The 55,013-nt window shown below is 68.3% G+C and carries 62 protein-coding genes and 1 pseudogene (2 of these 63 cut by a window edge); 42 read left to right on the forward strand and 21 right to left on the reverse strand.

What is annotated here, in order from left to right; genetic code table 11:
* Positions 1–192 carry the end of a UDP-N-acetylglucosamine 1-carboxyvinyltransferase gene (gene murA, locus FHU38_RS06075; protein ID WP_167167453.1) on the forward strand. Its footprint begins 1,101 nt before the window's first position, so 192 of the gene's 1,293 nt are visible here — the last part of the coding sequence; the start codon falls outside the window, past its left edge; it ends in the stop codon at positions 190–192.
* Between the two features lie 8 nt (positions 193–200).
* On the opposite strand, the gene FHU38_RS06080 is transcribed toward murA, so the two are convergent.
* Positions 201–824 (reverse strand): LysE family translocator, encoded by a 624-nt coding sequence (locus tag FHU38_RS06080; protein ID WP_167167456.1) that lies wholly within the window; start codon positions 822–824, stop codon positions 201–203.
* Between the two features lie 220 nt (positions 825–1,044).
* On the opposite strand from FHU38_RS06080, the gene FHU38_RS06085 reads away from it, so the two are divergent.
* The 6 genes from FHU38_RS06085 (at position 1,045) to FHU38_RS06110 (ending at position 7,168) form a co-directional block, all read left to right on the forward strand.
* Positions 1,045–3,069 (forward strand): protein meaA, encoded by a 2,025-nt coding sequence (locus FHU38_RS06085; RefSeq protein ID WP_167167459.1) that lies wholly within the window; start codon positions 1,045–1,047, stop codon positions 3,067–3,069.
* 188 nt (positions 3,070–3,257) lie between these two features.
* The gene (gene ehuB, locus FHU38_RS06090; protein ID WP_167167462.1) at positions 3,258–4,154 is read left to right on the forward strand and encodes an ectoine/hydroxyectoine ABC transporter substrate-binding protein EhuB; all 897 of its coding nucleotides are present in this window, start codon (positions 3,258–3,260) and stop codon (positions 4,152–4,154) included.
* Between the two features lie 12 nt (positions 4,155–4,166).
* Positions 4,167–4,883 carry an ectoine/hydroxyectoine ABC transporter permease subunit EhuC gene (gene ehuC, locus FHU38_RS06095; protein WP_167167465.1) on the forward strand — a complete coding sequence of 239 codons (717 nt, stop codon included), beginning with the start codon at positions 4,167–4,169 and terminating at the stop codon, positions 4,881–4,883.
* Entirely contained in the window at positions 4,880–5,536 is a 657-nt protein-coding gene (gene ehuD / locus FHU38_RS06100) for an ectoine/hydroxyectoine ABC transporter permease subunit EhuD (protein ID WP_167167468.1), read from the forward strand. The genes ehuC and ehuD (FHU38_RS06100) overlap by 4 nt, the downstream gene beginning before the upstream one ends.
* 19 nt (positions 5,537–5,555) lie before the next feature.
* A complete protein-coding gene (gene ehuA, locus FHU38_RS06105; RefSeq protein WP_167175614.1) occupies positions 5,556–6,320 on the forward strand; it encodes an ectoine/hydroxyectoine ABC transporter ATP-binding protein EhuA in 765 nt (254 codons plus the stop codon).
* Positions 6,321–6,394: 74 nt separating this feature from the next.
* Entirely contained in the window at positions 6,395–7,168 is a 774-nt protein-coding gene (locus tag FHU38_RS06110; protein WP_167167471.1) for an enoyl-CoA hydratase-related protein, read from the forward strand.
* A gap of 50 nt (positions 7,169–7,218) precedes the next feature.
* Here FHU38_RS06110 and FHU38_RS06115 read toward each other — a convergent pair whose 3' ends face one another.
* A complete protein-coding gene (locus FHU38_RS06115; protein ID WP_167167474.1) occupies positions 7,219–7,758 on the reverse strand; it encodes an NUDIX domain-containing protein in 540 nt (179 codons plus the stop codon).
* Positions 7,759–7,832: 74 nt separating this feature from the next.
* Here FHU38_RS06115 and ehuB (FHU38_RS06120) point away from each other — a divergent pair, with 74 nt between their 5' ends.
* A complete protein-coding gene (gene ehuB, locus FHU38_RS06120) occupies positions 7,833–8,735 on the forward strand; it encodes an ectoine/hydroxyectoine ABC transporter substrate-binding protein EhuB (RefSeq protein WP_167167478.1) in 903 nt (300 codons plus the stop codon).
* Between the two features lie 55 nt (positions 8,736–8,790).
* On the opposite strand, the gene ehuD (FHU38_RS06125) is transcribed toward ehuB (FHU38_RS06120), so the two are convergent.
* Both ehuD (FHU38_RS06125) and FHU38_RS06130 read right to left on the reverse strand, forming a co-directional pair.
* A complete protein-coding gene (gene ehuD, locus FHU38_RS06125) occupies positions 8,791–9,447 on the reverse strand; it encodes an ectoine/hydroxyectoine ABC transporter permease subunit EhuD (protein ID WP_167167481.1) in 657 nt (218 codons plus the stop codon).
* Positions 9,444–10,163 carry an amino acid ABC transporter permease gene (locus tag FHU38_RS06130; RefSeq protein WP_167167484.1) on the reverse strand — a complete coding sequence of 240 codons (720 nt, stop codon included), beginning with the start codon at positions 10,161–10,163 and terminating at the stop codon, positions 9,444–9,446. The genes ehuD (FHU38_RS06125) and FHU38_RS06130 overlap by 4 nt, the downstream gene beginning before the upstream one ends.
* A gap of 93 nt (positions 10,164–10,256) precedes the next feature.
* Between FHU38_RS06130 and nucS the strand changes: the two genes are divergently transcribed.
* The 9 genes from nucS (at position 10,257) to FHU38_RS06175 (ending at position 19,438) form a co-directional block, all read left to right on the forward strand.
* Entirely contained in the window at positions 10,257–10,916 is a 660-nt protein-coding gene (gene nucS / locus FHU38_RS06135; protein ID WP_167167487.1) for an endonuclease NucS, read from the forward strand.
* A 258-nt stretch (positions 10,917–11,174) separates the two neighbouring features.
* A complete protein-coding gene (locus FHU38_RS06140) occupies positions 11,175–12,875 on the forward strand; it encodes a sodium:solute symporter family protein (RefSeq protein ID WP_167167490.1) in 1,701 nt (566 codons plus the stop codon).
* Between the two features lie 9 nt (positions 12,876–12,884).
* The gene (locus tag FHU38_RS06145; protein WP_167167493.1) at positions 12,885–13,160 is read left to right on the forward strand and encodes a hypothetical protein; all 276 of its coding nucleotides are present in this window, start codon (positions 12,885–12,887) and stop codon (positions 13,158–13,160) included.
* A gap of 51 nt (positions 13,161–13,211) precedes the next feature.
* Positions 13,212–14,189 carry a DUF3558 family protein gene (locus tag FHU38_RS06150; protein ID WP_167167496.1) on the forward strand — a complete coding sequence of 326 codons (978 nt, stop codon included), beginning with the start codon at positions 13,212–13,214 and terminating at the stop codon, positions 14,187–14,189.
* Positions 14,190–14,274: 85 nt separating this feature from the next.
* Complete coding sequence (dhaK, locus tag FHU38_RS06155; RefSeq protein WP_167175618.1) at positions 14,275–15,273, forward strand: dihydroxyacetone kinase subunit DhaK; 999 nt, start codon at positions 14,275–14,277, stop codon at positions 15,271–15,273.
* Positions 15,273–15,896: a dihydroxyacetone kinase subunit DhaL gene (dhaL, locus tag FHU38_RS06160; RefSeq protein WP_167167499.1), complete on the forward strand. Its 624-nt coding sequence runs from the start codon at positions 15,273–15,275 to the stop codon at positions 15,894–15,896. The genes dhaK and dhaL overlap by 1 nt, the downstream gene beginning before the upstream one ends.
* Positions 15,893–16,579: a dihydroxyacetone kinase phosphoryl donor subunit DhaM gene (dhaM, locus tag FHU38_RS06165; protein ID WP_167167502.1), complete on the forward strand. Its 687-nt coding sequence runs from the start codon at positions 15,893–15,895 to the stop codon at positions 16,577–16,579. The genes dhaL and dhaM overlap by 4 nt, the downstream gene beginning before the upstream one ends.
* Positions 16,579–17,559: a hypothetical protein gene (locus FHU38_RS06170; protein WP_167167506.1), complete on the forward strand. Its 981-nt coding sequence runs from the start codon at positions 16,579–16,581 to the stop codon at positions 17,557–17,559. The genes dhaM and FHU38_RS06170 overlap by 1 nt, the downstream gene beginning before the upstream one ends.
* A 100-nt stretch (positions 17,560–17,659) precedes the next feature.
* Complete coding sequence (locus tag FHU38_RS06175; protein WP_167167509.1) at positions 17,660–19,438, forward strand: 3-hydroxyacyl-CoA dehydrogenase family protein; 1,779 nt, start codon at positions 17,660–17,662, stop codon at positions 19,436–19,438.
* An 11-nt stretch (positions 19,439–19,449) separates the two neighbouring features.
* Here FHU38_RS06175 and FHU38_RS06180 read toward each other — a convergent pair whose 3' ends face one another.
* Positions 19,450–19,653 carry an FmdB family zinc ribbon protein gene (locus FHU38_RS06180; protein WP_167167512.1) on the reverse strand — a complete coding sequence of 68 codons (204 nt, stop codon included), beginning with the start codon at positions 19,651–19,653 and terminating at the stop codon, positions 19,450–19,452.
* 56 nt (positions 19,654–19,709) lie between these two features.
* Here FHU38_RS06180 and FHU38_RS06185 point away from each other — a divergent pair, with 56 nt between their 5' ends.
* Positions 19,710–20,843, forward strand: a complete 1,134-nt coding sequence (locus FHU38_RS06185; RefSeq protein WP_167167515.1) for an alkaline phosphatase family protein — start codon at positions 19,710–19,712, stop codon at positions 20,841–20,843.
* Positions 20,844–20,870: 27 nt separating this feature from the next.
* Entirely contained in the window at positions 20,871–21,158 is a 288-nt protein-coding gene (locus tag FHU38_RS06190; protein ID WP_167167518.1) for a hypothetical protein, read from the forward strand.
* Between the two features lie 48 nt (positions 21,159–21,206).
* Here the strand turns inward: FHU38_RS06190 and FHU38_RS06195 are convergent, their stop codons facing one another.
* Entirely contained in the window at positions 21,207–21,746 is a 540-nt protein-coding gene (locus FHU38_RS06195; protein ID WP_390623233.1) for a GNAT family N-acetyltransferase, read from the reverse strand.
* A gap of 38 nt (positions 21,747–21,784) precedes the next feature.
* On the opposite strand from FHU38_RS06195, the gene FHU38_RS06200 reads away from it, so the two are divergent.
* The 4 genes from FHU38_RS06200 to FHU38_RS06215 all read left to right on the forward strand — a co-directional run bounded on the left by FHU38_RS06200 (position 21,785) and on the right by FHU38_RS06215 (position 26,601).
* Positions 21,785–22,531 (forward strand): alpha/beta fold hydrolase, encoded by a 747-nt coding sequence (locus tag FHU38_RS06200; RefSeq protein WP_167167521.1) that lies wholly within the window; start codon positions 21,785–21,787, stop codon positions 22,529–22,531.
* Between the two features lie 242 nt (positions 22,532–22,773).
* Complete coding sequence (ctaD, locus tag FHU38_RS06205; RefSeq protein ID WP_167167524.1) at positions 22,774–24,558, forward strand: aa3-type cytochrome oxidase subunit I; 1,785 nt, start codon at positions 22,774–22,776, stop codon at positions 24,556–24,558.
* Between the two features lie 37 nt (positions 24,559–24,595).
* Complete coding sequence (gene serB / locus FHU38_RS06210; RefSeq protein ID WP_167167527.1) at positions 24,596–25,825, forward strand: phosphoserine phosphatase SerB; 1,230 nt, start codon at positions 24,596–24,598, stop codon at positions 25,823–25,825.
* A complete protein-coding gene (locus tag FHU38_RS06215) occupies positions 25,822–26,601 on the forward strand; it encodes a peptidyl-tRNA hydrolase (protein WP_167167530.1) in 780 nt (259 codons plus the stop codon). Before serB ends, FHU38_RS06215 begins: the two co-directional genes overlap by 4 nt.
* An 89-nt stretch (positions 26,602–26,690) precedes the next feature.
* Here the strand turns inward: FHU38_RS06215 and FHU38_RS06220 are convergent, their stop codons facing one another.
* Together FHU38_RS06220 and FHU38_RS06225 are read right to left on the reverse strand one after the other, a co-directional pair.
* On the reverse strand, positions 26,691–27,026 hold the full coding sequence (locus FHU38_RS06220; protein WP_167167533.1) for a hypothetical protein: 336 nt from the start codon (positions 27,024–27,026) through the stop codon (positions 26,691–26,693).
* Positions 27,027–27,083: 57 nt separating this feature from the next.
* The gene (locus FHU38_RS06225; protein ID WP_167167536.1) at positions 27,084–29,144 is read right to left on the reverse strand and encodes an ATP-dependent DNA helicase; all 2,061 of its coding nucleotides are present in this window, start codon (positions 29,142–29,144) and stop codon (positions 27,084–27,086) included.
* Positions 29,145–29,273: 129 nt separating this feature from the next.
* On the opposite strand from FHU38_RS06225, the gene FHU38_RS06230 reads away from it, so the two are divergent.
* The gene (locus tag FHU38_RS06230; RefSeq protein ID WP_167167539.1) at positions 29,274–31,118 is read left to right on the forward strand and encodes a glycerophosphodiester phosphodiesterase family protein; all 1,845 of its coding nucleotides are present in this window, start codon (positions 29,274–29,276) and stop codon (positions 31,116–31,118) included.
* A gap of 16 nt (positions 31,119–31,134) precedes the next feature.
* Here the strand turns inward: FHU38_RS06230 and FHU38_RS06235 are convergent, their stop codons facing one another.
* The 3 genes from FHU38_RS06235 to FHU38_RS06245 are packed head-to-tail and all read right to left on the reverse strand — an operon-like array spanning position 31,135 to position 33,988.
* On the reverse strand, positions 31,135–32,079 hold the full coding sequence (locus FHU38_RS06235) for a sugar kinase (protein ID WP_167167542.1): 945 nt from the start codon (positions 32,077–32,079) through the stop codon (positions 31,135–31,137).
* On the reverse strand, positions 32,076–32,648 hold the full coding sequence (locus tag FHU38_RS06240) for a nicotinamidase (RefSeq protein ID WP_167167545.1): 573 nt from the start codon (positions 32,646–32,648) through the stop codon (positions 32,076–32,078). The genes FHU38_RS06235 and FHU38_RS06240 overlap by 4 nt, the downstream gene beginning before the upstream one ends.
* 44 nt (positions 32,649–32,692) lie before the next feature.
* Positions 32,693–33,988 (reverse strand): nicotinate phosphoribosyltransferase, encoded by a 1,296-nt coding sequence (locus tag FHU38_RS06245; RefSeq protein WP_167167548.1) that lies wholly within the window; start codon positions 33,986–33,988, stop codon positions 32,693–32,695.
* A 73-nt stretch (positions 33,989–34,061) separates the two neighbouring features.
* Here FHU38_RS06245 and clpS point away from each other — a divergent pair, with 73 nt between their 5' ends.
* The 6 genes from clpS to FHU38_RS06275 all read left to right on the forward strand — a co-directional run bounded on the left by clpS (position 34,062) and on the right by FHU38_RS06275 (position 37,803).
* Positions 34,062–34,346 carry an ATP-dependent Clp protease adapter ClpS gene (gene clpS, locus FHU38_RS06250; RefSeq protein WP_009155643.1) on the forward strand — a complete coding sequence of 95 codons (285 nt, stop codon included), beginning with the start codon at positions 34,062–34,064 and terminating at the stop codon, positions 34,344–34,346.
* On the forward strand, positions 34,343–34,900 hold the full coding sequence (locus FHU38_RS06255; RefSeq protein WP_167167551.1) for a DUF2017 domain-containing protein: 558 nt from the start codon (positions 34,343–34,345) through the stop codon (positions 34,898–34,900). Before clpS ends, FHU38_RS06255 begins: the two co-directional genes overlap by 4 nt.
* Positions 34,897–35,946: a P1 family peptidase gene (locus FHU38_RS06260; RefSeq protein ID WP_167167554.1), complete on the forward strand. Its 1,050-nt coding sequence runs from the start codon at positions 34,897–34,899 to the stop codon at positions 35,944–35,946. The genes FHU38_RS06255 and FHU38_RS06260 overlap by 4 nt, the downstream gene beginning before the upstream one ends.
* Before the next feature lie 56 nt (positions 35,947–36,002).
* On the forward strand, positions 36,003–36,467 hold the full coding sequence (locus tag FHU38_RS06265; RefSeq protein WP_167167557.1) for a Mov34/MPN/PAD-1 family protein: 465 nt from the start codon (positions 36,003–36,005) through the stop codon (positions 36,465–36,467).
* A 69-nt stretch (positions 36,468–36,536) separates the two neighbouring features.
* Complete coding sequence (locus tag FHU38_RS06270; RefSeq protein WP_167167560.1) at positions 36,537–36,815, forward strand: ubiquitin-like small modifier protein 1; 279 nt, start codon at positions 36,537–36,539, stop codon at positions 36,813–36,815.
* A 37-nt stretch (positions 36,816–36,852) separates the two neighbouring features.
* Positions 36,853–37,803, forward strand: a complete 951-nt coding sequence (locus FHU38_RS06275; protein WP_167167564.1) for a PLP-dependent cysteine synthase family protein — start codon at positions 36,853–36,855, stop codon at positions 37,801–37,803.
* A 37-nt stretch (positions 37,804–37,840) separates the two neighbouring features.
* Here FHU38_RS06275 and FHU38_RS06280 read toward each other — a convergent pair whose 3' ends face one another.
* A complete protein-coding gene (locus tag FHU38_RS06280; RefSeq protein ID WP_167167567.1) occupies positions 37,841–38,203 on the reverse strand; it encodes a group I truncated hemoglobin in 363 nt (120 codons plus the stop codon).
* Positions 38,204–38,409: 206 nt separating this feature from the next.
* Between FHU38_RS06280 and FHU38_RS06285 the strand changes: the two genes are divergently transcribed.
* The 3 genes from FHU38_RS06285 to FHU38_RS06295 are packed head-to-tail and all read left to right on the forward strand — an operon-like array spanning position 38,410 to position 40,605.
* Positions 38,410–39,003, forward strand: a complete 594-nt coding sequence (locus FHU38_RS06285) for a rhomboid family intramembrane serine protease (RefSeq protein ID WP_167175624.1) — start codon at positions 38,410–38,412, stop codon at positions 39,001–39,003.
* Positions 39,000–39,794 (forward strand): glutamate racemase, encoded by a 795-nt coding sequence (gene murI, locus FHU38_RS06290; protein ID WP_167167570.1) that lies wholly within the window; start codon positions 39,000–39,002, stop codon positions 39,792–39,794. Before FHU38_RS06285 ends, murI begins: the two co-directional genes overlap by 4 nt.
* Before the next feature lie 40 nt (positions 39,795–39,834).
* Entirely contained in the window at positions 39,835–40,605 is a 771-nt protein-coding gene (locus FHU38_RS06295; RefSeq protein WP_313886672.1) for an MBL fold metallo-hydrolase, read from the forward strand.
* A 42-nt stretch (positions 40,606–40,647) separates the two neighbouring features.
* Here FHU38_RS06295 and FHU38_RS27185 read toward each other — a convergent pair.
* Positions 40,648–41,604, reverse strand: a pseudogene (locus FHU38_RS27185) (lysylphosphatidylglycerol synthase transmembrane domain-containing protein); the annotation flags it as partial.
* Between the two features lie 125 nt (positions 41,605–41,729).
* On the opposite strand from FHU38_RS27185, the gene rph reads away from it, so the two are divergent.
* Both rph and rdgB read left to right on the forward strand, forming a co-directional pair.
* Positions 41,730–42,509, forward strand: a complete 780-nt coding sequence (rph, locus tag FHU38_RS06300; RefSeq protein ID WP_167167576.1) for a ribonuclease PH — start codon at positions 41,730–41,732, stop codon at positions 42,507–42,509.
* Positions 42,506–43,120, forward strand: a complete 615-nt coding sequence (gene rdgB, locus FHU38_RS06305) for an RdgB/HAM1 family non-canonical purine NTP pyrophosphatase (protein ID WP_167167579.1) — start codon at positions 42,506–42,508, stop codon at positions 43,118–43,120. The genes rph and rdgB overlap by 4 nt, the downstream gene beginning before the upstream one ends.
* A gap of 13 nt (positions 43,121–43,133) precedes the next feature.
* On the opposite strand, the gene bcp is transcribed toward rdgB, so the two are convergent.
* From bcp to FHU38_RS06320, 3 genes are all read right to left on the reverse strand, one after another.
* Positions 43,134–43,613 carry a thioredoxin-dependent thiol peroxidase gene (gene bcp / locus FHU38_RS06310; protein ID WP_167167582.1) on the reverse strand — a complete coding sequence of 160 codons (480 nt, stop codon included), beginning with the start codon at positions 43,611–43,613 and terminating at the stop codon, positions 43,134–43,136.
* A 30-nt stretch (positions 43,614–43,643) separates the two neighbouring features.
* Entirely contained in the window at positions 43,644–44,174 is a 531-nt protein-coding gene (locus FHU38_RS06315; protein WP_167175627.1) for a hypothetical protein, read from the reverse strand.
* 214 nt (positions 44,175–44,388) lie between these two features.
* Positions 44,389–44,571: a hypothetical protein gene (locus tag FHU38_RS06320; protein ID WP_009155626.1), complete on the reverse strand. Its 183-nt coding sequence runs from the start codon at positions 44,569–44,571 to the stop codon at positions 44,389–44,391.
* Positions 44,572–44,822: 251 nt separating this feature from the next.
* Between FHU38_RS06320 and FHU38_RS06325 the strand changes: the two genes are divergently transcribed.
* Positions 44,823–46,082, forward strand: coding sequence for an ABC transporter substrate-binding protein (locus FHU38_RS06325; RefSeq protein WP_167167585.1), 1,260 nt, complete (start codon positions 44,823–44,825; stop codon positions 46,080–46,082).
* Positions 46,083–46,155: 73 nt separating this feature from the next.
* On the opposite strand, the gene FHU38_RS06330 is transcribed toward FHU38_RS06325, so the two are convergent.
* The 4 genes from FHU38_RS06330 to FHU38_RS06345 are packed head-to-tail and all read right to left on the reverse strand — an operon-like array spanning position 46,156 to position 49,718.
* A complete protein-coding gene (locus FHU38_RS06330; RefSeq protein ID WP_167167588.1) occupies positions 46,156–46,893 on the reverse strand; it encodes an ABC transporter ATP-binding protein in 738 nt (245 codons plus the stop codon).
* Complete coding sequence (locus tag FHU38_RS06335; RefSeq protein WP_167167591.1) at positions 46,886–47,725, reverse strand: ABC transporter ATP-binding protein; 840 nt, start codon at positions 47,723–47,725, stop codon at positions 46,886–46,888. Before FHU38_RS06335 ends, FHU38_RS06330 begins: the two co-directional genes overlap by 8 nt.
* Complete coding sequence (locus tag FHU38_RS06340) at positions 47,715–48,707, reverse strand: branched-chain amino acid ABC transporter permease (RefSeq protein WP_167167594.1); 993 nt, start codon at positions 48,705–48,707, stop codon at positions 47,715–47,717. The genes FHU38_RS06335 and FHU38_RS06340 overlap by 11 nt, the downstream gene beginning before the upstream one ends.
* Positions 48,708–48,716: 9 nt before the next feature.
* Entirely contained in the window at positions 48,717–49,718 is a 1,002-nt protein-coding gene (locus FHU38_RS06345) for a branched-chain amino acid ABC transporter permease (protein WP_313886673.1), read from the reverse strand.
* Between the two features lie 184 nt (positions 49,719–49,902).
* On the opposite strand from FHU38_RS06345, the gene FHU38_RS06350 reads away from it, so the two are divergent.
* From FHU38_RS06350 to FHU38_RS06370, 5 genes are all read left to right on the forward strand, one after another.
* Positions 49,903–50,157, forward strand: coding sequence for a hypothetical protein (locus tag FHU38_RS06350; protein WP_167167597.1), 255 nt, complete (start codon positions 49,903–49,905; stop codon positions 50,155–50,157).
* Positions 50,158–50,402: 245 nt separating this feature from the next.
* Entirely contained in the window at positions 50,403–50,606 is a 204-nt protein-coding gene (locus FHU38_RS06355) for a cold-shock protein (protein WP_009155619.1), read from the forward strand.
* 100 nt (positions 50,607–50,706) lie between these two features.
* Complete coding sequence (locus tag FHU38_RS06360) at positions 50,707–51,747, forward strand: fatty acid desaturase family protein (RefSeq protein ID WP_167167599.1); 1,041 nt, start codon at positions 50,707–50,709, stop codon at positions 51,745–51,747.
* A 288-nt stretch (positions 51,748–52,035) separates the two neighbouring features.
* Positions 52,036–52,455, forward strand: a complete 420-nt coding sequence (locus FHU38_RS06365) for a DUF6292 family protein (RefSeq protein ID WP_167167602.1) — start codon at positions 52,036–52,038, stop codon at positions 52,453–52,455.
* A 94-nt stretch (positions 52,456–52,549) separates the two neighbouring features.
* The gene (locus tag FHU38_RS06370; RefSeq protein ID WP_313886674.1) at positions 52,550–53,380 is read left to right on the forward strand and encodes a universal stress protein; all 831 of its coding nucleotides are present in this window, start codon (positions 52,550–52,552) and stop codon (positions 53,378–53,380) included.
* Between the two features lie 32 nt (positions 53,381–53,412).
* Here FHU38_RS06370 and FHU38_RS06375 read toward each other — a convergent pair whose 3' ends face one another.
* Positions 53,413–54,372: a helix-turn-helix transcriptional regulator gene (locus tag FHU38_RS06375; protein WP_167167605.1), complete on the reverse strand. Its 960-nt coding sequence runs from the start codon at positions 54,370–54,372 to the stop codon at positions 53,413–53,415.
* A 63-nt stretch (positions 54,373–54,435) separates the two neighbouring features.
* Between FHU38_RS06375 and FHU38_RS06380 the strand changes: the two genes are divergently transcribed.
* Positions 54,436–55,013, forward strand: the 5' portion of a protein-coding gene (locus tag FHU38_RS06380) for an epoxide hydrolase family protein (RefSeq protein ID WP_167167608.1). It continues 544 nt past the right edge of the window; 578 of the gene's 1,122 nt are visible here — the first part of the coding sequence; the start codon lies at positions 54,436–54,438; its stop codon lies off the right edge, out of view.

Below are 55,013 nucleotides of genomic sequence, written 5' to 3' on the forward strand. Positions count from 1 at the left end.
GCGTCCGACATTCGTGCGGGGGCCGGGTTGGTGCTGGCCGGTCTGTGCGCCGAGGGCGTTACGGAGGTATGGGACGTGTTCCACATCGACCGGGGCTACCCGTACTTCGTGGAGAACCTGAACCGCTTGGGTGCTCGCATCGAGCGGGTGACGACCGATCCCGAGCGGGCTATCGGTACGGAGCAGGCATAGCGCGCCGGTCAGCCCTCGGCGGCGAGGACGCCCGCGAATCCGATGAGGGTCGAGCCGGTTGCTACGTCCAGCGAGCGGCGCACCCGCCGACTGGCCAGCCAGTTCCGGGTGCGGTTGACGAACAGCACGAGCAGCAACAGCCAGAGCATGCCGAGTACGGCGACGGTGTAGGCGAGCAGCAACCCGTCGAGGACGCCGGCCGTGGCGGGGTCGAGAAACTGCGGAAGCACGGAGAGGTACATCGCGAGCACCTTCGGGTTGGTGACGTTGGACAGGAAGCCCTCCCGCCAGCGCCTGAAGCCGCTGGAGTGTGCGCCCAGTTGGTCGGTGGCGGCGTAGTCGCCCCGCCATGCCGTCCGCAGTGCCTGCACACCGAGGTAGCACAGGTAGGCCGCGCCGAGCCAGCGCAGGGCGTGGAACACCGGTTGCGAGCCGACGATGAGCGTCCCCAGCCCGAACGCCACCGCGGTGCCCTGTGCGACATTGCCCGCGGCGATGCCGGAGGCAGCCAGCAGACCGCCGCGGAATCCGCCCGCGAAGGAGTTCTTCAGCGTGACGATCGTGTCCGGGCCGGGCGCGAGTACGAGGAGAACCACCAGGACCAGGTAGCTGCTGTACGCGCTCCATGTCACGTCTTTGGACGATATCCGGTCGTGGGCGTCTGGGCTCGTGGTTTTCGCGACGTCGTGGCGCGTGCGGGAGCGCAGAACTCGCGGGCAGGAACGGGGGGCTCGCGTGCGGGAGCGCAGAACTCGCGGGCAGGAACGGGGGACTCGCGGGCAGTGGTCTTGCGCACGGTGCGCATGAAGTTACCGACGAGTACGCTGTATGGGTCGCCACGAGGAGGTAGCCGTGCCCTATCCGACGGATCGCGAGCGTGACCGGCCATGGGTGATGCGGACCTATGCGGGGCATTCCTCCGCCGCGGCCTCGAACGAGCTGTACCGCCGCAATCTCGCCAAGGGACAGACCGGCCTGTCCGTTGCCTTCGACCTGCCCACTCAGACCGGCTACGACCCCGATCACGAGCTGTCCAGGGGTGAGGTCGGCAAGGTCGGCGTGCCGATCGCCCACATCGGCGACATGCGCAGGCTCTTCGACGGGATACCACTCGCCGAGGCCAACACCTCCATGACCATCAACGCGCCCGCCATGTGGCTGCTCGCGCTCTACGTGACGGTCGCTGAGGAGCAGGCCCGCGCGGAGGGAGTCGATCCCGAGCGGGTGCTGCGCAAGCTCGCGGGCACGACACAGAACGACGTCATCAAGGAATACCTGTCCCGAGGCACGTACATCTTCCCGCCGGGGCCGAGCCTTCGATTGACCACCGACGTGATCGCGTGGACGGTGCGTAACCTGCCGCGCTGGAACCCGATCAACATCTGTAGCTACCACCTGCAGGAGGCGGGGGCGACGCCCACGCAGGAAGTGGCCTACGCGCTGAGCACCGCCATCGCCGTGCTCGACGCCGTTCGTGACTCGGGTCAGGTCGATGAGGCCGACATGGCGCGCGTGGTCGGCCGGATCTCCTTCTTCGTCAACGCCGGGGTGCGGTTTGTCGAGGAGATGTGCAAGATGCGCGCCTTCGCGTCGCTGTGGGACGAGATCACCCGCGACCGCTACGGCGTCACCGATTCCAAGGCGAGGCGGCTGCGGTACGGGGTGCAGGTCAACTCGCTGGGGCTCACCGAGGCTCAGCCGGAGAACAACGTCCAGCGCATCGTGCTGGAGATGCTGGCCGTCTCGCTGTCGAGGGGCGCCCGCGCCCGAGCCATCCAGTTGCCCGCGTGGAACGAGGCGCTCGGCCTGCCAAGGCCGTGGGATCAGCAGTGGGCACTGCGGATGCAACAGGTGCTCGCGTTCGAGACCGATCTGCTGGAGTACGAGGACCTGTTCGACGGCTCGCGGGTCGTGGAATCCAAGGTGGACGAGATCGTCGCGGGCGCGCGGGAGGAGATCGCCCGCGTGCAGGAGATGGGTGGGGCGGTCGCGGCCGTCGAGAGTGGCTACCTGAAGTCCCAGCTGGTGACCTCGCTCGCCGAGTACCGGCGCCGGGTGGAGTCGGGCGAGCAGGTGCTGGTCGGTGTGAACCGCTTCGAGTCAACCGAGCCGAGTCCACTGCAGGCCGAGGGCGCGAAAGCCATCGAGACCGCCGATCCGGTAGCCGAGAAGCAGGCCGTCGAGGCACTGCGACGCTGGCGGGAGACACGCGATGAGGACGCGGTGCGCGCGGCGTTGGCCGAATTGGCCGCGGTGGCGCGTACCTCGGCCAACCTGTTCGAGGCCACGATGGCTTGCGCCAAGGCAGGCGTTACCACGGGCGAGTGGGCAGGCACCTTGCGTGAGGTGTTCGGGGAATACCGGGCGCCGACGGGTGTCGCCGGTGCGGTCACCTCGAGCGAGGGTGTGGGGGAACTCGATCGAGTGCGGCAGCGCGTGCGCGCCACGGGCGACGAACTCGGTGAGCGGTTGCGCATCCTTGTCGGCAAGCCTGGCCTCGACGGTCACTCCAACGGGGCCGAGCAGGTCGCCGTGCGGGCGCGTGATGCCGGGTTCGAAGTGGTCTATCAGGGCATCCGCCTCACCCCGGAGCAGATCGTCGCCGCCGCCGTGCAGGAGGGCGTGCACGTGGTCGGGCTTTCCGTGCTTTCGGGGTCCCATTTGGAGGTGGTGCCCGAGGTCGTTTCCGGTCTCGCTGCCGCGGGCGCCGGCGACATCCCGGTGATCGTCGGTGGCATCATTCCCGCCGAGGACGCCGTGTCGCTGCGGGAACGCGGGGTTGCTCGGGTCTTCACGCCGAAGGATTACGAACTGACCGAAATAATGGATGAGATCGTCACCGTCGTTCGTGAAGCTCGTGGACTGCCCGCGCGATGACGTGTTTCCATAGCAGACAGCGGTTGTTGATCTCGTTCTGGTAACGGCGGGTCGAGACTCTTTTCGTTCCCTTTGACCCGGCTGGCCGTGCCGCCTACGTTCGGTGACTATGGCTTCCCACGGCTTTCCGACGGCTATCGACTGTTCGGCTGAGCCAACGAACACGTCAATCGAAAAGGGGTGCGATCATGGCGCACAGTGAGTGGACGCGGCGGGACTTCTTCCGGCGGTCGGCCGTGATGGGGGCGGTGGCCCTCGGTGGCCCAACGCTGCTGTCAGCCTGCCAGAGCACCGGCGGGGATGGTGACACACTGGAGCAGGCCCGTCAGGCGGGCTCCATTCGGATTGGTATCGCCAACGAGGCGCCGTACGGCTTCGCCGACTCCAGCGGCAAGGTGACCGGTGAGGCGCCCGAGGTGGCGAGGGCCGTCTTCAAGAACATGGGCATCAACGGGGTGCAAAACCAGGTCGTCACCTTCGACCAGTTGATCCCCGCGTTGAACGCGGGCCAGTTCGATGTGGTCTCGGCGGGCATGTTCATCACACCGGAGCGCTGCGGTCAGGCCGCGTTCTCCATTCCGGACTACACCGCCAAGACTGCGCTGCTGGTTCCGAGCGGTAACCCGCAGCAGGTCAACAACTTCGCCGACATCGCCGAGAAGAACGTACGTGTCGCCGTGCTCTCGGCCGCGGTGGAGAAGGGCTACGCCGAGGCGGCCGGTGTGCCGGAAGGCAACATCCAGACACTGGACACTCAGGACAGCATGCTGCGCTCGGTCATCGATGGCCGGGTGTACTGTGCGGCACTCACCGACATCTCGCTGAACTGGCTCGTCAAGCAGAACCCGAACGCGGGGGTTGAGGTCACCGAAAGCTTCGACGCCAAGGACGAGAACGGTCAGCCGGTAATTTCCGCGGGTGGCTTCGTGTTCCGCGAGGCCGACGAGTCGTTGCGCACCACCTTCGACGACCAACTGCGCCGACTGCACGAGAACGGCGAGTGGCTGCGGCTGGCGGAGCCGTTCGGCTTCACCGACGCGAACCTACCCGGCAACCTGACAACGGAGGAACTCTGCAGCGCCTAGCGGAGAAGCACAGTGTTCGACAATCTGGGGTTGGTCTTCTCCTCTGTGCTGCAGGGTCTGCCGATCACGGTCAGTGCCACGATCGGGGGCATACTCCTCACCATTGTGCTGTCGTTCGCCGCCGGGCTGGCGCTGCTGTCCAAGTCCCGCACGGTGCGGTTCATCAGCAGGGTGTATGTGGAGGGCTTTCGCGGAACGTCCGAAGTGGTGCAGTTGTTCTGGATCTTCTTCGTGCTTCCGCTGCTGGTGGGCATCCAGTTGGTCCCACTGTTCGCGGGCATCCTGGTGCTCGGGCTGAACCACGGGGCCTACGGTGCCGAGATCGTGCGTGGTGCGGTGCAGTCCGTACCAAAGGAACAGCACGAGGGCGCCATCGCTTTGAACCTCAGCCCACTACAGCGAATGGCGAGGGTCATCCTGCCGCAGGCGGTCGTGGAGACGCTGCCGTCGTTCAACAACCTGTTCATCCAGTTGTTGAAGAGCACGGCGCTGCTGTACTTCATCTCCGCCGGTGAGATGACCGAGCGAGGCGAGTTGCTGCGGCCCGCGTTGCCGTACAACGAGCTGCTGGGCATCTACGGGGTCGAGTTGCTGTTCTACCTGCTGCTCGCCATCGCCATCACGTTCGGCATGCGGGCGCTGGAACGGGCTGGCGCCCGCAAGTTGGGTCGCAGGCCGAAGCGCAAGCAGACCGCGTTGAGCGCGGCCGAGCTTGGGGGCGCCTCATGAACTGGGACTGGGACGTCGCCTTCGAATCGCTGCCGTACCTGCTCGACGGCATCGTCGTCACCTTCGAGTTGACCGTGCTCGGTTCGCTGCTTGCCTACGGGCTGGGACTGGTGTTCGCGCTGATCCGGCAGAGCCGGATACCGGTGTTGAGTCAGGCCGTGTACCTGTTCGTGGAGTTCGTCCGCAGCACACCGCTGCTGATCCAGGTGTTCGTCTTCTTCTACGTGCTCCAGTCCGCGCTGGACGTGCGCTGGTCGCCGTTCCTCACCGGCGTGCTGGCGCTGGGGGTGCACTACTCCACATACGCGTCCGAGGTGTACCGGGCGGGCATCGAAGCGATCCCCAAGGGCCAGTGGGAGGCGGCCAAGGCGCTGAACCTGCCGAGGGGCCGCACCTGGCTGGACGTCATCCTGCCGCAGGCCGTGCGCAGGGTGTTGCCCGCGCTGGGCAACTACACGATCTCGATGTTCAAGGAAACACCGTTGTTGCTTGCGATCGGTGTGCTGGACGTGCTCAACGAGGCGAAGGAGTTCGGTGGCGAGAGGTTCAGCTTCACCGAACCGATCACACTGGCGGGCCTGTTCTTCCTTGCCGTGAGCTATCCTGCCTCGATCTTGGTCAGAAAGTTGGAGCGCCGTGTCGGAACCGCCTAGCCCACCAGTCAACGATGTGATGATCCGGTTCGATCACGTGGTCAAGAAGTTCGGCGACCACGTGGTGCTCCGTGAACTGAGCTTCACGGTCAAACCGGGCGAGTTCGTGACCCTGATCGGCCCGAGCGGCTCGGGCAAGACAACGATCCTGCGGCTGCTGATGACCCTGGAACGGGTCAACGGCGGCACGATCCAGGTGGGTGAGGAGTACCTGACCCACATGGAGCGCAAGGGCAAGTTGGTGCCAGCCGACGAGAAGCACCTGCGCAAGGTTCGCAAGCGGATCGGGATGGTGTTTCAGCAGTTCAACCTGTTCCCGAACATGAACGTGCTTCGCAACCTCACGGAGGCGCCGATCAGGTCACTCGGCCTTTCCAGGGACGAGGCCGAGGTGAGGGCCAAGGAACTGCTGGAGATGGTCGGGCTCAGCGACAAGATCGATGCCCACCCCATGCAGCTCTCCGGCGGCCAGCAGCAGCGGGTCGCGATCGCCAGGGCGCTGGCGATGCGGCCGGAGGTGTTGCTGCTGGACGAGGTCACCTCCGCGCTGGACCCGGAACTCGTCGCAGGTGTGCTCGGGGTGCTGAAGGAGATCGCGAGCACCACCGACATCACGTTCCTGTGCGTCACGCACGAGATGCAGTTCGCCCAGGACGTGTCCGACCGCGTGATGATGTTCGACGAGGGCCAGGTCATCGAGGACGCCCCACCGGGCAAGCTGTTCACCAACCCCGACCACGAGCGCACCAGGTCGTTCCTGCACGCGGTGCTCGACAGAGCGTGATGGCGCGCCTCCCACGGCGGTCGAAGGCCGTGGGAGGCTTCCGCGGGCCCCCCACCGCGGGCTAACGTCTGGGCATGGGCGAGTACGAGCACGTTCTTCTCAAGCGGGACGGCGACACCGTCACCATCACGATGAACCGGGCCGCCCGGCGCAATTCTCTTTCGGAGGAGCACCTCGGCGAACTGCTCGCCGCCTTCCGGGAGGTGGGAGAAAGCGACGCCACCGGCATCGTGCTGGCCGGGGCGGGTCCGGTGTTCTCGGCAGGTCACGACTTCGCCGACGTGGCGTCGCGCGACCTCATGGGGGTACGGCAGTTGCTGCGGCTGTGCACCGACGTGATGGGCGCGATCCAGTCGGTTCCGCAGGTGGTGATCGCCCGGGTACACGGCCTGGCCACGGCCGCGGGCTGCCAGCTGGTTGCTTCGTGTGACCTCGCCGTGGCGGCCGAGTCGGCGGGGTTCGCGTTGCCGGGCGGCAAGGGCGGCTGGTTCTGCCACACCCCTGCCGTGCCCGTCGCCCGCGCGGTCGGGCGCAAGCGGCTGATGGAGCTGGCTCTCACCGGGGACGCGATCGACGCGGCGACCGCGCTGGAGTGGGGCCTTGTGAACCGCGTTGTGCCCGACGCCGACCTGGATGCGGCCGTCGCCGAGCTGCTCGGCCGTGCCACCCGAGGCAGCCGTGCCGCCAAGGCGCTGGGCAAGCAGACGTTGTACGCCCAGCTCGACCGGCCCGAACAGGACGCATACGACATCGCCGTCGAGGTGATGGCCTCGGCATCGCAACTGCCCGGCGCACGCGAGGGCATGGCGGCGTTCCTGGAGAAGCGCAAGCCCAACTGGCCCGACTGACACCCGCGAGTCCCCCGTTCCTGCCCGCGAGTTCTGCGCTCCGGAACTCCTCAGCGGTGCTCGCGCCGCTCCCACAACAGCAACAGTGTGTAGGCGGCGATGGATTGCGCGTCGGTGATCTCGCCAAGGGCGACCATGCGCTCGAACTGTTGCCTCGTGAACCAGCCGGTACGCATGTCCTGCTCCTCGTGCTCGCGTTGCGGTGTGCCCTGCGCGAGTTCCGTGGCGAGAAACACCCTGCCTCGCTGACTGGAAAGACCAGGGGCGACGTCGAGGAGCCCGATCGGCACCAGACTGCCCGCCGACAACCCGGTCTCCTCACGCAGCTCCCGTGCGGCGAGTTCGGCAGGAGTCGCCTCGGCGCGTTCGGGAGCGGTGCCCTGCGGGAATTCCCAGCGCCGGATGCCAATCGGGTAACGGAACTGCTCGACGAGCTGGAGCCGGTCGCCCGCAAGCGGTATGACCAGCGCATAGTCCGGTTTGTCCACCACCCCGTAGATCCCGTTCGAGCCGTCGGGACGGCGGATGGCGTCCTCGCGAACCGTCATCCAGTTGTTCGTGTAGACCTCTCGCGAGTCGAGCGTTTCCATGCCGACGATTCTGCCTGAGCCACTCGATTGGGTTAGGGTCTCCCGAACTGCCGTCTGCTGAAACGGAGTATTTCGTGTCAGATCAGAGGAACGCCTTCTCTCGCCGGGCCCTGCTTCGGTACTCGGCCGTGGGACTGGCCGCTGTCGGGGGTGGGTCGCTGCTCGCCGCGTGCCAAACGACCGACCCCGAAACCGGACAGCCGGAAGGTGGGGCGGGCCTGCAGCAGCGCGTCGACTCCGGCCAGCCGTTGCGGCTCGCCGTCGCCAACGAGCCGCCATACACGAAGCTGGAAGCCAATGGTGAGCTCACCGGAGCCTCGCCCGACGTGACCAAGGCCGTGCTGAAGCGGATGGGGATCACCAATGTCCAGGGTGTGCAGACCGACTACGACTCGATGATTCCCGGCCTGAACGCCGACAGATGGGACATCGTCACGGCGGGGTTGTTCATGAACAAGACCCGTTGTGCCCAGGTGCTCTACGCATCGCCCGACATCGTGTCCACGGAGTCGTTCGCGGTGCCCAAGGGCAACCCGAAGGGTCTCACCACCGTCGACGACCTGAAGAACAAGGACGTCACCGTGGCCGTACTCGCAGGCAGCTTCGAGTTGAAGACCGCGAAGTCGCTCGGCGTCGACGAGGCGAAACTGCCCACCTACCCCAGGGCCCCTGACGCCCTGCAGGGCATGCGGGACAAGCGCGTGGACGCCATCCTGCTGCCGACGTTGAGCCTGGAGGCGTTGAAGGAGCAGCAGGGCGGCGATTTCGAGATCACCCCGCCGCTCGACGCGTTCCCCAAGACCGGTGCGGGCGCGGCGTTCCGCAAGTCCGACGCCGACTTCCACGCCAAATTCGACGCCGAACTGAAGAAGTTCAAGCAGACGGAGGAGTTCGAGCAGATTCTGGACAAGTGGGGCTTCCAGGCCAAGGCGGCAAGGGAGGCCACCACGGAGGAACTCTGCGCCACCGAGGGCTGAGGCCACGAGGCGGGGTGTCGGCGAGGTCATGGCGTTTGCCGACACCCCAGCCGCTTCAGTGGGCGTGCATCCGGCGCTCCACCCGGCGAAGCAGCAATGCCGTCGGGTAACTGGCGGCCAGGAAGATCAACCCGGCCAGTGTCAACGGTTCGAGGTACTCGTAGGTGTCGCTGCCGAGAGTCCTAGCCGTGCGCAGCAGCTCCGGCACCGTGATCAGCGCGAGAAAGGGTGTTTCCTTGAACATCGCGATCGCGTAGTTGCCCAGCGCGGGCAGTACGTTGCGGATCGCCTGCGGCAGGATCACCTTCGTCCACGTGGCATGCTCGGGAAGCTGCAGCGCCACGCTCGCCTCCCACTGCCCGACCGGGACGGACTCGATACCGGCACGGTAGACATCGGCGCAGTAGCACGCGTAGTGCACGCCAAGGCCGATCACGCCCGCGGTCATCGGGGAAAGCGTGACGCCCATGCTCGGCAGCGCGAAGAACAGGAAGAACAGTTGGATCAGCAACGGCGTGCTGCGGATGAACTCGATGAACGCCGTTGTCAGCTGTGCCAGTACCGGAACACGTAGCCGCCTGATGACGGCGAACACGAGTCCGAGCACCGCGGCGAGTGCCGTACCCAGCACCGTCGCGACCAATGTGTACTTCGCGAAGTGCTCGAGCAGCACGGGAAGCGACCGCAGCGCGTAGTCCCAGTCCCAGTTCACGGCGCCACCTCCGAGGGAACGGGCTTGCGTGGTCGGAAGACACTGCGCAGCCCTTCGTGCCTGCCCAACTTGGACTTGGCCACGATTTCGGCCATGTTGGAAAGGAAGGTCACCGCGTAGGCGAGGATGAAGTAGATCACCATCAGCGCCAGGTACATCACGGTCTCGTTGCCGCCGGCGAACCGGAACGACTCTCCCATCGTCATCAGATCCACCAGCGAGATCGTGTAGAGCAGCGGCGTGCTCTTGAGCAACTGGATGAACAGGTTGTTCATCGACGGGATCATCAGCGCGATCGCCTGTGGCCAGATCACGCGGGTCATGCGTTGCCAGGGCGACAGGTTCAACGCGATCGCGGCCTCCCACTGGGTGCGCGGGACCGAGTTGATCGAGCCGCGTACCACCTCCGCTCCGTATGCGCCGTAGTTCAGGCCGAACGCGAGTACGCCGACGAACACGGCGTCGAATTTGATGCCGAGCAGCGGCAACGCGAAGAACAGCCACCACAGCTGGATCGGAAGCGAGGTGCCTCTGAAGAACTCGATGATCGTTCTCGCCATACCTCGCACCGGTAATCGTTGCGAGCGCGCGAGCAGGCCGAGGACGATGGAGACGACGAGCATGAGAGCGGTCCCCAAAGCCGTGATGAGTAGTGTCACGCCAAGCCCGCTGACGAGGTTGCCCGTCCAGTCGAACAGTGTTGGTGTGTCGTTCACTCGGATACCTCTCGTCGGGGTCGTGATGACACTAACGGGGGACCCCCCAAGGTGCCGAGCAGCCGAGTTGTGCCGTCCCCTAATCTCTGCTTCGTGCGCTTAGTGATCGCTCGGTGTCAGGTGGACTACGCGGGACGCTTGACGGCCCACCTGCCCATGGCCACCCGGCTGCTGCTCGTGAAGGCCGACGGCTCGGTGTCGGTGCACTCCGACGACCGCGCCTACAAGCCGCTGAACTGGATGAGCCCGCCGTGCTGGCTGATCGAGGACGGCAACCTCTGGATCGTGCAGAACAAGTCGGGGGAGAAGCTGGTCATCACCATCGACCGGGTGCTCGACGCGATCGACCATGACCTGGGAGCTGAACCGGGGCTTGTGAAGGACGGTGTGGAGGCGCACCTGCAGGAGTTGCTCGCCGAGCACATCACCACGCTCGGCGACGGTTACACGCTCGTCCGTAGGGAGTACCCGACCGCCATCGGGCCTGTCGACATCCTCGCCCGCGACGGCGAGGGCGCCGCCGTGGCCGTCGAGATCAAACGCAGGGGCGAGATCGACGGCGTCGAGCAGTTGACAAGGTACCTGGAACTGCTCAACCGTGATCCGCTGCTCTCGCCGGTGCAGGGAGTGTTCGCTGCCCAATTGATCAAACCGCAGGCCCGCACCCTCGCCGAGGATCGCGGCATCCGCTGCGTGACGCTCGACTACGACGCGCTGCGCGGCATCGAGCCTGACGAGTTCAGGCTCTTCTGATTCTTCCTCCGGCCTCCGGACGGCCGTGCCGGACGTCCCGTTCGCCCGGTCCTGCTCTCATCCTCGCTCCTGCCACCCTCTGATCTCGCGGGTCCGCCGTGCCGTGTCCCGTTCGGTGTTGTTGGCCACATCCACCCACGCTCGGACAGTGATTCACCCGCGAGCTGTTCACCTTGGCGAAATCGTGCGGTAGTGTGCGCCTCCGGGTTAATTCTGGTGTTTGTTGTTGACTGCTGTTGATTGGTGGAGGTGGGGTTCGTGCACGTTCTCGCCGAGGCGAACCTGCGGCTCGACGCGAACGCGGTGGACTATGCGCTGCTCGGGTTCTACTTCCTGCTCGTGCTAGGCATCGGCTACCTTTCCCGCAGGCAGGTGTCGACGAGCCTCGACTTCTTCCTGTCCGGCCGCTCGCTGCCCGCCTGGGTCACCGGGCTCGCATTCATCGCGGCCAACCTCGGAGCGATCGAGGTCATGGGCATGTCCGCCAACGGCGCGCAGTACGGGATGCCGACGGCGCACTACTTCTGGATCGGCGCGGTGCCCGCGATGCTGTTCCTTGGCATCGTGATGATGCCGTTCTACTACGGCTCGAAGGTGCGCAGCGTGCCGGAGTTCATGCTGCGACGGTTCGGCAAGCCCGCTCACCTCGTCAACGGCATCAGCTTCGCGCTGGCCCAGATCCTCATCGCCGGTGCCAACCTCTTCCTGCTCGCGAGCGTGGTGAACCTGCTGCTTGGCTGGCCGATCTGGGTGTCGATCCTGCTCGCCGCGGCGATCGTGCTGACATACACGGCCCTCGGTGGGCTATCGGCCGCGATCTACAACGAGGTGCTGCAGTTCTTCGTCATCGTGGCGGCACTGCTGCCGCTGACCATCGTCGGCCTCTACAAGGTCGGCGGCTGGCAGGGCCTCGCCGAGGCGATTTCCGAGGGCCCCGGCGGTTCACAGCAACTGAACGCCTGGCCGGGCAGCCAACTCACCGGCTTCACCAGTAACTTCCTCTCCGTGCTCGGCCTGGTCTTCGGGCTCGGGTTCGTGCTGTCGTTCGGCTACTGGACCACGAACTTCGTCGAGGTGCAGCGAGCCATGGCGTCCAAGAGCATGTCCGCCGCCCGGCGAACCCCCATCATCGGCGCGTTCCCGAAGTTGCTCATGCCGTTCATCGTGATCGTTCCCGGAATGATCGCGGGCGTCACCGTCACCGAACTGCTTGGCGAGAACAAGGCCGCGCTGATGCGCGGGCAGGCGGCCGACAGCGGCGCCACGTTCAACGACGCCCTGCTGCTGCTGATGCGTGACCTGCTGCCCAACGGCATGCTCGGAATCGCCATCGCGGGTCTGCTCGCTTCGTTCATGGCAGGCATGGCGGCCAACCTGAGCTCGTTCAACACGGTGTTCACCTACGACATCTGGCAGGCATACCTGCGCAAGGACAGGGAGGACGAGTACTACCTGGGAATCGGCCGCGTGGTCACCGCGGCGGCAACCGTCTTGGCGATCGGCACCGCGTTCATCGCTTCCACCTACAGCAACCTGATGGACTACCTGCAGCAGCTGTTCTCCTTTTTCAACGCGCCGCTGTTCGCCACGTTCATCCTCGGCATGTTCTGGAAGCGCATGACGCCGACCGCGGGTTGGGCGGGGCTGGTCACCGGAACCGCCGCCGCGGTTTCGGTGTTCCTGTTGGCCGAGACCGGGGCGTGGGACCTGCCCGGGCAGGGGGCCGCGTTCGTCGGTGCGGGTGCGGCGTTCGTGGTGGACATCGCCGTGAGCGTGGCGGTCACCTACGTCTCCCGGCCGAAACCGCAGGCACAACTTGTCGGTCTGGTCTACTCGCTGACGCCCAAGGAATCGCTGCGGCACTCCACCACGGGTGAGGACGCAGGCTGGTACCGCAGGCCGGGGCTGCTGGCCGGAATCGCGCTGGCGATCACCGTCGTGTTGAACATCATCTTCTAGGAGGTGTGAATGGCGAACGGGAAACGCTCGCGTGGCGCGGGGGTTTTCGACGTAAGGCTGGTCATCGCGCTGCTCATGGGGGTCTACGGCGCGGTGCTCACCGTGCTGGGAACCGGCTTCACGACCGAGGCGGACATCACCAAGGCCGCAGGCGTCAACATCAACCTGTGGGCGGGCATCGGCATGCTGGCGTTCGCCTCGGCATTCGTCGCATGGGCCAGGTTGCGGCCCATCGCGGTACCCGCCGAAACCGACACTGCGACCGGCGAGGAGCGCAACGGCTAGTCTGCCGGGTTCTTCGCACGCCACTCACGCGATGGGGATAACGTTCCTGCCGTGTTGAGTCGTGTTCCCGCCCTCGCGGCCCTGCTCGCGGCGGCGCTGGCCGGCCTGCTGGGCGGCTGCGCGGGTGAGGATCTGTCGAGGTCGAACTTCGAGCGCACCACGGTGCCCGCTGAGCCTGGCAGCGGGGAAGGCGACGTGCCGACCGGTCCGATCACCGACCCTGCGGTGTCCGCGTCGGCGCTGCGGATGGTGAATCCGTGCGCCTTGCTGTCGGCGGAGCCGGTTGCCGACTTCGAGCGCGTTGTGGAGCCGACCGAACTGGAGTGGGGTGCTTGCCGGACCGAGGTGCGTGATGCGGGAGGCAAGACCCTGGTGCTGTCGCTGCAACTCGGCGAGTCGCTGGTCGTGGCGGAACAGGCCACCGCTGCCGTGGAGGGGTTGCCCCTCGTGGAGAACAGGACCGACGACGAGACGTGTTTCGTGACGGCGGTGACCTCACGCGGGCCAAGCATGGGGGTCGGCCTGCAGGTGCAGTACGCCGGCGGTGAACCCTGTGGCCAGGGCATCGCGGTGCTCGGCGCGGTGGTTCGGTCCCTTCGCGCGGACCCACCAACCTACTCGGCGGAGCCGGGATCGCTGCTGCCGGTGGAGCCCTGCGAGAGCGTGCCCACCGCAACGGTGACCGATGTGCTGGGCGAGGAGGCGACACGGCAGGCGGCTGGACTGCACGCGTGCCAGTTCCAGTCCGGGAGCTCCACGGTTCACGTGCGCTTCCGCACCGGTTACCCGCCTGACCCAGCGGACGGCACGAAGATCGACATCGGCGGCGTCACCGCGGTGAGAGAACCCGGCGCCACCGACACCGCGGAGTGCGACGTGTCCTGGCGGCATCGGGCCGTGGCCGAAGGAAGCGACGAGATCGTGTCGGTTTCCTACTACGGCTACGGCGAGGACACCACCAAGGACGACGCCTGCGTAGCGGCGACCGAGTTCGCCAAGTCGGTGGTCGCGGCCCTGCCGTCGCGATGACGCGCGATGTCGGCGAAGCATCGCGCGAGAGAGCGCCTCAGGCGCTAGGTTGGAGACGAACCCCACATCGTGGCCGGAGGTGCTCGTGAAGAAGATCATCAACGATCCAGCGGCGGTGGTTACCGAATCGTTGAGGGGCCTGGCCGCCGCTCATTCCGACCTGCTGAGAGTGGAATACGACCCGGCCTTCGTCGTGCGCGCCGACGCGCCCGCACCCGGCGTCGCGGTGATCTCGGGGGGTGGCTCCGGACACGAGCCGCTGCACGGCGGCTTCGTGGGCCACGGAATGCTGCACGCCGCCGTGCCCGGTGCCGTGTTCACCTCTCCGACCCCTGACGGGGTGCAGGCCGCGATCTCGGCGTCGACGGGAAGCAAGGGCGCGCTGCTGATCGTTAAGAACTACACCGGCGACGTGCTGAACTTCGAAACCGCTGCCGAACTCGCGGCAGCGGAAGGGCTCGACGTGCGCAGTGTCGTGATCGACGATGACGTCGCCGTGGCCGACTCCACGTTCACGGCGGGAAGGCGCGGCGTCGGCGGCACCGTGTTGCTGGAGAAGATCGCGGGTGCCGCCTCCGAACGCGGCGACTCGCTCGACGACGTGGAGGCCGTGGCGCGAAAGGTGATCGGGCAGGTGCGTTCGATCGGTGTCGCGCTGTCGGCACCCACCGTGCCACACGTAGGCGAGCCGAGCTTCGACCTCGGCCCCGACGAGATCGAGTTCGGTATCGGTATCCACGGTGAGCCAGGACGCGAGCGCATCCCGGCCGAGCCTGCCGACGCGCTGGTGGAGCGCATGCTGTCCGCCGTCGTCGACGACCTGCCCTTCGCCAGCGGTGACGAGGTGCTGCTTTTCACCAATTCGATGGGCGGTACGCCGCTGTTGGAGCTGTACCTCGCCCATGGCATCGCGGAACGACTGCTCGCCGATCGCGGTATCCGGGTCACCCGCAGGCTGGTCGGCCCCTACATCACGAGCCTGGAGATGCAGGGCATCAGCCTGACCCTGTTACGGCTGGACGAGGAACTGGCCTCGCTGTGGGACGCTCCGGTCAGCACACCGGCGCTGCGCTGGGGAAAGTGATGAGCTGTGAAGCGTCCGACGTCGCCGAGGCCATCCGCGCGGCCGCCGACGTCATCGCACGGCATCGCGTTGAACTGACCGATTTGGACCGTCCGATCGGGGACGCCGACCACGGCGAGAACATGAACAGGGGGTTCACCGCCGTACTCGCCACACTGGACACGACGGCTCCGACGACACCGGCCGGATTGTTGAAGGTGGTGGCGACCACGCTCATCTCCAAGGTCGGTGGCGCCGCCGGACCGCTGTACGGAACGGCGTTCCTGCGCGCGGCCACCTCGCTGGGGCAAGAGTCGCGGTTGGATTCCGAAGGGTTGGTGACCGCGTTGCGGGCCGGGCTCGAAGGGGTGGTGGCACGAGGTAGGGCGGAGGTCGGTGACGCCACCATGGTCGACGCGCTCAGTCCCGCCGTCGAGGCCGCGGAGGCGGCCAAGGGCGAGGGGATCGCGGCCCAGCTCGCCGCGGCTGCCGACGCCGCCGACGAGGGAGCGCAATCCACCGTGCCACTCGTGGCCCGCAAGGGCAGGGCCTCCTACCTCGGCGAGCGCAGTATCGGGCATCTCGATCCCGGTGCCCGCTCCACCGCACTGTTGCTGCGTGCGTTCGCGGACGCGGCTCGATGAGGGTCGGGCTGGTCGCGGTTTCGCACAGTGCGAAGCTTTCTGAGGGCGTTGTGGAACTGGCCGTGCAGATGGCGCCCGATGTCAGGGTGCTCGCCGCTGGCGGGCTCAGTGAGGGTGGCATCGGCACCGACTACGAGGTGGTGCTGCAGGCCGTGAACAGCGCGGACGCAGGCGCCGGGGTGGTGTTGCTCTACGACCTCGGCAGCGCGCAGCTCACCGCCGAGTTGGTGGTGGAGTCGCTGCCCGATCCCTCCTCCGCCGTAGTGGTGGACGCGCCGCTGGTTGAGGGTGCAGTCGCCGCCGCAGTCGCCGCGCAGGGCGGTGCGGACCGCGAAGGGGTGGCGAGGGCGGCCATGGAGGCGGCGGGTGCGGGCACTGCCGCCGAACGGGCCGAGCGTGAGCAGGCGGCGGGTGAAGCGGTACGCGCCGAGTTGACGCTGACCAACGAGATCGGCCTGCACGCCCGGCCCGCGGCGCTGCTGGTGCGGGCGATCGCGGGAATGGACGCGGTCGTGCGGGTTCATCTCGGTGACGACGAGGCCGACGGGCACAGCGTGCTCGCACTCATGTCGCTGGGTGCCCGCAAGGGCGACCGCATCGAGGTGGAGGCGAGCGGGCCGCAGGCGGCCGAAGCCGTCGGCCGTGTCCGTGCGCTCGTCGAGCGGGACTTCGCGGAGTCCTGATGAGAATCCGCTGGGGGACATTGCTCGCGCTGCCCCTGCTGCTGGCCGTGCTCGCCGCATGCGACCACCCGGTCGTCGGCGAGGCGGTCGGTGTGCGGGAGGCCGGTCAGCCACTCAACTCGTCGGCATTGGGCGATCTGCGAACGCTTGACCCGTGCGGGCTGCCCGCACCCGGCACTTTCGCCGCCTATGGCGCGGCACACCAACTGGCGCGTGAGTCGTTCGACGAGTGCAGGTTCGCCGTCACCGTGGGCAGCGAGAACGTTGTGGTCTACCTCGGCATGCTGCGACCGGCCGCAGCCCTGCCGGAGGGCGGGCGGACGGTCGCGGCGCTACCCGGCCGCACACGCGTGGTGCGGACGTCAGCCGATGGCGACCTGCCGTGCGAATCGCACCTACTGCTCGAAGACAACATCGCGGTCTCGGTCGTCGCGGACGCGCAGCTCAGCGAGTCCGAACTGGACTTTGGGACGGTATGCGGCATCGCGCGCGCGGGTGCGGAGGGAATTCACCAAACCATGAGCTCGGGGCAGGTTCGCCACTGGAACCCACCGGCGAACTCGTTCGCGCGGTTGTCGGCGTGTGCGCTGCTCGCGGCCCCAGACGTCGCGGCGAGGGTGGAGGCATCAACGGCCGATGTCACTCTCTATCCGGCTGAACACCAGTGCACCTGGGGAGTAGCGGGCGGGGAACACTCCAACGCCCAGTTGGATCTGGTGGTGGGCAAGCCGCTCGACCCCTCGGCAGGCAGCGTCGAGAACATCGGCGGCAGGCGAACGCTGGTCGAGCTGACCGAGACCCAGACCGTGCGGGTGTGCACCCTGTTCACCGAGCACGCGCCGTTCGCCGATGCGGTGGAGGACGAGCGAGAACTCGCGGTGGTGCGCGTGCTGCATCCCGCCGACACGGGTAAGGACCCGTGTAGTACCGGACGCGAGCTCGCGGGGGCAGCGTGGCCGAAGCTCCCGGCGGCCCCGTGAGGGCCCACTGATTCGATTCGGTTGCCCGACGGCGCTGCCAGATACCTCCGTTCGTGCGACTATCGAACTGATTACTCCTGAGTAACCAGCGGAGGTTGGCGTGGCACGTGAGTTCTCGGTCGTAGGCGTCGTCGGTCTCGGCACGATGGGGTCCGGCATCGCCGAAGTGCTCGCACGCAGCGGCGTCACGGTCGTGGCCGTCGAGGTGGACGACCACGCGGCCGCGCGAGGGCGTGGGCACATCGAGCACTCCACAGCCAGGGCCGCCGCCAAGGGCAAGCTCGACGAAGCCGCCCGCACCGAACTGCTGGCCCGCATCCGTTACACCACCACGATGGCCGACCTGGCCGACGCCGACCTGGTGATCGAGGCGGTGCCGGAGAACCTGGAGCTCAAGGCCGAGATCTTCCGCAGGCTGGATGAGATCACCCGGCCGGAGACCGTGCTGGCGTCCAACACCTCGTCGCTGTCGGTCACCGAGATCGGCGTGCACACCCGGCGCCCCGGCAAGGTCGTCGGGATGCACTTCTTCAACCCGGCCCCAGTGCTCAAACTGATCGAAGTGGTGCGCACGGTGGTCACCGAACCCGACGTCGTCACCGACGTCGTGGAGTTCGGGAAGGCGCTCGGCAAGACCCCGGTGGTGATCGGCGACCGGGCCGGGTTCATCGCCAACGCCCTGCTGTTCGGCTACCTCAACCACGCGGTTCGGATGTACGAGCAGCGTTACGCCACCAGAGAGGACCTTGACGCCGCCATGCGGCTCGGTTGCGGCTACCCGATGGGCCCACTCGCGCTACTCGACCTGATCGGGCTCGACACCGCGTACGAGATCCTCGACACGATGTATCGCCAGTCCAGGGACAAACTGCACGCGCCTGCCCCGCTGCTGAAACAAATGATTACCGCCGGGCTGCTCGGCAGGAAGAGTGGGCGCGGTTTCTACAGCTACGACGCTCCCGACTCACCCACCGTGGTCGCAGACGCCGAAACCCCGCTCCGGTCCGCAACGGACAGCGGCGAGGCACGTGAGGTGTCGAAGGTCGGCGTCGTGGGCACCGGCACCATGGCGACCGGAATCGTGGAGGTCTTCGCCAAGCGCGGCTACGACGTGGTGCTGCGCGCCCGCACCGGCGAGAAGGGCGAGGCCGCGCTGGCGCGCGTGCGCGGCTCACTCGACCGGTCGGTGGCCAAGGGCAGGATGACAGGCGCCGACGCCGAGGCAGCGCTGGCGCGAATCCGCGCGGTCGTCGACTTCGCCGATCTGGCCGACGCCGACCTGATCGTGGAGGCCGTCGCGGAGGAACTGCCGGTGAAACAGGCCGTGTTCGCCGCGCTGGACAAGGTCGCCAAACCTGGCGCGGTGCTGGCCACGACGACCTCCTCGTTGCCGGTCATCGAGTGCGCGGCGGCCACCTCACGCCAGGGCGATGTCGTCGGGATGCACTTCTTCAATCCCGCACCGGTGATGCGCCTGGTGGAGGTGGTGAGCACGATCGCGACCGCGCCCGATGTCGCCGCGACCGCGCACGCCGTCTGCGAGGCGATCGGCAAGCACCCGGTGCACTGCGGTGACCGGGCGGGGTTCATCGTCAACGCGTTGCTGTTCCCCTACCTCGGCGACGCCGTGAAAATGCTCGAGGCCCACTACGCCGACGCCGACGACATCGACACCGCCATGAAGGTCGGCTGCGGGCTGCCGATGGGACCGTTCGAACTGCTGGACGTGGTGGGGCTCGACGTGTCACTTGCCATCCAGCGGACGCTGTTCAACGAGTTCCGCGAGGCGGGGTTCGCACCGGCACCGCTGCTGGAACACCTTGTGACGGCCGGCCGCCTCGGCAGGAAGACCGGAAAGGGCTTTCGCGACTACACCTGAGCCCGCGCAGGTCAGCCGCAGCCGCACGCGCCCCCACAGCACCCACCTGAGGGCGCCTGCGCGCTCGCCGAACCGGTGAGCGCCACGGTGGTGAGCAGCTTGACGGTGTTCTCGTGCCCTTCCGGGCACTTCGCGGGGGCGCCCGACTCGCTCATCGGCCTGTTGAGTTCGAAGGACTCGGCGCACTCCCGGCAGCGGTAGGCGTAGGTCGGCATGCGGCCATTATCCCCTCACACCGCGAACCGGGTGAAGCAATGAGAGGCTTGGCCGCGTGGAGCTACCGCCGATCGACCGCGCTACGCCACATCTGGCCGAGGTGGTGCCCTCGCTGCTGGCGAGCCTCGGTATCGGCGACTTCGAGAACACGCTGGAACTGCCCGACGTCACCAGTGCCTGCGTGCTGCTGATCGACGGGCTCGGCCTCGAACTGCTCACCGAGCACGCCACTGACGCCCCCGTGCTCAGCGGCCTGCGCAAGCGGCCGCTGCGGGCGGGCTACCCGGCTACGACGGTCGCCGGGCTCGCGGCGATCGGCACGGGTACACAATCCGGACAGCACGGGATGGTCGGCTACACCTTCGAACTGCCAGAGGTCGGGGTGCTGAACTCGCTGCGGTGGCGGCTGCATCCGCGGGGACCGGACCTCAGCGACACCCTCCCGGTGCAGCGGGTGCAGCCGCTGCCCACGACGTTCGCCCGTGCCTGCGCTGCCGGACTGGACGTCAGCGTGGTGTCCTCCGGCCAGTTCGAGGGCACACCGCTGACCCGAGCCGTGCTCAACGGTGGGGACTTCGTCGGGGTGCACGCGCTCGGCGACCTGGCAGCGGCGACGCTCACCGCGCTGGGCAGGCCGGGAGCGTTCTGCTACGGCTACCACAGCGAGATCGACCTGCTGGGACACCTGCACGGTCCCGGTTCGCTGCCGTGGCGCATGCAGTTGCGCCAGGTTGACCGGCTGGTGGAGTCCATCGTGGAGGACCTGCCTGCTGGTGCGCTGCTGGCCGTGGTCGCCGATCACGGCATGGTGCGGCTCGACGACACGGTGGTGGACGCCGACACCGAACCCGCGCTACGAGCAGGCGTGCGGGCACTGGCCGGTGAGGTCAGGGCGAGGCATGTGTACACCCAGGAGGGCGCGACAGCCGACGTTCTCGCCGCGTGGCGGGAGACGCTTGGTTCGCGAGCCTGGGTGGTGCGGCGGGAACAGGCCGTCGAGGAAGGCTGGTTCGGCGACACCGTGGCCGACCATGTGCTGCCCCGGATCGGCGACATCGTCGTGGCGGCACGTGGGCGGTCAGGGGTGGTGCGGCGAGGCGCCGAGCCGACGGAGTCCGCGCTGCTTGGCCAGCACGGCTCCTTCACGGCGGCCGAGCAGTTGGTGCCGCTCGTCCTCGCTCACAACTGAGCGGGCCCGCCGCGTTACCGTGGGCGCATGCCTCGACGCAACCGCGCTCGCCGCGACCGGCCGCTACAGGCGGAGTCGGTCGGCTGGGCGCAGCCGCAGTCCGGGCCCGATGGTGACTGGCTCGTGCGCACGGTGCCCGGGGCGCGGGCCACCAAGTTCTACCGGTGCCCCGGCTGTGACCACGAGATCCGGCCCGGAATGCCGCATGTCGTGGTCTGGCCCGCGGGAGAGGCCGGTTCGGTGTCCGATCGCCGCCACTGGCACCGCGCGTGTTGGCAGGCCAGGGACCGCAGGAAACCCACCCGGCGCCACTGACCCCGTTCCCGCCCGCGAGTCCCCCGTTCCCGCCCGCGAGTGCTGCGTTCAGGGTCGCGAGTCGCCCGCTGCGGACGGTCCGTCCAGCCGGTAGAAAACGGCGGGCATGCCCTCGTAGTAGTCCTGGTGGTACTGGTGCAGTCCGAGCTTGTCAGCCACCCGCCTGGCAGGCACGTTGTCCACACCCGTGATCACGACCACGGCGCGTTCGGGTAGTTCCCGCCGTGTCCACTCCAGCACGGCACGTGCCATCTCCGTGGCGTAGCCCTTGCCCCACGCGGCGGGCAGGAAACGGTAGTACAGGTTCAGCACGCGCTCGCCGTGCAGGTCGCGCATCTGCACCCCGCCGACGCCGATAACCGTTTCGGAAGCCAGTTCGACCACAGCGACGTAGCCGAACCCGTACACGGCCCAATGCTGCCGCCACACGGCGAACCGCTCCCTGGCCTGCGCGGGAGTCGCGGGCGCTCGCTCGTAGGGGTGGGTTTCTTTGGCTGCCTGGATGTCGACGACGGCGGGCAGGTCCTCCTGGCGCAGTGGTCGCAGCAACAACCGCTGGGTGCGCATCGGCAACAGCCTTCGCCTCACACGCTGAACGTAACGCCTGCGTGCGTCAGAATCCCGTCATGGCTGAACTCCCGCTGGTGCTGCTGCACGCCTACCCGTTGGACGCGCGGATGTGGAACCCCGTACGCGAGGCGCTCGCCGCGCGAACCCGGGTCGTCACTCCCGATCAGCGTGGTCTCGGCCGAACGCCGCTGCCCGCGACCGATCGCGAGCCCAGCCTCGACGACGCGGCTGTCGACGTCGTCGCGATGCTGGACAAGCTCGGCCTGGACAGGGTCGTGCTCGGCGGCTGCTCCATGGGTGGTTACGTGACGATGGCGGTACTTCGTAGGGCGCCGGAGCGGGTCGGCGGGCTGGTGTTCATCGACACGAGGGCAGCCGCCGACACCGAGCAGGCGAGAGCCGAGCGGCTCGCCGTGGCCGATCGAGCGGAGTCCGAGGGCATCGCGGGCTGGCTCGCCGACGACATGCTCCCGAAGCTGCTCAGCGAGCACGCCCGATCGGCCCGCCCGGAACTGGTGGCGACCGTTCGCGAACTGATCGAAAGCCAGCGGCCCTCGGGCGTGGCCTGGGCGTTGCGCGCGATGGCCGCGCGACCCGACTCCACAGAGGCGTTGCGCGCCGCCGACGTCCCCGCGTTGGTGATCGTGGGGGAGCAGGACTCGCTGACCCCTCCCGAGCTGGCTGGTGACCTGGCCGACGCGCTGCCACGGTCACGACTCGTCGTCATTCCGGGCGCGGGCCACCTGACGCCGATGGAGGCGCCGGAGCGGGTTGGCGAGGCCGTCCTCGACTGGTTGGCATGACTCGCTCGCCGGCGTGACGCACGTTACGTCGAGATTTCCGAGGCTTCCCGGTGCCATAGTCGTGACCTGCGGATTCGTTCTCGTGGGCCGCCGTGCGCGGTGAACAGCGCAGATGTGGGGAACGTGATCTCCGCAGCCGGGCGAAGGCACCCGAAACGGTGAGGGCTACGATCCCACTAGCCAACGCGGGTCCCCCGCCCGTGGCGAGCAACGATCGCGGGGTTTGAGTGCAGGAGGCAGGAGTGACGGCCGTAGCCCCACAGCCGATCGCGACGCGTCCATACCCGACGCGGGAGTCGGCTAAGGGTTCGTACCTGCTGCGGTTGTTCCGCACGACGGACCACAAGCAGATCGGCATCATGTACCTCGTTACCTCGTTCGCCTTCTTCATGGTCGGCGGCGCGATGGCGATGCTGATCCGTACCGAGCTTGCCCAGCCAGGGCAGCAGTTCCTGTCCCAGGAGCAGTACAACCAGCTGTTCACCATGCACGGCACGGTGATGCTGCTGCTGTACGCGACCCCGATCGTGTTCGGGTTCGCCAACTTCATCCTGCCGCTGCAGATCGGCTCACCGGATGTGGCGTTCCCAAGGCTGAACGCGTTCTCCTACTGGCTCTACCTGTTCGGCGGGCTTATCGCGTCAGCGGGTTTCCTCACGCCCGGTGGTGCCGCCGACTTCGGCTGGTTCGCCTACACCCCGCTGTCCAGCGCGATCTACTCGCCCGGCGCGGGCGCCGACCTGTGGCTTGCCGGCCTCGTGGTCGGTGGTCTCGGCACCATCCTCGGTGCCGTCAACATGATCACCACGGTGGTGTGCCTTCGCGCGCCCGGCATGACGATGTGGCGGATGCCGATCTTCACCTGGAACATCCTGGTGACCAGCATCCTGGTGCTGCTGGCGTTCCCGATCCTCACCGCCGCGCTGCTGGGGTTGATCGCCGACCGGCACCTGGGTGCCCACGTGTTCGACCCCGCCAACGGCGGCGTGATCCTGTGGCAACACCTGTTCTGGTTCTTCGGCCACCCCGAGGTCTACATCGTGGCGCTGCCGTTCTTCGGCATCGTGTCGGAGATCTTCCCGGTGTTCAGCCGCAAGCCGCTGTTCGGCTACAAGGGCCTGGTGTGGGCGACGCTGGGTATCGCGGCGCTGTCGCTGGCGGTGTGGGCCCACCACATGTACGCAACGGGCGCCGTGCTGCTGCCGTTCTTCGCCTTCATGACCTTCCTCGTCGCGGTGCCGACCGGTGTGAAGTTCTTCAACTGGATCGGCACGATGTGGAAGGGGCAGCTGAGTTTCGAGTCGCCGATGTTGTTCTCGCTCGGCTTCCTCGTGACCTTCCTCTTCGGCGGCCTTACCGGTGTTCTGCTGGCCGCGCCCGCGCTGGACTTCCACGTGTCGGACAGCTACTTCGTGGTGGCGCACTTCCACTACGTGCTGTACGGCACCATCGTGTTCGCCACCTTCGCGGGCATCTACTTCTGGTTCCCGAAGATCACGGGCCGGATGCTCGACGAGCCGCTGGCGAAGCTGCACTTCTGGACCACGTTCATCGGCTTCCACATGACATTCCTCGTGCAGCACTGGCTGGGCAACGAGGGCATGCCGCGCCGTTACGCCGACTACCTCGCCAGCGACGGCTTCACCACACTGAACACGGTGTCCACCATCGGTGCCTACATCCTCGGCGCCTCGACACTGCCGTTCATCTGGAACATCTTCAAGAGCTACCGCTACGGCGAGATCGTGACCGTGGACGACCCGTGGGGTTACGGAAACTCGTTGGAGTGGGCCACCAGTTGCCCGCCGCCGAGGCACAACTTCACCGAGTTGCCGCGCATCCGCTCCGAGCGCCCGGCGTTCGAGCTGCACTACCCGCACATGGTCGAGCGGATTCGCGGTGAGGGTCATATCACCTTCACCGGCAAGACGCTCGCCCACGGCGACGCGAAGGACGCGCCGTCGCAGGTCCTGACCAAGGCCGTCATTCCTGGCCAGCACGACGAGGACAACGCGAGCGAACGGTGACCGGCACGTCAGGGCTACCACTCGCCCGGGAGCCACGGTGAGCTTGACACCCGTCCTGATCACCACAACCGGGCCGGACAAGCCCGGAGTGTCCTCGGTGCTGTTCGCTGCCCTTGCCCGGCAGGGCGTCGAGGTGCTGGACATCGAACAGGTGGTCATCCGGGGTCAGTTGGTGCTCGGTGTGCTGGTGGCCGTGGACGACGACGCCGAGGCGTTGCAGGAAGCGGTCGAGCAGGCCATGGCCACGGTGTCGATGAACGTCGACGTGCGCATCGGTGAGGCCATCGGCACCGATCCGTTCGCACCGGGGCGCCGAGGTTCCACCCACGTGTTGGTGCTGCTCGGCAGGCCGGTGACAGCTCGGGCGTTCACCGAGGTCGCCCGCAGGCTGGCCGCGGCGGGTGCCAACATCGACTCGATCCGCAGCGTGGCCGACTATCCGGTGACCGGACTCGAGGTTCACGTCTCGGTGGCGCACGACACCGACGAGGCCGACGCCGAACTGCGCTCGATGCTCGCCGACGTGCCGTCCCGCGGCGGGCTCGACGTGTCGATCGAGCGTTCGGGCCTTGCCCGCAAGGCGAAACGACTCGTCGTGTTCGACGTGGACTCCACCCTCATCCAGGGCGAGGTCATCGAGATGCTGGCCGCCTACGTAGGTGTCGAGCAGCAGGTGCGCGACATCACCGAGGCCGCCATGCGCGGCGAGTTGAACTTCACCGAGTCGCTGCGACGCAGGGTCGCGCTGCTCGAAGGGCTTCCCGAGACGGTGCTGGACGAGGTCGCCGACGCGATCGAGCTGACTCCGGGCGCCAGAACCACGGTGCGCACGCTGAAACGACTCGGCTTCCGCTGCGGTGTGGTGTCGGGCGGGTTCACCCGCATCATCGACCGACTGGTCAGCGACCTCGGGCTGGACTTCGCCGTCGCCAACGATCTCGAGGTGGTTGACGGCAAGCTCACCGGCAGGGTCGCGGGCGAGATCGTGGACAGGCCGGGGAAGGCCTCGGCGTTGCGGCGATTCGCCGCCGGCTACGGAATCCCCATCGAGCAGTGTGTCGCGGTCGGTGACGGAGCCAACGACATCGACATGCTCTCCGCCGCCGGTATGGGCATCGCGTTCAACGCCAAGCCCGCGTTGCGGGAAGTGGCCGATGCCGCGCTGTCGTACCCATACCTCGACGCCGTGCTGTTCCTGCTCGGTGTCACGCGTGCCGAGGTGGAAGCGGCGGACGCGGCCGACGGCATGCCACTGCTGCGGCCGTGACATCGGTGCTCGCGCCGCTGGCCGCTCGGTACGCGTGGTGGCTGGGCCTTCCCGCCGAGCAGACCGCGATACCCGAGGCGGCAGAACAGATACGGGCGATGCCGGTGGTGCTGCGGATGGAGAAGTCCGAGCCACCGTCACGGACCCCGCTGCTGGAGGCCGCGGCCACGGCCGCGCTGGCGGTGTGCCTCGACGAGCGTTCGCGCGAGGGCGGCGAGTGGTACGACGCGGTGCGCAGCTGGATTTCCGGCCATATCCGCAAGGTCGCGCGGCGGGCGCGGGGAGCGCACTGGCGGGCGGTGCAGGACCTGCCAGGCGTCACCGTCGACGTGGCGGGCGCACAGGCGCGCGCCCTGTTGCCGCGCAGGGTGGCCGACCTGCCAAGGGAGGTTTCCCGGTTGCAGGTCTCCGGCAGTGACCTGCCGCCGGACGAGCCGGGACCGCCACCGGCGGATGTGCCACTGTTGTTGCTCAATCCCGATGTCACGATGACCGTCGGCAAGGCGGCCGCCCAGGTTGGGCACGGCACGATGCTACTGGCGGCACTCCTTGGTGAAGCCGAGTCGCAGCGGTGGCGGGAGTGGGGATACCGGTGCGCGGTCCGCACGGCCACGGCCCCGGAGTGGGAGGCGAAGCGTCCCCGCGATCCCGAGCGAGCCTGGCGGGAACACCGGGTGGTGGCCGTGCGTGATGCCGGATTCACCGAGATCGCGCCCGGCACGATCACCGTGCTGGCCCAGTGGCGAGCCGCGGAGGCCGCCGCTCGGGGCCGCTGAGCCACCAATCCCGCGAAACTCGCGGCCGCGAACGCAGAACTCGCGGGTCAGAGTGGGGGACTCGCGGGCGAGAGCGGGGGACTCGCGGGTCAAGAGGCCTTCCACACCACATAGGCCTCGTCGGCATCGGTGGTCATCGCCTCGACGAACTTGTCGTGGTCGAATCCCGGCAGCGTCTGCAACCGCTCGATCAGCGCGTCAGCGGCCGGGTCACCGCTTGGCACCGCGGTTCCGGTGCCGTCGGCAGCGGCCAGCATCAGGAAGACGTCTTCGCGCCACGGGCCTTCCGGAATGACCCGCACGACCACCGCGGACAGTTGGTCCCAGGTGATCGATTCCTCGGTGCCGTCGGCCAGCACACGGCGTACGCCGGTGTCGTCGACGCTGACCGATCGCGACTTGGCGCTGGATGAATCGGGGGCCAACAAATTCTCCCTCAGGATCGGCAATGGCGTTCACCGTAGTGGCCGCCTTCGTTCGGCTCAGTCCGGGGCTGCGGCGTCGAGTCTGCGCAGCGCGTCGCGAACGACTCGCGGATCGTGGGTGGGCCACAGCGGCGGCAGCGACGCGCGCAGGAAACCCCCGTAGCGGGCCGTGGCCAGCCTGGGGTCGAGCACGGCGACCACACCCCTGTCGCTGCCGGAGCGGTGCAGCCGCCCCGCACCCTGCGCGAGCAGCAGCGCGGCGTGCGTCGCGGCCACGGTGAGAAACCCGTTGCCGCCGCGCGCGTCCACCGCTCGTTGCCGCGCCGACGACACCGGGTCGTCAGGGCGCGGAAACGGCAACCGGTCGACCACGACCAACTGAAGGGACGGTCCAGGCACGTCCACCCCCTGCCAGAGCGAGAGCGTGCCGAACAGGCACGCGCGCGCGTCGTCGGCGAACTTGCCGACCAGTAGTGCCGTGGCGTCCTCGCCCTGGCACAGGATGGGATACCGCACGCGGTCGCGCAGTGCCTCTGCCGCCTGCTTGGCGGCCCGCATGGAGGAGAACAGCCCGAGCGTGCGCCCACCTGCCGCGTCGATCAGCTCCGCCAGTTCGTCCAGCGTCGCGGCGCCGAGCCCGTCCCGCCCCGGCGCGGGTAGCTGCTTGGCGACGTAGAGGATGCCGTTGCGCCGGTAGTCGAACGGCGAACCCACGTCCAGGCCGGTCCAGGAGGGCCCGGAATCGTCGGTGGGTGGCGCCTTGCCGGTGGCCGTGCCCGCGACTTCGGTCGCGCGCGCGGGAGACGGCGGCAGACCCCACTGCCGAGCAAGGGTGTCGAAACTACCGCCGAGCGCCAGCGTGGCCGAGGTGAGCACGGTGGTACTGCTCGCGAACACCCGGTCGCGCAGCAGCCCCGCCACGGTCAGTGGAGCGACATGCAGCGCGGGCGGCCGCGGAGAGGCCGAGAAGGAGTCACCGGAGCGCCAGACGACATCGAAGCGGTCGGCCTGTTCGTCCTCGAACGACTCCAGCAGCCGCGCAGCCGTGTCGTGCACCTCGTCCAGCAGCGAGCGGGCGAGCTTGCGGGCGGTGGCGCCCTCGACGTCCTCCTTGTGATCGGGACCGAGTGCGGTAAGGCACGCCCGCGCCGCATCGCGAGCGGCGGCCACCGCGCCACCGAGGGCGGTGGGCAACCTGTCGATGCGGCCGGGTGGCAGGTCGTCCAGCACGAGGGAGAGCCCGTCGGCGCACTCCAGCAGCCGGTCGGCGACGGCGGCGTCGATCAGCCTGCCGCAGCGCCGCGCCGCGGTGGACAGCATCGCGGGGGTCAGCTCGGCCGTGGCCGCCGAGGTCACCCTGTCGACGAGCTCGTGTGCCTCGTCGACGATCGTCACCTCGTGCTCGGGAAGTACCTGGTGTTCCTGAAGCGCGTTGATCGCGAGCAGAGCGTGGTTGGTCACCACCACGTCGGCGCGGCCCGCTTCGGCACGGGCGCGTTCGGCGAAGCAGTCCGCCCCCACCGGGCAGCGGGCGACGCCGAGGCATTCCTTCGCCGTGACCGACACCTGCCGCCACGCTCGCTCGGAGACTCCCGGCACGAGTTCGTCCCGGTCACCGGTTTCGGTGTCGGACGACCACTCGTGCAGCCGCTTCACCTCCCTGCCGATCCTGGAGACGGTGAAGGCGTCGAACAGGGCGGTGTCCTCCGGCTCCTCCGGCGCGCCGGTGTGAACCCGGTGCAGGCACAGATAGTTGCGCCTGCCCTTGAGGATCGCGAAAGTCGGCGCGCGGCCGAGCGGCCCGGCCAGCGCGTCGGCGAGGCGGGGCAGATCACGGTCCACGAGTTGGCGCTGCAGCGCGATCGTGGCGGTGGACACCACGACGGTGGAGTCGCGCTCCACCGCGTGCCTGATGGCAGGCACCAGGTAGGCCAGTGACTTGCCCGTTCCCGTGCCCGCCTGCACGGCGAGGTGTTCACCCGTGCGGATGGCTTCCGCGACGGCCTCCGCCATGCGTACCTGGCCGTCGCGCTCGGCGCCACCCACGGCTTTGACGGCATGATTGAGCAGCTCACGAACCCCAGGCGGTGCGGAGCGGACGGATTTGTCTGCTGGCACGAAACAGACGTTACCCGGCCACCCCCGTGACGCCGGGCCCGGCCGCCACCCCCACCCGTCGCCGATTGCTCACGAAAGTTCCATTCGTACCTCACCGGCACGTCAGTCCGGCTTCTTAGCGTTCGCCCAATGAGACGCATCCCTGCTCGACTGCTCGCTGCCCTGCTCGCCGTCGGTGCCGCAGGTCCCGCGCTGCCCGGCTTCGCGGCGGCCGAGCCCGTCGGTGCCAACGGTGTAGTCGTCGACGAGTCGTTCGACACCCCGACGCTGCCGCAGGGCTGGAACCCGGTCGGCGGGTCGTGGCGGGTGTACGACGGTCGACTCACCACCACCGAACCGAGTGCCTTGTCCCGCATCACCTTCGGACCCCGGCTGCGGGACTTCCGTGCCGAGGCGACGGTTAGCTTCGAAAGTGTGAACAACGCCAGCCGATGGGCGGGCATCGTGCTCGACATCGACCCTTCGGGTTCGGTGCCGTGGAGCCAGGCGATCATGCGTTCGCGGTCCACGGCGAGCAACGGCATCGAGTTCGCTGTCCGCACGGCGAACAACACCTGGAACGTCACCGACACCGCCTCCGCGCCGCACGACGCGGGCACGGGCCGCGACATCCGCATGTCCGTCGAGGTGCACGGCAGCAACGCCACCTGGACCTTCGACGGCGAGCCGGTACTCACCACCAACCGCCTGCCACGCACCGACACCGGTGTGCTCGGGATCGTGGCCGACGGCGCCAGGATCAGCGTGGACGACGTGCGGGTGACCGAGCTGCCGCCACTGCCCATCACCAGGCCCGACGGGGCACTGCCGCTGACGATCGCCCACCGCGGCTACTCGGCCGTCGCACCGGAGAACACGCTCGCGGCCGTCGAGGCGGGTATCCGCGCGGGCGCCGAGTACGTCGAGATCGACGCGCACACCACCGCCGACGGCGTGCCGGTGGTGATGCACGACTCGACGGTGGACCGCACCACGGACGGCTCCGGCGCGGTGTCCACGCTGACCGCCGACTACGTCACCGGACTGGACGCGGGCTCATGGTTCTCACCCGCCTACGCAGGCCAGCGGGTGCCCACCCTCGGTCAGGTGCTCGACCTGGTGCGAAACACCGGCTCCACGCTGCTGCTCGAGGTCAAGGGACCGCGGACGAGAGCGCGGACCGAGGCGATCGTGTCCGAGGTGCTGCGACGCGGCATGGCCGAGCAGGTGCTGATGCAGAGCTTCGACGTGCGGGTGCTGCGAGACGCGCGGGAGCTGGCACCGCGAATCCAGCTCGGGCTGCTGCGCGGCGCCCTCGACGCCGACCCGGTCGCCACCGCAAGGGAACTGGGCGTCGTCACCTACAACCCTTCGGCCGACGCGCTGCTGGCGCGTCCGGAGGTGGTGAAGCGGCTCAACGACGCCGGGATCGCGGTCATGCCATACACGGTCGACGACGCCGCGCGCTGGTCGCGGCTGGCCGAGCTGGGCGTCGACGGCATCATCACCAACCGGGCAGGGGAGCACTCCGGCTGGCGGCGGGCAGAGCAGGCCGAGCCCGCCGCGGCGCCGACCATCGAGATCATCGCGCCCGGCGACGGGGCGAGGCTGCGCCGCTACGAGCGGGTGGTGCCCGCTGTCAGCACCCGGGATGCCGACGAGGTGACGGTGACGCTCGACGGCGAGCCCATCGAACCCGGGGCAGCCGTCGATGCCCGAGAGCTGCCCGCCGGGGTACACAAACTCTCCGCCGTCGCGACCGGGCCGGGCGGCACCGTCGAGACGAGCACGTCGTTCGAGGTGGTCGTGGACGTCACCGGCATCCGGGTGCTCGTCGCCGAATCCGACATCGCGCCCAACGACATCGCGACCATCCTGCGCCATCTCGACGCGGGCAGGTGGCGGCTCGCCGAGCACGCGGTGCGCGCCGCCGCGTTCACGCCCGAACAGCGAGCGCTGCTGTTGGCCGACCTGCGCGTGCTGCGCGGCACCTGAGGGGCCACGGCGAGTCTCAGCGGGCGCGAGCGAGCTGCTTCAGCTCCTCGCGGTCGGGCAGCCCTTCCCAGTCACCGTGCACCGACACCGCGAACGCACGGCACGCGGCGGCGGTGCGTACCCGGCGATCCGGTGGGGCGCCCGCGAGGAAGTCGGCGAGATAGCCCGCGACGAAGGCGTCGTCGGCGCCCTCGGAATCGATCGCACGAACCGGGTAGGTGGGCACGTCGTAGCGGCAGCCGTGCAGCTCGGCGAGCGCACCGCGCGGGCCCAGCTTCACGATCACCTGCTCGGGGCCGAGTCCGGTCAGGTACGACAGCAGCTTCTCCGGCCGCACCGGTTCACCGGTGAATCCGAGCGGGGCTGCCTCGTCGACGCCCGCGAACACGATGTCGGCTCTGCTCACCAGGTCGAGCAGCACGCCGGTGGCATCCTGCGGTTCCCACAGCGCGTTGCGGTAGTTCACGTCGAACGACACCGGAACGCCTTCCTCGCGCGCCACCTCGACGGCCGCGAGCACGGCCTTCGCGGCCGTGTCGGACAGGCTCGGCGTCAGCCCACTCAGGTGCAGCACGCCCGCCTGCCTGATGCGGTCCTCGGGAATGTCCTCCGGGCACAACCGCGTTCCCGCGCTGCCGCTGCGGTAGTAGGCCGAACGTGTCGCGTCGGTGGTGCGGTAGTCCTTGAGCATCAGCCCGGTTGGTGCGTGCTGGTCGGTCATGGCCGCCGAGGTGTCCACACCTTCGTCACGCAACCGCAGCAGCACCAGGGCGCCGGGCTCGTCGGCGCCGACCCGACCTGCCCACGAGGCGGGGACACCGAGCCTCGCGACTCCGATCGCGACGACCGCCTCGGTCCCCGCGATGCCGACGTCGACGCTGCTGGCATGCCGAAGCTTGCCGGACTGGGTGCTGAACACCGCGAGGCTCTCGCCGAAGGTCACCAGCCCGCGACGCGTCACGAAGCCACCCTCGGCGCTCCGGTCACGGTGACCCCGCCGTCCTGAAGCTCCGCCAGCGCGGAGTCCACAGTAGAACGCGAAACGCCTGCCGTCAGGTCGGCGAGTACGCGCACCCGGAAACCGGCCCTCGCGGCATCCAGTGCGGTGGCCCGCACGCAGTGATCGGTGGCGATCCCGACGACGTCCACATCGGTGACCCCCCGCTGGGAAAGCCAGTCGGCCAGCCGCACGCCGCCCTCGGTCTCGCCCTCGAAACCGGAGTAGCCGTGGCTGTACTGGCCCTTGGAGAACACCGCGTTGATCGGCGCGACGTCCAGTTCGGGATGGAAGGCCGCGCCCGCGGTGCCCGCCTCGCAATGCTTCGGCCACGACCGTGCGAAGTCGGGTTCGTCATGGAAGTGCTCGCCGGGATCGATGTGGTAGTCCCTGGTCGCCACGACATAGTCGTAGTCACCCTCGCGCAGGTACCGCGAGATGTCACCGGCGACCGCGGCGCCCCCGCTCACCGCGAGCGAGCCGCCCTCGCAGAAGTCGTTCTGCACGTCGACGACGATCAACGCGGTAGCCATGATGTCCTCCGGTATCGACGTTCAGTTGTCGGATCAGGTGAAACTCAGGTGAAGGTGGTGGGTATCGCCGGGTCGCCGCTGGAGAGTTTCAGCCCTTCCCACGGAAGGCTCACCAGCGCGCGGCGCAACCGTTGCCTCCCGTCCTCCAGGGTGGGCAGATCCGATACCGGTTGTCCACCACGAAGCAGCGGGATGTGCAGATCGCGGTCGTACGGGCCGACCTGGGGCGGGTTCCTTGTCGGGTAAACGACTTCCTCCAGTGCGGTGCCCGTGGGTTTGTGCCTGCGCAGTGCCGCCTTGCGCCCGCCCCGCGACGCCTTGTGCTCGCTTCGCTTCGCGACCGGCCTGCCGCCGACCTCGACTAGCTTGTACACCATTCCGGCTGTCGGCGCACCCGAGCCGGTGACCACCGATGTACCCACCCCGTAGGCGTCGACCGGTTCGGCACGCAGCGCCGCGATCGCGTGCTCGTCGAGGTCACCCGACACCACGATGCGCGTGTCCTTCGCACCCAACGCGTCGAGCTGTTCCCTGGCCTTGCGCGCGAGCACGCCGACATCGCCTGAGTCGATGCGGATCGCGCCCAGCTCGGGCCCCGCCACCCGCACGGCCGTTTCGATGCCTGCCGTGATGTCGTAGGTGTCCACCAGCAGCGTGGTGTCGGCACCCAGCTTCTCCAGCTGCGCGCGGAACGCGGCTTCCTCGGTGTCGTGCAACAGCATGAACGCGTGCGCGACCGTGCCTCGGGTGCTGATCCCGTAGCGGCGACCGGCTTCCAGGTTCGAGGTGGTGGCGAAGCCGCCGAGGTAGGCCGCGCGCGCCGCGGCGACCGCTGCCTGCTCGTGGGTACGTCTTCCGCCCATCTCGATGATCGGCCTGCCGTTGGCGGCGCTCGACATCCTGGCGGCGGCGGAGGCGACCGCGCTGTCGTGGTTGAGGATCGACAGCACGATCGTCTCCAGCAGCACACATTCGGCGAAGCTGCCGCGCACGGTGAGGATCGGCGAACCTGGAAAGTACAGCTCTCCCTCCGGGTAGCCGTCCACATCTCCGGTGAACCGGTACCCCGCGAGCCAGTCCAGGGTCTCGGCATCGACGACGGCCGTCGCCCGCAGTTGTTCCAGTTCCGCTTCGGTGAAGCGGAAGTCGGCGATCGCGTCCAGCACGCGGGCCGTGCCCGCGACCACGCCGTAGCGCCGCCCTGCGGGCAGTCTGCGCGCGAACACCTCGAAGACGCAGTCGCGTTCACCCGTTCCGTCGCTCAGTGCGCTACCCAACATGGTGAGTTCGTAGTGGTCGGTGAACAGCGCGGTGCTGGTGTTGCTCGCCGAGGTGGACATAGCGGAAGCCTATTCACTCGTACGGCCAGACCTGGTGGCGCACTCCCTGTCGACACCGTGACACCATGGAGTCATGACCACGCCTGTCGAGGCCGAACAGACTCTCGGTGCGGACCAGGGTTCCGAGGACAGACCGTGGCAGACCATCGTCTGGAACGACCCGGTGAACCTGATGTCGTACGTGACCTACGTGTTCCAGAAAATCTTCGGGTACAGCAGGGACCACGCCACCAAGCTCATGCTCGACGTTCACCACAAGGGAAGGGCGGTCGTGTCCTCGGGCAGCAAGGAAAAGGTCGAAGGCGACGTCGCGAAACTGCACGCGGCGGGCCTGTGGGCAACCATGGAACAGCCGTGAGGGGCTGGCGCCGCAAGGGCGACAACGTGCTCGCCGGGTTCGAACAGCAAGAGGCCGCGGTCGTGCGTGGCCTGGTCAGCCAGGTCGAGGACATGTTGCGGGCCCGCGCGGAGGAGGCGCCGCAGGACGAGCTGTCCGAGCTCACCGGTATCCGCACCGGGCCGTCCGAGGGGCCGGACGACCCCGTGCTCGGGCGGCTGCTGCCCGACTTCCACCGCCTCGACCCCGACAACCCGAGCAAGGAAGAGCTCGACTCCGCCGCCGCGCTTCGTTCGCTGCACGAACCCGAGGTGCTGGAGGCCAAGGTGGGTGTCGCGGCCGTGGTGATGCGAACCCTGCCACCGGAAGGCGGCGAGGTGCGGCTGAGCCCCGAGCAGGCCGACGCGTGGCTGTCCGCCCTCAACGACGTCCGCATCGCGCTGGGCACGGCGCTGGACGTCACCGAGGACATGCCCGACGAGCTTCCAGAGGAGGACCCCCGCTCGCCGCATCTGGGCGTGTACCACTGGCTGACCTGGGTGCAGGAAAGCCTCGTCCAGGCGCTGGCCGAATGAGGCCGAACGACTCCGCGACGCTCGGTGCTGACACCGTCAACGCCATCACCGACGTGCCTGGCGTACTGGTGGGACACCACGAGCGGCTCGAGACGGGCTGGGCCACCGGCACGACCGTGGTGCTGGTGCCCGACGCAGCGGTGGGCGCGGTGGACCAGCGCGGTGGGGCGCCAGGCACGAGGGAGACCAACCTGCTGGAGCCGGAGAACCTGGTGCGGCGGGTCAACGCCATATGTTTTTCCGGCGGCAGCGCGTACGGGCTTGCGGCGGCCGACGGGGTCGTGCGCTGGCTCGGTGAGCGAAACCTCGGCTTTCCCGTTGGCTCGCAGCCGCACGAGGTCGTGCCGATCGTCCCGGCCGCGGTGATCTTCGACCTGCCACGCGGCGACTGGGGCAACACTCCGGACGCCTCGTTCGGCTACGCCGCATGTGAGGCCGCGGTCGGCGGCCCCGTCGCGCAGGGCACGGTCGGCGCGGGCACCGGAGCGCAGGTGGGCTCACTCAAGGGCGGGGTCGGTACGGCGAGCGAACGGGTGGACGAGTTCGTCGTTGGCGCGCTGGCCGTGGTCAACGCCTCGGGCGAGGCGGTGCGCCTCGACACCGGTGAGCCCTACGCGGCCGACCACGAGGTCGCGGGGGAGTTCGGCGTGCCGTCCTGGCCGGGCAGGCCCGCGGAGACCGAGGTCGACGGCACCGACCTCAACACCACGGTCGGCGTGGTGGCCGTGGACGCGCGGCTGTCGAAGGCGCAGTGCCGCCGCCTCGCGGTCGCCGCGCAGGACGGGCTGGCCCGTGCTGTACGGCCCGCGCACACGATGTTCGACGGCGACACCGTTTTCGCGCTGGCGACCGGAGCGCGGGAGCTGCCGATGCGGCAGGGCCCCATCGGGGACGTGGGCAGGGCCGCCGTGCTCGACCGGCTGGCCTCGGCCGCGGCGCGGGTGTTCGCCCGCGCGATGGCGCGCGGAGTGCTGGCCGCGACGTCGGTGCCCGGCCTCGCCGCCTACCGTGACGTGTGGCCCGAGGTGTTCGACGAGCGACCGTGACGCCGCGAGCGAGTGGTTCGTCTCACGGTGTGAACGGGGGTTGTCCAACACGTAAGATGTCTATCGTGCTTCGGATCCGCCGTGACCTCGTGGACGCGATCGTCGCTCATGCCCGCCGAGATCATCCGGATGAGGCGTGCGGCGTCATCGCGGGCCCTGACGACGGAACCGACCGGCCGCAGCGCTTCGTGCCCATGGTCAACGCAGCCCGCTCTCCCACGTTCTACGAGTTCGACTCCGGCGACCTGCTCAGGCTCTACCGCGAGATGGACGCGAACGACGAGAAGCCCGTCGTGATCTACCACTCGCACACCGCCACCGAGGCCTACCCCTCGCGAACCGACATCAAGCTGGCGCAGGAGCCGTTCGCGCATTACGTGCTGGTCTCGACCCGTGACCCCGAGGACTACGAGCTGCGCTCGTACCGCATCGTGGACGGCGAGGTGACCGAGGAGCCGGTCGAGGTCGTCGAGTCGTACATGTTCGCCAACACCGGTAGCGACGACGTGCCCGACGCCTGAGCCACCGGTGGGAATACCGCGGCCCACCCGAACGTCTCATCCTGTCGTAGATCCGAGTGGAGGTAACCCATGCCCGTGACCGTCTCCATCCCCACCATCCTGCGCAATCACACCGGCGGCGAGAAGTCCGTCGAGGCGTCGGGCAAGACGGTGGCGGAGGTGATCGACGACCTCGAGGCCAAGCACGGCGGCCTCAAGGAGCGCCTGGTCAAGGACGAGAAGCTGCACCGTTTCGTCAACGTTTACGTCAACGACGAGGACGTGCGCTTCGCGGGCGGGCTCGACGCGGAGGTCTCCGACGGCGACACCGTGACCATCCTGCCTGCTGTGGCGGGCGGGTCGCGCTGACCTCGTCGGCGCGAACCCAAGACGATAGGCCCTGACAATGGCTCGGTACGAGTCCCTGCTGGACGCGCTCGGCGGAACGCCGCTCGTCGGCCTGCCCAGGCTGTCCCCTTCGGCCGACGTGCGGCTGTGGGCGAAGCTGGAGGATCGCAACCCCACCGGCTCGATCAAGGACAGGCCCGCGCTGGCGATGATCGAGGCCGCCGAGCGTGACGGCAGCCTGCGCCCCGGAGCGACGATTCTCGAGCCCACCTCCGGCAACACCGGTATCTCGCTGGCCATGGCCGCCAAGCTCAAGGGCTACGGCCTGGTGTGTGTGATGCCGGAAAACACCTCGGCCGAGCGAACGCAACTGCTGCAGGCATACGGCGCCCGCATCGTGTACTCGCCCGCCGCGGGCGGCTCGAACGAGGCCGTGCGCAGGGCGAAGGAGCTGGCCAAGAGCAACCCGGACTGGGTCATGCTCTACCAGTACGGCAACCCGGCCAACCCCGACTCGCACTACCGGGGCACCGGCCCGGAGCTGCTGAAGGACCTGCCGACAGTGACCCACTTCGTCGGCGGCCTCGGCACCACCGGCACGCTGGTGGGGGTCGGTCGCTACCTGCGGGAGCAGAAGCCGGACGTGCAGGTGATCGCGGCGGAGCCGCGCTACGGCGAGCTGGTGTACGGGCTGCGCAACCTGGACGAGGGTTTCGTTCCCGAGCTGTACGACCCCGACGTGCTGTCCGGCAGGTACTCGGTCGGCGCCTACGACGCGCTGCGCCGCACCCGCGAACTGCTGGAACACGAAGGGATCTTCGCGGGAATCTCCACCGGCGCCGTGGTGCACGCCGCGCTCGGCGTGGCGAACAAGGCCCTGGCCAGGGGCGAGCGGGCCGATGTGGCGTTCGTCGTCGCCGACGCCGGCTGGAAGTACCTGTCCACCGGCGCCTACAGCGGTTCGCTCGACGAGGCCGCCGAGCGGCTGGACGGCCAGCTCTGGGCGTGAGCCCACCGGCCGTCCCGCCGCGAGGGGCCCCGAGTTCTCAGGCCGCCGGTGACACGATGTCGCCCGAAAGCGGCGCCACCGCGCCGATGATCGCGTCCACCGTGTCGCTTGCGACCCCGGCCGCCAGCAGCGACTCGCTCAGGTGCTTCGCCACCAGGTCGAAGTGCTGCTGGCCGATACCCCTGCCCCGGTGTGCGTCCTTCATGGAAAGCCCGCTGTACTCGGCAGGACCGCCGAGCGCCTGCGCGAAGAACTCCACCTGCTTGCCCTTCAGCCGCGACATGTTCGACCCCGTGAAGAACCCCGCCAGCTCCGCGTCCGCGAGGACCCGCTCGTAGAAGTCGTCAACGACCGCGATGAGTGCTTCCTGGCCACCGATCCGCTCGTAAATGCTCGTCATGCCGATCGAGCCAACCGAGCCGACGTTTCCGCCGCGTACGCACGATGACAACAGCGTGCAAACAGCTCGGCACGGCAGCTATCGCGGCCTTGTGATCTCAGGGATTTCACCCGAGGTGGCCCTACGCCACCGGACGTAGCCTGGAGAACGTGAGCACGCAGCCGCAACCAGTTCCTTCGCGCCCGAGGCCGAGCCCGGCCAAGCGGGTGCTGCCGCCGAAACCGCTGGCGGCGGGCGTTGTCGCGCTGACGTTCACGATGCTGCTCTACCTGGTGGAACTCGTCGACGTGCTGTTGCCGGCGCAACTCGACCTCGCCGGTATCCACGCGAGGTCGCTGGCGGGGCTCGACGGAATCGCGTGGGCACCGGTGCTGCACGCGGGCTGGGAGCACCTGCTCGCCAACACCGTTCCCGTGCTGGTGTTCGCCTTCCTCGCGATGGCGGGCGGTATCGCGCAGTGGGTGGCGGTCACGGCCACGATCTGGCTCGTCGCCGGGCTCGGGGTGTGGCTGACGGCCCCGCCTGGCGTGGTGACGGTCGGCGCCTCCGGGCTCGCCTTCGGCTGGCTGGCGTTCCTGCTCGTGCGCGGGATCTTCAACCGCAGCGCTGCCCAACTGGTGGTGGCCGCCGTGCTGCTGTTCGGCTGGGGCGGGATGCTGTGGGGCATCCTGCCCGGCAACCCGGCGATCTCCTGGCAGGGTCACCTGTTCGGAGCACTCGGCGGGGTGCTCGCGGCGTGGGTCGTGGCGCGAGCCGACCGGGCCAGGGCCGCCAAACCGCCCGGTACCCTCAGGGCGTGACGCATGCCGATGCCCCGATCGGGATATTCGACTCCGGCGTCGGTGGGCTGACCGTCGCGCGCGCCATCGCCGATCAGCTTCCCGGAGAGCGACTGCGCTACCTCGGCGACACCCGCAACGCCCCCTACGGGCCGCTGCCCATCGCCCGAGTGCGCGAGCTCACCCTGGCCGCCCTCGACGGCCTCGTCGCAGACGGAGTCAAGGCGCTGGTGATCGCCTGCAACACTGCCTCCGCGGCGAGCCTGCGCGACGCCAGGGAGCGTTACGACATCCCCGTCATCGAGGTCGTGCTGCCCGCCGTGCGGCGCGCGGCGGCCGCCACGCACAACGGGCGCATCGGGTTGATCGGCACGGAGGGCACCGTCCGCTCACGCGCCTACGACGACGCCTTCGCAGGCGCAACACAGGTGCGACTGAGCAGCGTCGCCTGCCCCCGGTTCGTCGACTTCGTCGAGCGGGGCATCACATCGGGCCGCCAGGTGCTCGGGCTCGCGCAGGGCTACCTCGAGCCGTTGTCGCGCGCTGGGGTGGACACGCTGATCCTTGGCTGCACGCACTACCCACTGCTCACCGGCGTGCTCCAGATCGTGATGGGGCCGGAGGTGACTTTGGTGTCCAGCGCGGAAGAAACCGCCAAGGACGTGGTGCGCGTACTCACCGAGCAGGACCTGCTCTCCGAACGCGCGGAGCCACCCGCGCACGAGTTCCTCTGCACGGGCGACCGGGAGCCGTTCACCCGGCTGGCACACCGGTTCATGGGTATCGGCGCCGGCGTGCTGACGGCCACGTGACCGGGGCATCAACGCGGCCGTCATGGCAGGGTGTGTGACCGTGCGAGTGACGATCCTGGGCTGCTGCGGCAGCATTCCCGGCCCCGACCAGGCGGCGTCTGGCTACCTGCTCGAAGCGGACGGCTTCACGATGGGCATCGATCTCGGCAACGGCACGCTGGCGCGACTGCAGGCCGTGCGCGATCCGTTCGGACTGGACGCGCTGCTGCTTTCGCACCTGCATCCGGACCACTGCGCCGACTTCAGCGCACTGACGGTGCTGCGCCGCTACCATCCGGCGCCGCCTTTCGACACCCGCGAGCGCAGGCTGCCGGTCTACGCGCCGAGCCAGGCGCCCGCCAGGCTGGCCAACGCCTACGCGCCGCACGAGGCGGAGCGGCTGGAGACCGACCTGTCGGACGTGTTCGAGTTCCACGCGCTGCACCACGGTGTGCTGCGGATCGGGCCGTTCGAGGTCACCGCCGTGCCGGTGACCCATCCAACCGAGTCGTTCGGGATGCGCGTGGCCCACGGCGCGCGCACCTTCGCCTACACCGGCGACACCGGTGAGTGCCCCGCGCTGGACGAACTCGCACAGGGAGTCGACGTGCTGCTGGCGGAGGCCACCTGGACCCACGCCGACGACCGGCCACCCGGGTTGCACCTATCCGGACGGCAGGCCGGGGAACTCGCCGCGCGGGCGCGCGTCGGCAGGCTGCTGCTCACCCACGTCGCTCCGTGGACCGACGGCGAAGCGGTGCTGTGGGAGGCGCGTTCCCGCTACGACGGGCCCGTCCGGCTCGTCGAGCAAGGGGCGGTCTACGACATCTGAGCGGCGGGTCGCCCGCAGCACCAGCCAGCCGAGTACCCCGATGGGAATGATCAGCCAGCACGACAGTAGCCGGTAGGTCAGTACGGCTGCGGTCGCGGGCGAGTCGGCGGCGCCGGCCGAGACGAGTCCCGCGAACAGGGCAGCTTCGATCACGCCGATCCCGCCGGGGGTCAACGGGACCTGCCGCAGTAGCTGCACCGTGAGATAGATCGTGGCCAGCGTGGCGACGCCGAGTTCGATGCCGACCGCGCGGGATGCGGCGAGCAGGCACAGCAGGTCGGTGAGCCAGTTACCCACGGCCGCCGCCAGCGCGAGCAGCCAGTGCCGTGGCCGCACGGTGCGAGACTCGGTCAGCGCGTCGCGCACCGTGTCGAGCACACCACCGAGCAGGCCATGGCTCCGCCAGCGCCGTTGTCTCGCGGGCCGGGCAGGCGCACGCAGGCGGGAGGCCAGCGCCGGTGCCGCGGCCGCGGCGAGGGTGGCCGCCGGGACCAGACCCGCCAGGACAAGGCCCGGGTGGACGTCCCAGCTGCGGGCGAGCGCCGTTGCCGCGCCGGTGAGCATTCCGGTGACATACAGCAGCGCGAGCCCCGCCGCCGACAGCAGGCCCGAGAGCACCATGACCGCGGTGGCGGCCGCCTTGTCGGCACCGTCGGCGCGGAATTCTCGGAAGGCGTACGCGGCCGAAACAGCGGAACCGGCGGGCAGGCTGATCGCGATGGCCGAGCGGCTGTAGGCCAGCGCGAACGCGCGGTGCCGCGGGATCGTCACGCCGAACCCGGTCAGCAGCCTGCGCTGCTGGCGGGCGAACATCGCCAGCGACACGAACTGGGCGGCAGCGGCGGTCAGTAGCCACCTCGGATCCGCCGCGGCCAGCGTGGTGAACACCTCGGCGGGTTCGGGCAGCCTGCCCCGCAGCGTGAACACCGCACCCACGAGCACGGCGGCGATCCCGGCACCCCGCCATAGCCTGCGCCGTCGCCGGGTTCTCTCGCCCATACCGCCCCCTATTTCAACACTTTTGAATTATGCTCCGGCGGGGGTGGCTGTCAACGACCGTGGAAGCCCTGTCGGCGGGTAGGCGCGGCGGCGGTCACTCAACGCGTTCACTAGGCTCTGCGCTCGTGGTGAGAAAAGACGGCAGGAACGACGACCAGCTCCGCGAGGTGCGGATCACGCGCGGTTTTCAGCAGTGGCCCGCGGGTTCGGTGCTCATAGAGTTCGGCGACACCAGGGTGCTGTGCGCTGCGAGCGTGACAGAAGGCGTGCCGCGCTGGCGCGCGGGCTCCGGCCTCGGCTGGGTCACCGCCGAGTACGCGATGCTGCCATCGGCCACCCACACCCGAGCCGATCGCGAATCGATCAAGGGCAGGATCGGTGGCCGTACCCACGAGATCAGCAGGCTCATCGGGCGGTCCCTGCGCTCCTGCATCGACCTCGCCGCACTCGGCGAGAACACCGTCGTGATCGACTGTGACGTGATCCAGGCCGACGGCGGAACCCGCACCGCCGCCATCACCGGCGGCTACGTCGCGCTCGCCGACGCGACCACCTGGCTTGGCGCGGCGGGCAGGCTCGTCGACCCCAAGCCGCTCTCGGCGGCGGTGTCCGCCGTCAGCGTCGGTGTGGTGGACGGGCGGGTCCGGCTGGACCTTCCCTACGAGGAGGACTCTCGTGCCGAAGTGGACATGAACGTCGTCGCCACCGACGCGGGCACGCTGATCGAGGTGCAGGGCACCGCCGAGGGCGCCACGTTCACCAGATCCACTCTCGACAAGATGCTCGACCTGGCCCTCGCCGGCTGCGCGGAGCTGGCCAGGGCCCAGGAACAGGCGCTGGCCCAGCCTTACCCCGGTGAGTTGCCCGAGCCCGCGCCCGCCAAGAAGTCGAAGGGCTCCAAGTGACGTTGCGGCTGCTGCTGGCCACACGCAACCGGCACAAGCTCGACGAACTGCGTCGGATCCTGCTGACGCACGGCCTCGGCGAGATCGAGGTCGTCGGTCTCGCCGAGGTGAAGGAGTTCCCCGAGTCACCCGAGACCGGGGCCACCTTCGAGGAGAACGCGCTCGCCAAGGCCCGCGATGCCGCGCGCGCCACCGGCCTGCCCGCCGTCGCCGACGACTCAGGGCTTGCCGTGGACGCACTGAACGGTATGCCCGGAGTGCTGTCGGCCCGCTGGGCGGGCGAGCACGGCGACGACCGCGCGAACCTCGAACTTGTGCTGTCGCAACTGAAGGACGTCCCCGACGAGCGGCGCGGTGCCGCCTTCGTGTGCGCGGCCGCGCTGGTGGTGCCCGGCTCGACCGAGGTCGTGCTGCGTGGCGAATGGCGCGGCACGCTCGTCCGCGAACCCCGTGGCACGAACGGGTTCGGCTACGACCCGATCTTCTTGCCCGAGGGGCAGAGCCGCACCTCCGCGGAGTTGTCCGGTGAGGAGAAGGATTCGATGTCGCACCGGGGTCGCGCGCTGCGCTCGCTGTTGCCGTACCTGCGGGAACTGACCCAGGTGCGGTAACGGGCCGGGAGTCTTACCCGGACAGTCGCAGATCCTTCAGCAGTTTGGCCACGTGACCGGTGGCGCGCACGTTGTACAGCGCCTTCGCGATCCTGCCTTCGGGATCCACGACGAACGTCGAGCGGATCACCCCCTGCACCACCCGACCGTAGTTCTTCTTCTCCCCGAAAGCTCCCCACTCGGTGAGCACGGTCTTGTCGGGATCGGAAAGCAACGGGAAGGTCAGGCCCTGGTCGGCTTCGAACTTCGCGAGCTTTGCCTGCTTGTCGGGGGAGATTCCCAGCACCTGGTACCCGGCTTCGTCGAGCAGGGCGAGGTTGTCCCTGAAGTCGCAGGCCTGCTTGGTGCACCCGGGGGTGCCCGCGGCGGGGTAGAAGTACACGACCACCCAGCGGCCCCGGAAGTCGGACAGCGAGACGTTGTCGCCCTTACTGTCGGGAAGGGTGAACTCGGGTGCCTGGTCGCCGGGGGAGAGCCGCTTCTGCTCGGTCATGCCGGAAGCCTATCCGGGGCAGAGCCTGCCTCACACCGAGCCGCGGAACACGGCCGTGGCCGGGGTGGAGGCGTAGGGGCGCAGTGTGAGCCGCACCGGGTCGCGGTCGGTGCTCATCGCAAAGGCCAATGTGAGTCGCACCGTGCTGCCGGGCCCGATATCGCGGTCGGCGTCGGGGATGCCGTTGTAACCGCGGGTGGTGTCCACGACCTGTTTCACCTCCTGCTCGCCGACCGTAGCGGTCACCGAGAAGTTGGAGAGCCGGTAGGGCTGCTCGCCGTCGTTGAAAAGCACGATGCCGAACGCCGCCGCCCGCTCCGAGCGCGGGTAGGCGCTCTCGCTCGGATGGAAGACGTCCGGGGTGGAGACGCGGACGACGAGGCCGGTGGGAAACCGGTACTCGGAGCCGAACTCGAAGACTCCGGGAGGCGGGCTGAGCCGCACATCGGGCGCGGAGGTCGCGGTGGCGGATTCGGTCGGTGGCGGAATGTCACCGGCTTCGGAGGTGCCGCAGGCGGTCAGCGCGAGCGCCGCGCAGCCGGCCACGGCGATCCTCGACATTCGCACGGCAGACGCTCCTTAGTACGTTCGCACCGGCAGGTTGCTCCGTTCGGTGGCAGCAGCCCTGCCTCGTCCACTGTGGCGGCGGCCAGGCAGGTGATGCCAGCCGGTTGCCGGGGTTGAGTCGGACCTGGTGTCCGGCTGTGTCCTGACCGTGACCGTTGGGCCACATGGAGTGATGTCAATCACTCGTTCGGTGCTAAGGAGGAGGGTGTCAGACGGCGAGAGCGAAGAAAAGCACGAAAACCGCCAGCCCCGCGAGCCACACCACGATGAGCCAACCCCAGTCGCGCCACGGGTTCACCACCCGGTTGTCCTCACCGGGAACGTAGACGCCGCGCATCTCGAACCAGTCGGCCACACGCTCCGGCCATCGGAACGGATTGCCTACCGACATTCCTGCCCTCCCGGAACCGCTCGCGTGCTGTGTGCCCCAAACTACTCCCCGCGATCTTGCCTGCCCCGGAGAGTCAAGCCGACGTATCAATCGTATGTTGGCTGTTCACCCGGTGTCCGAAAAGATCTAGTCTTTCAGTCTCTTCGGACAAGCCGGGTGGAAAACGGGCACCGCCGCCGAGCAGTTCACTGCCCGGCAGGTTCACCAGTTGACCGCCCATCATGAGAACTCGATGACGGGAGGCGGAAGAAATGCGAGCGTCAAGACTTTGGCGATCAGCGATCTTCCTGAGCGCCACGGCGCTCGTGGTGGCCGCGTGCGGTGGCGGGGACGACGGCGGCCAAGGCGGAGGCGACGGGGGTGACGGCGTGCTCAACCTCGGCTACGTGCTGCCCGAGACCGGGCAGCTGGCCTTCCTCGGGCCGCCACAGATCCAGTCGGCCAAGTTCGCGATCAAGAACATCAACGACGCCGGTGGTGTTCTCGGGCAGCCGATACCGGAGATAGTCGCCGGCGACGAGGCCGGGCAGGAAGGTGTGGCCGTGCAGTCGGCCGACCGGGTGCTGTCATCGGGCGTGGACGCGATCATCGGTGCCGCCGCGTCCGGCATGTCGCTGGCGATCATCGACAACATCACCGGCTCGGGTGTCGTCCAGTGCTCCGGCTCCAACACCGCGCCCACGTTCACCGACTACAACGACGACGGGTTCTACTTCAGGACCGCGCCGAGTGACGCGTTGCAGGGCCCGGTGCTGGGCAAGGTGATCACGGAGGACGGCCACAATCGGGTGGCGCTGGTCGCCCGCGCCGACGACTACGGCCGTGGCCTCATGGAGGCCACGAAGAAGGCGCTCGAGGAGCAGGGCGCCAACGTCGTGCTGACGCAGACCTACGACCCCGAGGCGACCAACTTCGACCAGCTCGCGCAGCAGGTCAAGAACTCGCGGCCGGACGCGGCTGTTGTGGTGGCCTTCGAGGAGGGCACGCAGGTCATGCAGTCCATGATTGAGGCGGGCGTGGGCCCGCAGCAGATCGGCGTCTACGGCGCCGACGGGTTGCGCAGCGAGGAACTGGCCAAGCTGGTCTCGCCGAACGACCCGAGCGTGATCGCGGGGATGAAGGGCACCGCGCCCGCGTCGGCGGAGAACCAGGAGTACGTCAACAGGCTCAAGGAGTTCGCACCCAACCTCACCGAGCTGCAGTTCGCGCCCCAGGTGTACGACTGCGTGACGATCATCGCACTGGCCGCCGAGGCGGCCCAGTCGACCGACCCGGCCACGTTCGCGCCGGAGATCAACGGCGTGACCAAGGGCGGCGAGAAGTGCACGTCGTTCGAGCAGTGCAAGGGCCTGCTCGATCAGGGCACCGACATCGACTACGACGGCGTGAGCGGGCCGCTCGACTTCGTCGAGCAGGGCGAGCCGGGTGAGGCGACGATCGAGGTGTACCGCTACAACGATTCGGGTCAGTTGGAAACCGTGCGCACGGAGAAGAGCAGCGGCAACGGCTGACACCCCCGCGGAATAGGCAGCACAAGAAGCAGTCCCCCGGGTCCGGACCCGGGGGACTGCTTCGTTCGGTGGATCAGCGAGCCCTGGCCAGCGTGCCCAGGTACAGCTCGATGACCTTCTCGTCGTGCAGCAGTTCGGTTCCGGTGCCGGTGTAGGCGTTGCTGCCCTGGTCCAGCACGTAGCCGCGGTCGCAGATCTGCAGGCAACGGCGGGCGTTCTGCTCGACCATCAGGATCGCAACCCCCGCGGCGTTGATCTGCTTGACTCGCTCGAACACCTGGTCCTGGTAGATCGGGGACAGCCCAGCGGACGGCTCGTCGAGCAGCAGTACCTCGGGCTCCATCATCAGCGCCCTGCCCATCGCCAGCATCTGCCGCTCGCCGCCGGACATCGAGCTGGCCTTCTGCGCCCGCCGCTCACCCAGCACCGGAAACAGTTCCTCCACGAAGGCCACCCGCTCGTCGAACGCCTTCGGCTTGAGGTAGGTGCCCATGCGCAGGTTCTCCTCCACGGTCAGCGTGGGGAAGACGTTCTGCCGCTGCGGCACGTAGCCGATGCCCTTCGACACCAGTTCGTGGGCCGGCTTGTTCGTGACGTCCTCGCCACGGAGGCGCACCGTTCCCTCACGGATACGCAGCAGCCCGAACATGGCCTTGACCAGCGTGGACTTTCCGGCACCGTTCGGCCCGATCACCCCGACCAACTCGCCGGGATCGAGCACGAGACCGCAACCGCGCAGCACGTCCACGCCGGGGATGTAGCCCGCGTAGACGTCTTCGGCCGTCAGCAGCGGATCATGCGGATCACTCATCGTCGGGCCTCGATTCGGGTTCGTCGTGCTGCTTGCCGAGGTAGGCGTCGATCACGGCCGGGTTCTTGCCGATGGCCTGCGGCGGCCCCTCGGCCACCACCTCACCCTCGGCCATACACACCACCCAGTCGCTGATACCCATCACCACATCCATGTCGTGCTCGACGAAGCACACCGTCATGCCTTCGTCACGCAACTCGGTGATGTGGCCGAGCAGCGACTGGGTCAGCGCCGGGTTCACGCCAGCCATCGGTTCATCCAGCATGACCATCGTGGGCCGCACCATCAAGGCCCGTGCCATCTCCAGCAGCTTGCGCTGCCCGCCAGAAAGCGTGCCCGCGTACTCGTCACGCATGTGGGAAAGCCGGAACCGCTCCAGCAGTTCGTCGGCGCGGCGCTCGATCTCGCGCTCCTGGGAGCGCCACAGCGGACGCAGTACCGCGAGAGCCAGCCGCTCACCACGCTGGTGCCGCGCGGCGAGCTTCATGTTCTCCATCACCGACAGCCGCGACAGGGTCTTGGTGAGCTGGAACGTGCGCACCATGCCCCGGCGGGCGACGCGGTGGGCGGGACGTTTGCTGATGTTGTGCCCGTCGAACGACCAGGTGCCCGCGTCCGCCCGGTCGAACCCGCTCAGCACGTTGAAAAGGGTGCTCTTGCCCGCGCCGTTCGGGCCGATCAGCGCGGTGATGGCACCCCGCTGGATCTCGAGATGGTCCACCCGCACGGCGGTGAGGCCGCCGAAGCGGCGGGTGACACCGTCGGCGACCAGCAGCGCATCAGGCTTGGCCACCCCGGGCTCAGGGGCGACATTCGCGAGGTCAGCGGACATCGAGCAGCATCTCCTTGCGACTGCCGAGAATGCCTTGCGGCCGGAAGATCATGAGCAGCATCAGACCGAGCCCGACCAGGGCGAAGCGCACCGCTCCGACCTCAGGGGCGGCGATGATCGTCGGCGAGATGACGCCCGCGTCGATCGCCTGGCGAAGCAGGCTGTCGAAGAACGTCAGGATCGCCCAGAACAGGATCGAGCCGAGCACCGGCCCCAGCACGCGTCCGGCGCCGCCGAGCACCAGCAGCGTGTAGAGGAAGAACGTGACCACGGGGTCGTAGCTGTCCGGGTTCACCGACTGGTTGTTGATCGCCAGCATCATGCCGGCCAGTGAGCCGATCGCCCCGCCGAGCATGAGGCTTTGCAGCTTGTACGCGTAGACACTCTTGCCGAGGCTGCGTACTGCTTCCTCGTCCTCGCGGATCGATCGGATGACCCGGCCCCAAGGGCTGTGCACGAGCAGCGCGATGAGCAACGTCATGAGCGCGACCAGCCCCCACGCCACGCCCAGTGCCCACAGGTCACGGGCGCTGAAGTTCAGCAGCCAGAACCCGTACCTGTCGTTGGGGATGGGATTGACGTCGTAGAAGTCGTTCGCGAACTGCTGCAACCCGAACACGCCACCGGTCACGGGCTCGGCCCAGCTCGACCGGTAGAACAGCCGCAGGATCTCGCCCGCGGCGATGGTGGCGATCGCCAGGTACTCCGCGCGCAGCCGCAGCGTCGGCAGGCCGAGCAGTAACGCGAGAACCACCGAGCAGGCGAGCCCGACCAGCACACCGACCCACAGTGACAGCCCGAACGTCGATACCGAGGCGGCCACCCCGTACGCGCCGACGAGCATGAACGCGACCTGCCCGAAGTTCAGCAGGCCCGTGTAGCCGAAGTGGAGGTTGAGGCCGATCGCCGCGAGGGCATAGACGGCCGCGACCGGGCCGATGCCCGACCGAAGCGCGTCGGAGAGGATGATTTCCCAGTCCATATCTACCGCCTAGCCCACTCGTTCCCGCTGGCCGAGAATGCCTTGTGGACGGATCAGCAGGACGACGATGAGCGCGAGCAGCGCCCAGGCGTGCTGCAGGTCGATGGGGAACCAGAGGCTGGACATCTGCGCGACGATGCCGACCACGAAACTGCCGACCATCGCGCCGTAGGCAGAGCCGAGCCCGCCCAGGATGATGCCCGCGAACATCAACAGCAGCAGCCGGAAGCCCATGTCCCAGGTGATGATCTCGACGAGTCCGAAGAAGACCCCGCCAAGCGCGGCCAGCCCGCCGCCGAGAATCCACACCACGAGCACGACACGGTTGACATCGATGCCCGAGGCCTCGGCCAGATCCCGGTTGCTGGACACGGCGCGAATGGCGGTGCCGATGCGGGTCTTTTGCAGCATGAACGCCACCCCGAGCAGAACGAGCACCGAAAGCACCGTGATCGTCAGGTCTCTGGGGGTGATGCCCACCGGGCCGAGGTCGATGGCCTGCTGGATGTCGTACTCCCGGTAGGAGCTCGGCCGCGAACCGAAGAACACCAGCACGACGTGCCGCAACAGCAGCGAAAGGCCGATCGTGATGATGAACAGGTTGATCAGCCCCGTGCCTCTGTTGCGCAGCGGCCGCCACATCACCCGTTCCAGTACCCCGCCGAACGCTGCGCCGAGCACGACGGCGACCACCGCCGAGATGATGATGTGCCAGCCAGGCCCCTGCGCGGTCACGTTAAGGAAGAACGCGATGACGGCGCCGATGGTGACCAGCTCTCCGTGCGCGAAGTTGATCAGGTGAGTGGTGCCGAAGACGAGCGAGAGACCCACCGCTGTGATCGCGATGATGGCACCGAACTGAATGCCGTCGAGCAGGGACTGCAGCGCCCGGTCGAGAAAGCTCGGGCCACTTGGTACCTCTTCGCCCTGCGCCCATGCCGCGGCCGGAGCCAGCGCCACGAGCAGCAGAGCGACTATCGGTACGAGTAATCGGGTTACACGCACAGTCACCTCGCGCACCGGGGTCGGATTTTGGCGGTCAGTGTAAGCACACGTTCGGCATACGAATATTCGGTGTACGTGATTGTTACCTCAGGTAGCCGTCGGCGCAGTCCTCCCGGCCCGGACGTCATATCCCGTTGCTCCGATTGTCTGTCTAGGTAGCTCAACAGGGGGGACTGAGGAGGGTTACCGCATGGAGCAAGGAGTGCACGAGGTGTTGACCGCGCTCGTCGCTCTTCGTAACGATCTTCCCGGGGTCATCGAGGGGTTGCGTCAAGGCCGCCTGCCCGTCACCTCGCAACGCGAAGTAGCCGCGGCCCTCATTGAGGCCGGGGATCTGCTCGACGAGCACGCCGACCAGCAGGCCGCCGTGTCCAACGGCCACGCCACCGGACTGCCCTCGATCGACGACTCCGACGTCTCGGCATGGTCGGAGCACGACGAGTAGACCCGGGCCCGGCACCACAGGCACCCATCGTGGGGTAGTGTGTGCATACGGGGAACAACCCGGTACGCCGGTGACGTTACCCATGCAGTCGCAAGTTTTTGCGTGTTCGTGTTCTCACGTCCGCGGAATCTCGGTGCGGACGTGTCGCTTGTCTTCGTAATCGCCGAAGTGGTGGCCGTCTCGACCTGCGGCTACCCCGCGTCCGCGCAGTGCGGGCGCCGAACCGGCTCCTGGAAGGGGACAAGATGACACAGGGAACCGTGAAGTGGTTCAACGGCGAGAAGGGCTTCGGCTTCATCGCCCCCGACGACGGCAGCGCCGACGTCTTCGTGCACTACTCGGAGATCGACGCTCGCGGCTTCCGCAGCCTCGAGGACGGGCAGCGGGTCGAGTTCAACGTCGGCCAGGGCGCCAAGGGCCCGCAGGCCACTGGGGTTCGCACTCTCTGAGTGCAGCTCGCCCTGCCCGTCACCCGCACAGGGTGGCGGGCAGGACACCGCCGGGGGCAGGCGAAACCATTCGAAACTCACAGAAAGCCCACGGTGGTCCATGACCTCGAGCGGCACCCCCACCGCCCCGTCCAGACCAGGCAGCGAATTCGCCGAGTTGACCCGCAGCATCAAGCAGCGTGGACTCCTCAGGCGCAGACCTGGCGACTACGCCCTCAAATTCACCGTCAACGCGGTGCTGCTCGCCCTTGGTTGGGTGGGCTTCGCACTGCTCGGTTCGTCCTGGTGGCAACTGCTGGTCGCGGCGTTCCTCGCGATCGTGTTCGCCCAACTGGCCTTCATCGGCCACGACGCGGGCCACAAGCAGATTTTCCGTGGCAGCCGCGCCAACCGCATAGTCGGATACGTGCACGGTGGCCTCGTGGGACTCAGCTTCGCGTGGTGGGTCGGCAAGCACAACCGGCACCACGCCAACCCCAACCACGAGGACGACGATCCCGATCTTGACATCCCGCTGCTGGCGTTCAGCCACGGCCAAGCCGCCGAAAAGCGCGGCTTCCAGCGATGGACGGCGAAGTACCAGGCGTTCCTGTTCTTCCCGCTGCTGCTGCTAGAGGGACTGAGCCTGCACCTTTCCAGCGTCCAAGCCGTACTGCGTCGCGAGGTCAAGGCGACCCGGCTGGAAGCGACCCTGCTCGCCGCACACATCGTCGGTTACCTGACCGCTGTCTTCGTCGTACTCTCGCCGTTGCAGGCCATCGCCTTCATCGCGATCCACCAGGGACTGTGGGGCGTCTACCTCGGAATGTCGTTCGCCCCGAACCACAAGGGCATGCCAATGCTCACCGCGGGTGAAAAGCTCGACCACCTGCGCAAGCAGGTCCTCACCTCACGCAATGTGCGAGGGGGCCGCATCGTCGACTTCGCCCTCGGCGGGCTGAACTACCAGATCGAGCACCACCTTTTCCCCAGCATGCCAAGGGCAAACCTGCGACATGCGCAGCCGCTGGTCGAGCAGTACTGCAGGCGGATCGGCCTTCCCTACGCCCAAACCGGCGCCTTCGCCTCCTACGCCGAGGTGCTGCGCCATCTGCATTCCATCGGCGCGCCGTTGCGCGCCGCGCCCCGCGTCGCGAAATAGCCGCGGGCACAGCCCATTGAGGAGTCCCATGCCATCACCGGCAGCTGTGCAGCCTGTGCTGTTCAGCCACAGCGAACGAGAAGAACCCATCGACTACGGGCAGCTAACGGGCAAAGGCGACGCGACGAACGATGCCGACTCGCCCGACTTCCGCGCGCCACGCGCCGGCGGCGTTCAGCGCCGACCACGGGGACGGCAACGGTAAGCGGTTCGGCCGCCGTGGTGTGCGGCGGACGGCACCTTTCCGGCGGTCGAGGACCGGCCGCCGGCGCCCCTAGCGTGGTCGGCATGGACACCGAAAGCAGCCATGACAGCTCTGTTGCCCTGGCTCGCGGACTCGGCGGCTACATCAGGGCGGTCGCCGCGGCGATCGGTCTTCCCGCCGAAGGCACCAGCTTCGAGATCAGTGATACGGCCACCGGCTACCTCGGCCTGACCGCTCGCGGGCCCGCCCACCCCGACCACGACCTCATGCTCAACTGGAGCGAGCGCCTCGGGTGGTGGATCGCCGTCGAAACCGCCCCGAACGAACGGCAGCAGGTGCTCGCGCAGTTCGTCGACGAGCTACTACCCGCGCCAGTCGAAGTCGCCGCGTTCGTGGCCAACACGCTGAGCGGCACGGAGCCTGCCAGCGAGGCGGTCGAGAGCTTCCACCCCGTCGACAGGACAACGCTCGCCCATCGCCTCGAGAAGTACGCGGCATCGTGAGCCCGCTGCTGGGAAACGTCACCCGGCCGAACCGCTGACCCGCCGCTAGCCTGCCAGTCAGGGCTGTATCCGATGTCGAGGCGGGTGGTGTTTCGTGACGCGGTTTCGCCGAATACTGGTCGCCACCGACCTGTCCGACCGCTCCGGGCAGGCGGTGAGGCGGGCCGGGTTGCTCGCCGCCGAACACGGGGCGCGGCTCACCGCCGTGCACGTGGTGCCGTTCGACGTCGAACCAGAACTCGTCGACTTCGCAGCGGAGCGGCTGCGCTCACACGTCGAGAAGTACGCGCCGGAGGTCGAGGTGGAGACCGTCGTGCGGCAGGGTAAGCCCGCGTCGGTGACCGTGTCCGAGTCCGTCGAGCGCGCTGCCGATCTGCTGGTGGTTGGCGAGCGCGGCGGGCACTGGAAACGGGGCGTGCTTGTCGGGAGCACCACCGAGAACCTGGTACGCGCCAGTGTGACTTCGGTGCTTGTGGTGAAGAACCAGGTCGAGGGCGCCTACCGCACCGTGCTCCTCGCTGTGGAGGCATCCCGACACGCGGCGGTCGCGGCTGGGTTGGGCACCTCGCTCACCCCAGGAGCCGACCACATCCTCGTACATGTCAGCGTGGTCGTCGGTGAGCACCTCATGCGTATGCGTGGGATCGAGGAGGGCGACCTCGATCGGCTGCGCGAGGTGAGCACCGAACGGGTCCGACCCCGGATCGAAGAACTGGCGGGCGACCTCGAACCCGCCCCCAGCGCGATCAAGGTCGAGTCCGGCGAGCCACGCGGCGTGCTGCCCGAACTGGCGCAGCGGTACGGGGCGGACCTGACCGTCGTGGGCAGCGGGACACACTTCCACCTGGGACACGCCCTCCTCGGCACCGTCGCGCAGCACGTGCTGCGGCAGGCGCCCTCCGACGTGCTCGTCGCGAGGGGATAGCCGACGGGCGAAGCGGTCCGGCCCGGTCGCGGTCAGCCTCCCGCCGCGCGCGTAGCCCGAGCACCCAAGGCCCGCAAGTACTCGGCCAACTGCGGCGGTTCGTGCACATCGAAATCGAACCCGAGCATGGTGAGGCGGAAGGCGAGCCACTCCAGCGTGTCGGCATGGCTGTGTAGTTGGCAGGTGTGCTCGTCCAGCGCCGTCACTTCGCCACCCGCGCCGCCCCAGCCTGCTTTCACCACCTCGACCGGCGCGTGCAGGGTCACGAATGCCCGATAGGTGGGGGCCAGCGAGTACAACTTGCTGGTGACGTAGGCGGCCGCGTCCTCGGCGGGCAGGTCCCGAGGGCTGAACCGCACGCCGGTCAGCAGTGGCGCCCCGATCCGGTCGACCCGGAAGATGCGCCAGTCGTCCCTGTCGGTGTCGAAGCCGAGCAGGTACCAGCGACGGCCCATCGAAACCAGCCGGTGGGGCTCCACCAGGCGGTTGGTCTCGGCGCCGTCACCCGCCCGATAGGAGAAGCGCAGCCGCTCGCGGCCCGCGCTACCTGTGGCCAGTACGGTCAAGGTTTCCGGATCGACCTTCGGGCCGAGCCCTGCCAGCATCGGAACCGTCGCCGAAACCAGCGCGCCCACCCGCCTGCGCAGCCGGGAGGGAAGCACCTGTTCCAGCTTGGTCAGTGCCCGCACCGCTGCCTCCTCGATGCCCTCCACCGCGTGACCGGAGGCGATCCGCAGACCGACCGCGATGGCCACCGCCTCCTCGTCGTCGAGCAGCAGCGGCGGCATGGCCGTCCCTGCGACCAACCGGTAACCACCTTCGGCTCCCAGCGCCGCTTCCACCGGGTAGCCCAGCGCACGTAGCCGCTCGATATCCCGGCGAACGGTGCGTGGGCTGACCTCCAGCCGCCGGGCAAGTTCGCTGCCAGGCCATTCCCGCGGGGTCTGCAACAGGGACAGCAGCCGCAGCAACCGCGCCGAGGGATCTGTCATGGCTTCCAGAATGCCCGAAATATAGGACAGGATCTGGCCTACATCGAAGCTAGCTTGTCCAACATGAGCGAAGACATCCGAGAGTTCCGCATCGAAATCCCGCAAGCCGAGCTCAACAGCCTGCGCTCCCGGCTGGACCTGGTGCGCTGGCCGGGGCAACTGCCCGGCGAAGGGTGGAGCCGAGGGGTCCCGGTGAGCTACCTGAGAGAGCTGGCAACGTACTGGCGCGATGAATACGACTGGCGCGGCCACGAGTCGCGGCTGAACGAGTTCCCGCAGTACCTCACCGAAATCGACGGCCTCGACATCCACTTCCTGCACGTGCGATCGCCCGAGCCGGACGCGCTGCCGCTGATTCTCACCCATGGCTGGCCGAACTCCATCGTGGAGTTCGTGGACCTCATCGACCTGCTCGCCAGGCCAGGAAACGCCGAGCAGGCGTTCCACGTGGTGGTGCCTTCGCTGCCCGGTTTCGGGTTCTCCTCCCCGCCCCGCGAGACCGGTTGGAACGCCGCACGCGTAGCGCGGACCTGGGCCGAACTCATGCGGCGCCTCGGCTACGACCGGTACGGCACCCAGGGCGGTGACTTCGGCGCCTACGTCGCACCCGCGACGGCAACTGCCGCTGCTGACCACGTTGT

This window comes from Saccharomonospora amisosensis (genome assembly GCF_011761185.1).
In the GTDB taxonomy this organism is placed as follows: domain Bacteria; phylum Actinomycetota; class Actinomycetes; order Mycobacteriales; family Pseudonocardiaceae; genus Saccharomonospora_A; species Saccharomonospora_A amisosensis.

Excerpts from the sequence above, each read along its gene's own strand:
- FHU38_RS06260 (WP_167167554.1), top strand. The coding sequence starts at position 34,897 with ATGAGGCCGAACGACTCCGCGACGCTCGGTGCTGACACCGTCAACGCC.
- FHU38_RS06145 (WP_167167493.1), top strand. The coding sequence starts at position 12,885 with ATGGCGAACGGGAAACGCTCGCGTGGCGCGGGGGTTTTCGACGTAAGG.
- FHU38_RS06275 (WP_167167564.1), top strand. The coding sequence starts at position 36,853 with ATGGCTCGGTACGAGTCCCTGCTGGACGCGCTCGGCGGAACGCCGCTC.
- dhaL (WP_167167499.1), top strand. The coding sequence starts at position 15,273 with ATGAGCTGTGAAGCGTCCGACGTCGCCGAGGCCATCCGCGCGGCCGCC.
- ehuB (WP_167167462.1), top strand. The coding sequence starts at position 3,258 with ATGGCGCACAGTGAGTGGACGCGGCGGGACTTCTTCCGGCGGTCGGCC.
- FHU38_RS06320 (WP_009155626.1), bottom strand. The coding sequence starts at position 44,571 with ATGTCGGTAGGCAATCCGTTCCGATGGCCGGAGCGTGTGGCCGACTGG.
- FHU38_RS06330 (WP_167167588.1), bottom strand. The coding sequence starts at position 46,893 with ATGAGTGATCCGCATGATCCGCTGCTGACGGCCGAAGACGTCTACGCG.
- clpS (WP_009155643.1), top strand. The coding sequence starts at position 34,062 with ATGACCACGCCTGTCGAGGCCGAACAGACTCTCGGTGCGGACCAGGGT.
- FHU38_RS06375 (WP_167167605.1), bottom strand. The coding sequence starts at position 54,372 with ATGACAGATCCCTCGGCGCGGTTGCTGCGGCTGCTGTCCCTGTTGCAG.
- FHU38_RS06280 (WP_167167567.1), bottom strand. The coding sequence starts at position 38,203 with ATGACGAGCATTTACGAGCGGATCGGTGGCCAGGAAGCACTCATCGCG.
- FHU38_RS06340 (WP_167167594.1), bottom strand. The coding sequence starts at position 48,707 with ATGGACTGGGAAATCATCCTCTCCGACGCGCTTCGGTCGGGCATCGGC.
- ehuA (WP_167175614.1), top strand. The coding sequence starts at position 5,556 with ATGATCCGGTTCGATCACGTGGTCAAGAAGTTCGGCGACCACGTGGTG.
- FHU38_RS06270 (WP_167167560.1), top strand. The coding sequence starts at position 36,537 with ATGCCCGTGACCGTCTCCATCCCCACCATCCTGCGCAATCACACCGGC.
- FHU38_RS06230 (WP_167167539.1), top strand. The coding sequence starts at position 29,274 with ATGAGACGCATCCCTGCTCGACTGCTCGCTGCCCTGCTCGCCGTCGGT.
- FHU38_RS06365 (WP_167167602.1), top strand. The coding sequence starts at position 52,036 with ATGGACACCGAAAGCAGCCATGACAGCTCTGTTGCCCTGGCTCGCGGA.
- FHU38_RS06265 (WP_167167557.1), top strand. The coding sequence starts at position 36,003 with ATGTCTATCGTGCTTCGGATCCGCCGTGACCTCGTGGACGCGATCGTC.
- dhaM (WP_167167502.1), top strand. The coding sequence starts at position 15,893 with ATGAGGGTCGGGCTGGTCGCGGTTTCGCACAGTGCGAAGCTTTCTGAG.
- FHU38_RS06190 (WP_167167518.1), top strand. The coding sequence starts at position 20,871 with ATGCCTCGACGCAACCGCGCTCGCCGCGACCGGCCGCTACAGGCGGAG.
- FHU38_RS06180 (WP_167167512.1), bottom strand. The coding sequence starts at position 19,653 with ATGCCGACCTACGCCTACCGCTGCCGGGAGTGCGCCGAGTCCTTCGAA.
- bcp (WP_167167582.1), bottom strand. The coding sequence starts at position 43,613 with ATGACCGAGCAGAAGCGGCTCTCCCCCGGCGACCAGGCACCCGAGTTC.
- FHU38_RS06110 (WP_167167471.1), top strand. The coding sequence starts at position 6,395 with ATGGGCGAGTACGAGCACGTTCTTCTCAAGCGGGACGGCGACACCGTC.
- FHU38_RS06115 (WP_167167474.1), bottom strand. The coding sequence starts at position 7,758 with ATGGAAACGCTCGACTCGCGAGAGGTCTACACGAACAACTGGATGACG.
- FHU38_RS06315 (WP_167175627.1), bottom strand. The coding sequence starts at position 44,174 with ATGTCGAGGATCGCCGTGGCCGGCTGCGCGGCGCTCGCGCTGACCGCC.
- FHU38_RS06355 (WP_009155619.1), top strand. The coding sequence starts at position 50,403 with ATGACACAGGGAACCGTGAAGTGGTTCAACGGCGAGAAGGGCTTCGGC.
- ehuD (WP_167167468.1), top strand. The coding sequence starts at position 4,880 with ATGAACTGGGACTGGGACGTCGCCTTCGAATCGCTGCCGTACCTGCTC.
- FHU38_RS06240 (WP_167167545.1), bottom strand. The coding sequence starts at position 32,648 with ATGGCTACCGCGTTGATCGTCGTCGACGTGCAGAACGACTTCTGCGAG.
- FHU38_RS06350 (WP_167167597.1), top strand. The coding sequence starts at position 49,903 with ATGGAGCAAGGAGTGCACGAGGTGTTGACCGCGCTCGTCGCTCTTCGT.
- FHU38_RS06335 (WP_167167591.1), bottom strand. The coding sequence starts at position 47,725 with ATGTCCGCTGACCTCGCGAATGTCGCCCCTGAGCCCGGGGTGGCCAAG.
- FHU38_RS06360 (WP_167167599.1), top strand. The coding sequence starts at position 50,707 with ATGACCTCGAGCGGCACCCCCACCGCCCCGTCCAGACCAGGCAGCGAA.
- FHU38_RS06245 (WP_167167548.1), bottom strand. The coding sequence starts at position 33,988 with ATGTCCACCTCGGCGAGCAACACCAGCACCGCGCTGTTCACCGACCAC.
- FHU38_RS06200 (WP_167167521.1), top strand. The coding sequence starts at position 21,785 with ATGGCTGAACTCCCGCTGGTGCTGCTGCACGCCTACCCGTTGGACGCG.
- FHU38_RS06325 (WP_167167585.1), top strand. The coding sequence starts at position 44,823 with ATGCGAGCGTCAAGACTTTGGCGATCAGCGATCTTCCTGAGCGCCACG.
- FHU38_RS06170 (WP_167167506.1), top strand. The coding sequence starts at position 16,579 with ATGAGAATCCGCTGGGGGACATTGCTCGCGCTGCCCCTGCTGCTGGCC.